General features: G+C 70.2%; 56 protein-coding genes and 1 pseudogene (2 of these 57 only partly in view). 31 read left to right on the plus strand and 26 right to left on the minus strand.

Annotation, left to right across the window (positions count from 1 at the left end; translation table 11 throughout):
* Nucleotides 1-839: the 3' portion of a lysylphosphatidylglycerol synthase transmembrane domain-containing protein gene (locus ACTWPP_RS34170; protein WP_443108533.1), read on the plus strand. 202 nt of this gene lie to the left of the window's left edge; only the last 839 of its 1,041 coding nucleotides appear in the window; the start codon falls outside the window, past its left edge; its stop codon occupies nucleotides 837-839.
* A gap of 21 nt (nucleotides 840-860) precedes the next feature.
* Here ACTWPP_RS34170 and ACTWPP_RS34175 read toward each other — a convergent pair whose 3' ends face one another.
* Together ACTWPP_RS34175 and ACTWPP_RS34180 are read right to left on the minus strand one after the other, a co-directional pair.
* The gene (locus ACTWPP_RS34175) at nucleotides 861-1,670 is read right to left on the minus strand and encodes an amidohydrolase family protein (protein WP_443108534.1); all 810 of its coding nucleotides are present in this window, start codon (nucleotides 1,668-1,670) and stop codon (nucleotides 861-863) included.
* On the minus strand, nucleotides 1,660-2,232 hold the full coding sequence (locus tag ACTWPP_RS34180) for a TetR/AcrR family transcriptional regulator (RefSeq protein ID WP_443108535.1): 573 nt from the start codon (nucleotides 2,230-2,232) through the stop codon (nucleotides 1,660-1,662). Before ACTWPP_RS34180 ends, ACTWPP_RS34175 begins: the two co-directional genes overlap by 11 nt.
* Before the next feature lie 75 nt (nucleotides 2,233-2,307).
* On the opposite strand from ACTWPP_RS34180, the gene ACTWPP_RS34185 reads away from it, so the two are divergent.
* The gene (locus ACTWPP_RS34185) at nucleotides 2,308-2,463 is read left to right on the plus strand and encodes a hypothetical protein (protein ID WP_443108536.1); all 156 of its coding nucleotides are present in this window, start codon (nucleotides 2,308-2,310) and stop codon (nucleotides 2,461-2,463) included.
* A 96-nt stretch (nucleotides 2,464-2,559) separates the two neighbouring features.
* Here ACTWPP_RS34185 and ACTWPP_RS34190 read toward each other — a convergent pair whose 3' ends face one another.
* The 3 genes from ACTWPP_RS34190 to ACTWPP_RS34200 all read right to left on the minus strand — a co-directional run bounded on the left by ACTWPP_RS34190 (nucleotide 2,560) and on the right by ACTWPP_RS34200 (nucleotide 4,266).
* On the minus strand, nucleotides 2,560-3,339 hold the full coding sequence (locus ACTWPP_RS34190) for an SGNH/GDSL hydrolase family protein (RefSeq protein WP_443108537.1): 780 nt from the start codon (nucleotides 3,337-3,339) through the stop codon (nucleotides 2,560-2,562).
* Between the two features lie 232 nt (nucleotides 3,340-3,571).
* Nucleotides 3,572-3,985, minus strand: a complete 414-nt coding sequence (locus tag ACTWPP_RS34195) for a hypothetical protein (protein WP_443108538.1) — start codon at nucleotides 3,983-3,985, stop codon at nucleotides 3,572-3,574.
* On the minus strand, nucleotides 3,979-4,266 hold the full coding sequence (locus tag ACTWPP_RS34200; RefSeq protein WP_443108539.1) for a hypothetical protein: 288 nt from the start codon (nucleotides 4,264-4,266) through the stop codon (nucleotides 3,979-3,981). The genes ACTWPP_RS34195 and ACTWPP_RS34200 overlap by 7 nt, the downstream gene beginning before the upstream one ends.
* A 5-nt stretch (nucleotides 4,267-4,271) precedes the next feature.
* Between ACTWPP_RS34200 and ACTWPP_RS34205 the strand changes: the two genes are divergently transcribed.
* On the plus strand, nucleotides 4,272-4,544 hold the full coding sequence (locus tag ACTWPP_RS34205) for a hypothetical protein (protein WP_443108540.1): 273 nt from the start codon (nucleotides 4,272-4,274) through the stop codon (nucleotides 4,542-4,544).
* Here the strand turns inward: ACTWPP_RS34205 and ACTWPP_RS34210 are convergent.
* Complete coding sequence (locus ACTWPP_RS34210) at nucleotides 4,541-4,831, minus strand: PGPGW domain-containing protein (RefSeq protein ID WP_443108541.1); 291 nt, start codon at nucleotides 4,829-4,831, stop codon at nucleotides 4,541-4,543. The two genes, ACTWPP_RS34205 and ACTWPP_RS34210, sit on opposite strands and share 4 nt — an antisense overlap.
* A 128-nt stretch (nucleotides 4,832-4,959) precedes the next feature.
* On the opposite strand from ACTWPP_RS34210, the gene ACTWPP_RS34215 reads away from it, so the two are divergent.
* The gene (locus tag ACTWPP_RS34215) at nucleotides 4,960-5,460 is read left to right on the plus strand and encodes an NUDIX domain-containing protein (RefSeq protein WP_443108542.1); all 501 of its coding nucleotides are present in this window, start codon (nucleotides 4,960-4,962) and stop codon (nucleotides 5,458-5,460) included.
* A gap of 101 nt (nucleotides 5,461-5,561) precedes the next feature.
* Here the strand turns inward: ACTWPP_RS34215 and ACTWPP_RS34220 are convergent, their stop codons facing one another.
* Entirely contained in the window at nucleotides 5,562-6,107 is a 546-nt protein-coding gene (locus ACTWPP_RS34220; RefSeq protein ID WP_443108543.1) for an excalibur calcium-binding domain-containing protein, read from the minus strand.
* Nucleotides 6,108-6,382: 275 nt separating this feature from the next.
* Between ACTWPP_RS34220 and ACTWPP_RS34225 the strand changes: the two genes are divergently transcribed.
* From ACTWPP_RS34225 to ACTWPP_RS34245, 5 genes and pseudogenes are all read left to right on the plus strand, one after another.
* Complete coding sequence (locus ACTWPP_RS34225) at nucleotides 6,383-6,778, plus strand: PPOX class F420-dependent oxidoreductase (protein ID WP_443108544.1); 396 nt, start codon at nucleotides 6,383-6,385, stop codon at nucleotides 6,776-6,778.
* Between the two features lie 335 nt (nucleotides 6,779-7,113).
* Nucleotides 7,114-8,342: pseudogene (locus ACTWPP_RS34230) on the plus strand (aldehyde dehydrogenase family protein).
* A gap of 136 nt (nucleotides 8,343-8,478) precedes the next feature.
* Nucleotides 8,479-9,006, plus strand: a complete 528-nt coding sequence (locus ACTWPP_RS34235; protein ID WP_443108545.1) for a hypothetical protein — start codon at nucleotides 8,479-8,481, stop codon at nucleotides 9,004-9,006.
* A gap of 70 nt (nucleotides 9,007-9,076) precedes the next feature.
* A complete protein-coding gene (locus ACTWPP_RS34240) occupies nucleotides 9,077-9,379 on the plus strand; it encodes a helix-turn-helix domain-containing protein (protein ID WP_443108630.1) in 303 nt (100 codons plus the stop codon).
* Between the two features lie 1,435 nt (nucleotides 9,380-10,814).
* Nucleotides 10,815-12,551, plus strand: coding sequence for a BCCT family transporter (locus ACTWPP_RS34245; RefSeq protein WP_443108546.1), 1,737 nt, complete (start codon nucleotides 10,815-10,817; stop codon nucleotides 12,549-12,551).
* Nucleotides 12,552-12,733: 182 nt separating this feature from the next.
* On the opposite strand, the gene ACTWPP_RS34250 is transcribed toward ACTWPP_RS34245, so the two are convergent.
* Entirely contained in the window at nucleotides 12,734-15,604 is a 2,871-nt protein-coding gene (locus ACTWPP_RS34250; protein ID WP_443108547.1) for an ATP-binding protein, read from the minus strand.
* A gap of 132 nt (nucleotides 15,605-15,736) precedes the next feature.
* On the opposite strand from ACTWPP_RS34250, the gene ACTWPP_RS34255 reads away from it, so the two are divergent.
* From ACTWPP_RS34255 to ACTWPP_RS34265, 3 genes are read left to right on the plus strand one after another with little or no spacing between them, the layout of a single operon-like run.
* Nucleotides 15,737-17,170, plus strand: coding sequence for an MFS transporter (locus ACTWPP_RS34255; RefSeq protein ID WP_443108548.1), 1,434 nt, complete (start codon nucleotides 15,737-15,739; stop codon nucleotides 17,168-17,170).
* Nucleotides 17,171-17,197: 27 nt separating this feature from the next.
* The gene (locus tag ACTWPP_RS34260; protein WP_443108549.1) at nucleotides 17,198-17,830 is read left to right on the plus strand and encodes a hypothetical protein; all 633 of its coding nucleotides are present in this window, start codon (nucleotides 17,198-17,200) and stop codon (nucleotides 17,828-17,830) included.
* Nucleotides 17,827-19,329 carry a multicopper oxidase family protein gene (locus ACTWPP_RS34265; protein WP_443108550.1) on the plus strand — a complete coding sequence of 501 codons (1,503 nt, stop codon included), beginning with the start codon at nucleotides 17,827-17,829 and terminating at the stop codon, nucleotides 19,327-19,329. Before ACTWPP_RS34260 ends, ACTWPP_RS34265 begins: the two co-directional genes overlap by 4 nt.
* A 387-nt stretch (nucleotides 19,330-19,716) precedes the next feature.
* Here ACTWPP_RS34265 and ACTWPP_RS34270 read toward each other — a convergent pair whose 3' ends face one another.
* The gene (locus ACTWPP_RS34270) at nucleotides 19,717-20,271 is read right to left on the minus strand and encodes a dihydrofolate reductase family protein (RefSeq protein ID WP_443108551.1); all 555 of its coding nucleotides are present in this window, start codon (nucleotides 20,269-20,271) and stop codon (nucleotides 19,717-19,719) included.
* Between the two features lie 236 nt (nucleotides 20,272-20,507).
* Nucleotides 20,508-20,987, minus strand: a complete 480-nt coding sequence (locus ACTWPP_RS34275; protein WP_443108552.1) for a hypothetical protein — start codon at nucleotides 20,985-20,987, stop codon at nucleotides 20,508-20,510.
* Between ACTWPP_RS34275 and ACTWPP_RS34280 the strand changes: the two genes are divergently transcribed.
* From ACTWPP_RS34280 to ACTWPP_RS34290, 3 genes are all read left to right on the plus strand, one after another.
* Complete coding sequence (locus ACTWPP_RS34280; protein ID WP_443108553.1) at nucleotides 20,956-21,396, plus strand: hypothetical protein; 441 nt, start codon at nucleotides 20,956-20,958, stop codon at nucleotides 21,394-21,396. The two genes, ACTWPP_RS34275 and ACTWPP_RS34280, sit on opposite strands and share 32 nt — an antisense overlap.
* Nucleotides 21,397-21,438: 42 nt before the next feature.
* Nucleotides 21,439-22,983, plus strand: a complete 1,545-nt coding sequence (locus tag ACTWPP_RS34285; RefSeq protein ID WP_443108554.1) for a hypothetical protein — start codon at nucleotides 21,439-21,441, stop codon at nucleotides 22,981-22,983.
* Between the two features lie 676 nt (nucleotides 22,984-23,659).
* Nucleotides 23,660-24,688, plus strand: coding sequence for an NAD(P)-dependent alcohol dehydrogenase (locus ACTWPP_RS34290; RefSeq protein WP_443108555.1), 1,029 nt, complete (start codon nucleotides 23,660-23,662; stop codon nucleotides 24,686-24,688).
* Here ACTWPP_RS34290 and ACTWPP_RS34295 read toward each other — a convergent pair.
* The gene (locus tag ACTWPP_RS34295) at nucleotides 24,663-24,926 is read right to left on the minus strand and encodes a hypothetical protein (protein ID WP_443108556.1); all 264 of its coding nucleotides are present in this window, start codon (nucleotides 24,924-24,926) and stop codon (nucleotides 24,663-24,665) included. The two genes, ACTWPP_RS34290 and ACTWPP_RS34295, sit on opposite strands and share 26 nt — an antisense overlap.
* A 115-nt stretch (nucleotides 24,927-25,041) precedes the next feature.
* Between ACTWPP_RS34295 and ACTWPP_RS34300 the strand changes: the two genes are divergently transcribed.
* From ACTWPP_RS34300 to ACTWPP_RS34330, 7 genes are all read left to right on the plus strand, one after another.
* Nucleotides 25,042-25,746, plus strand: coding sequence for a hypothetical protein (locus ACTWPP_RS34300; protein WP_443108557.1), 705 nt, complete (start codon nucleotides 25,042-25,044; stop codon nucleotides 25,744-25,746).
* A 258-nt stretch (nucleotides 25,747-26,004) separates the two neighbouring features.
* Nucleotides 26,005-27,780 (plus strand): hypothetical protein, encoded by a 1,776-nt coding sequence (locus ACTWPP_RS34305; protein WP_443108558.1) that lies wholly within the window; start codon nucleotides 26,005-26,007, stop codon nucleotides 27,778-27,780.
* A complete protein-coding gene (locus ACTWPP_RS34310; RefSeq protein ID WP_443108559.1) occupies nucleotides 27,767-28,213 on the plus strand; it encodes a hypothetical protein in 447 nt (148 codons plus the stop codon). The genes ACTWPP_RS34305 and ACTWPP_RS34310 overlap by 14 nt, the downstream gene beginning before the upstream one ends.
* Complete coding sequence (locus ACTWPP_RS34315) at nucleotides 28,213-28,722, plus strand: hypothetical protein (RefSeq protein ID WP_443108560.1); 510 nt, start codon at nucleotides 28,213-28,215, stop codon at nucleotides 28,720-28,722. The genes ACTWPP_RS34310 and ACTWPP_RS34315 overlap by 1 nt, the downstream gene beginning before the upstream one ends.
* Nucleotides 28,723-29,085: 363 nt before the next feature.
* Nucleotides 29,086-29,553, plus strand: coding sequence for a hypothetical protein (locus ACTWPP_RS34320; protein ID WP_443108561.1), 468 nt, complete (start codon nucleotides 29,086-29,088; stop codon nucleotides 29,551-29,553).
* Nucleotides 29,554-29,563: 10 nt separating this feature from the next.
* Entirely contained in the window at nucleotides 29,564-29,923 is a 360-nt protein-coding gene (locus tag ACTWPP_RS34325) for a nucleotide pyrophosphohydrolase (protein WP_443108562.1), read from the plus strand.
* A gap of 137 nt (nucleotides 29,924-30,060) precedes the next feature.
* Nucleotides 30,061-31,935: a DNA/RNA helicase domain-containing protein gene (locus tag ACTWPP_RS34330; protein WP_443108563.1), complete on the plus strand. Its 1,875-nt coding sequence runs from the start codon at nucleotides 30,061-30,063 to the stop codon at nucleotides 31,933-31,935.
* 132 nt (nucleotides 31,936-32,067) lie between these two features.
* On the opposite strand, the gene ACTWPP_RS34335 is transcribed toward ACTWPP_RS34330, so the two are convergent.
* From ACTWPP_RS34335 to ACTWPP_RS34345, 3 genes are all read right to left on the minus strand, one after another.
* The gene (locus tag ACTWPP_RS34335; RefSeq protein ID WP_443108564.1) at nucleotides 32,068-32,349 is read right to left on the minus strand and encodes a protein kinase domain-containing protein; all 282 of its coding nucleotides are present in this window, start codon (nucleotides 32,347-32,349) and stop codon (nucleotides 32,068-32,070) included.
* An 87-nt stretch (nucleotides 32,350-32,436) separates the two neighbouring features.
* Nucleotides 32,437-32,607, minus strand: coding sequence for a hypothetical protein (locus ACTWPP_RS34340; RefSeq protein WP_443108565.1), 171 nt, complete (start codon nucleotides 32,605-32,607; stop codon nucleotides 32,437-32,439).
* A gap of 63 nt (nucleotides 32,608-32,670) precedes the next feature.
* The gene (locus ACTWPP_RS34345) at nucleotides 32,671-34,653 is read right to left on the minus strand and encodes an N-6 DNA methylase (protein ID WP_443108566.1); all 1,983 of its coding nucleotides are present in this window, start codon (nucleotides 34,651-34,653) and stop codon (nucleotides 32,671-32,673) included.
* A 215-nt stretch (nucleotides 34,654-34,868) separates the two neighbouring features.
* On the opposite strand from ACTWPP_RS34345, the gene ACTWPP_RS34350 reads away from it, so the two are divergent.
* The 4 genes from ACTWPP_RS34350 (at nucleotide 34,869) to ACTWPP_RS34365 (ending at nucleotide 39,321) form a co-directional block, all read left to right on the plus strand.
* A complete protein-coding gene (locus tag ACTWPP_RS34350; protein ID WP_443108567.1) occupies nucleotides 34,869-35,732 on the plus strand; it encodes a ribonuclease HI in 864 nt (287 codons plus the stop codon).
* Between the two features lie 811 nt (nucleotides 35,733-36,543).
* Nucleotides 36,544-37,383, plus strand: a complete 840-nt coding sequence (locus ACTWPP_RS34355) for an FkbM family methyltransferase (protein ID WP_443108568.1) — start codon at nucleotides 36,544-36,546, stop codon at nucleotides 37,381-37,383.
* A gap of 291 nt (nucleotides 37,384-37,674) precedes the next feature.
* Nucleotides 37,675-38,658 (plus strand): RNA polymerase subunit sigma-70, encoded by a 984-nt coding sequence (locus tag ACTWPP_RS34360; protein WP_443108569.1) that lies wholly within the window; start codon nucleotides 37,675-37,677, stop codon nucleotides 38,656-38,658.
* A 69-nt stretch (nucleotides 38,659-38,727) separates the two neighbouring features.
* Nucleotides 38,728-39,321 (plus strand): maleylpyruvate isomerase family mycothiol-dependent enzyme, encoded by a 594-nt coding sequence (locus tag ACTWPP_RS34365; RefSeq protein ID WP_443108570.1) that lies wholly within the window; start codon nucleotides 38,728-38,730, stop codon nucleotides 39,319-39,321.
* A 33-nt stretch (nucleotides 39,322-39,354) separates the two neighbouring features.
* Here ACTWPP_RS34365 and ACTWPP_RS34370 read toward each other — a convergent pair whose 3' ends face one another.
* On the minus strand, nucleotides 39,355-39,762 hold the full coding sequence (locus tag ACTWPP_RS34370; protein ID WP_443108571.1) for a RidA family protein: 408 nt from the start codon (nucleotides 39,760-39,762) through the stop codon (nucleotides 39,355-39,357).
* A gap of 64 nt (nucleotides 39,763-39,826) precedes the next feature.
* Between ACTWPP_RS34370 and ACTWPP_RS34375 the strand changes: the two genes are divergently transcribed.
* Nucleotides 39,827-40,435 carry a TetR/AcrR family transcriptional regulator gene (locus tag ACTWPP_RS34375; RefSeq protein WP_443108572.1) on the plus strand — a complete coding sequence of 203 codons (609 nt, stop codon included), beginning with the start codon at nucleotides 39,827-39,829 and terminating at the stop codon, nucleotides 40,433-40,435.
* A 158-nt stretch (nucleotides 40,436-40,593) separates the two neighbouring features.
* Here the strand turns inward: ACTWPP_RS34375 and ACTWPP_RS34380 are convergent, their stop codons facing one another.
* The 4 genes from ACTWPP_RS34380 to ACTWPP_RS34395 form a co-directional block, all read right to left on the minus strand.
* The gene (locus ACTWPP_RS34380; protein WP_443108573.1) at nucleotides 40,594-41,019 is read right to left on the minus strand and encodes a nuclear transport factor 2 family protein; all 426 of its coding nucleotides are present in this window, start codon (nucleotides 41,017-41,019) and stop codon (nucleotides 40,594-40,596) included.
* Between the two features lie 59 nt (nucleotides 41,020-41,078).
* Entirely contained in the window at nucleotides 41,079-42,080 is a 1,002-nt protein-coding gene (locus ACTWPP_RS34385; RefSeq protein ID WP_443108574.1) for a sigma-70 family RNA polymerase sigma factor, read from the minus strand.
* A gap of 111 nt (nucleotides 42,081-42,191) precedes the next feature.
* Nucleotides 42,192-42,782 carry a hypothetical protein gene (locus ACTWPP_RS34390; protein ID WP_443108575.1) on the minus strand — a complete coding sequence of 197 codons (591 nt, stop codon included), beginning with the start codon at nucleotides 42,780-42,782 and terminating at the stop codon, nucleotides 42,192-42,194.
* Complete coding sequence (locus ACTWPP_RS34395; RefSeq protein WP_443108576.1) at nucleotides 42,746-43,258, minus strand: hypothetical protein; 513 nt, start codon at nucleotides 43,256-43,258, stop codon at nucleotides 42,746-42,748. Before ACTWPP_RS34395 ends, ACTWPP_RS34390 begins: the two co-directional genes overlap by 37 nt.
* Before the next feature lie 615 nt (nucleotides 43,259-43,873).
* On the opposite strand from ACTWPP_RS34395, the gene ACTWPP_RS34400 reads away from it, so the two are divergent.
* Nucleotides 43,874-44,746 (plus strand): hypothetical protein, encoded by an 873-nt coding sequence (locus ACTWPP_RS34400; protein WP_443108577.1) that lies wholly within the window; start codon nucleotides 43,874-43,876, stop codon nucleotides 44,744-44,746.
* 32 nt (nucleotides 44,747-44,778) lie between these two features.
* Nucleotides 44,779-45,564, plus strand: a complete 786-nt coding sequence (locus tag ACTWPP_RS34405; RefSeq protein WP_443108578.1) for a DUF6348 family protein — start codon at nucleotides 44,779-44,781, stop codon at nucleotides 45,562-45,564.
* A 117-nt stretch (nucleotides 45,565-45,681) separates the two neighbouring features.
* On the opposite strand, the gene ACTWPP_RS34410 is transcribed toward ACTWPP_RS34405, so the two are convergent.
* From ACTWPP_RS34410 to ACTWPP_RS34420, 3 genes are all read right to left on the minus strand, one after another.
* Nucleotides 45,682-46,374: a response regulator transcription factor gene (locus tag ACTWPP_RS34410; RefSeq protein ID WP_443108579.1), complete on the minus strand. Its 693-nt coding sequence runs from the start codon at nucleotides 46,372-46,374 to the stop codon at nucleotides 45,682-45,684.
* On the minus strand, nucleotides 46,371-47,630 hold the full coding sequence (locus ACTWPP_RS34415; protein ID WP_443108580.1) for a sensor histidine kinase: 1,260 nt from the start codon (nucleotides 47,628-47,630) through the stop codon (nucleotides 46,371-46,373). The genes ACTWPP_RS34410 and ACTWPP_RS34415 overlap by 4 nt, the downstream gene beginning before the upstream one ends.
* A gap of 70 nt (nucleotides 47,631-47,700) precedes the next feature.
* Nucleotides 47,701-49,944 carry an MMPL family transporter gene (locus ACTWPP_RS34420; protein ID WP_443108581.1) on the minus strand — a complete coding sequence of 748 codons (2,244 nt, stop codon included), beginning with the start codon at nucleotides 49,942-49,944 and terminating at the stop codon, nucleotides 47,701-47,703.
* Between the two features lie 330 nt (nucleotides 49,945-50,274).
* Between ACTWPP_RS34420 and ACTWPP_RS34425 the strand changes: the two genes are divergently transcribed.
* The gene (locus tag ACTWPP_RS34425; RefSeq protein WP_443108582.1) at nucleotides 50,275-51,441 is read left to right on the plus strand and encodes an epoxide hydrolase family protein; all 1,167 of its coding nucleotides are present in this window, start codon (nucleotides 50,275-50,277) and stop codon (nucleotides 51,439-51,441) included.
* A gap of 97 nt (nucleotides 51,442-51,538) precedes the next feature.
* Here the strand turns inward: ACTWPP_RS34425 and ACTWPP_RS34430 are convergent, their stop codons facing one another.
* From ACTWPP_RS34430 to ACTWPP_RS34445, 4 genes are all read right to left on the minus strand, one after another.
* On the minus strand, nucleotides 51,539-52,240 hold the full coding sequence (locus ACTWPP_RS34430) for a hypothetical protein (protein WP_443108583.1): 702 nt from the start codon (nucleotides 52,238-52,240) through the stop codon (nucleotides 51,539-51,541).
* 153 nt (nucleotides 52,241-52,393) lie between these two features.
* Nucleotides 52,394-53,059, minus strand: a complete 666-nt coding sequence (locus ACTWPP_RS34435; protein WP_443108584.1) for a hypothetical protein — start codon at nucleotides 53,057-53,059, stop codon at nucleotides 52,394-52,396.
* A gap of 191 nt (nucleotides 53,060-53,250) precedes the next feature.
* Nucleotides 53,251-54,321 carry a right-handed parallel beta-helix repeat-containing protein gene (locus ACTWPP_RS34440; RefSeq protein ID WP_443108585.1) on the minus strand — a complete coding sequence of 357 codons (1,071 nt, stop codon included), beginning with the start codon at nucleotides 54,319-54,321 and terminating at the stop codon, nucleotides 53,251-53,253.
* 292 nt (nucleotides 54,322-54,613) lie between these two features.
* On the minus strand, nucleotides 54,614-55,033 hold the full coding sequence (locus ACTWPP_RS34445) for a limonene-1,2-epoxide hydrolase family protein (RefSeq protein ID WP_443108586.1): 420 nt from the start codon (nucleotides 55,031-55,033) through the stop codon (nucleotides 54,614-54,616).
* A gap of 139 nt (nucleotides 55,034-55,172) precedes the next feature.
* Between ACTWPP_RS34445 and ACTWPP_RS34450 the strand changes: the two genes are divergently transcribed.
* Nucleotides 55,173-55,575: the beginning of an SPFH domain-containing protein gene (locus tag ACTWPP_RS34450; protein WP_443108587.1), read on the plus strand. The gene runs 512 nt beyond the window's last position; only the first 403 of its 915 coding nucleotides appear in the window; its start codon is at nucleotides 55,173-55,175; its stop codon lies off the right edge, out of view.

Below are 55,575 nucleotides of genomic sequence, written 5' to 3' on the forward strand. Positions count from 1 at the left end.
CGATCGGCCGCATGCACTGGGCGTACCTGCCCGTCCTCATCCTGCTGTCGCTGCTGCACTTCGTCTGCTCCGCCGTCGCGCTGCGCGCCGCGTCCGGCCGGCCGATCCCGCTCTACCAGACCACCCTGACGCAGTTCACCGCCGCGGCCGCCAACCGCGTCACACCGGGCGGCCTCGGCGCCGTGGCGGTCAACACCCGCTACCTCGTCTGCCGCGGGCTCCCGCTCCCCCAGGCCGCGGTCGCCGTCGCCGTCATGCAGGTGGCGGGCGTCCCCGCGGACCTCCTGCTGCTGGGCGCGGTCGTCGGGCTCGGCGGCGGGAACGGCCAGGTGCTGGACGCGCTGGGCCGGCACATCGCCCAGGCCGCCGGGCTCGTCCCGCCCCTCCCGCTGCTCATCGCCGCCGGGGTGCTGCTCGTGGCCGTCGCCCTGTGGGGGCGCCGCGCGTTCCGCTCCGCCGCCGTCGGGCGGGCCGTGGCCGGGCTCACCGGCCTGTGCCGCCGCCCGCGCGACCTGGCGGTGGTGCTCGCCGGGTCCGCCTCGACCACGTTCGCCCTCGGCCTGGCGTTCGCGCTCAGCGTCCTCGCCGTGCCCGGGACCTCCGCGGGCCCGGCCGACGTCCTCGCGCTCGTGGCCGCCTACCTGGTGGGGGCCGCGGCGGGTTCGGCGGTGCCGTCCCCGGGCGGCGTCGGCTCCACCGAGGCCGCCCTGGTCGCCGCGCTCGTGGCCCTCGGCATCGCCGCCGGCCCGGCCCTGCACGCCGTGCTGCTGTTCCGGGCGGTCACGTTCTGGGCGCCGGTGCCGCTGGGCCTGCTGACCTGCCGGACGCTCCGCCGCTGAGCGCCTTTACGTTGTAGATCATTAGAGGTGGAAGACGTGCTCGGCGTTGCCCGACAGGAACGCCTCCTTCGCGTCGTCGCTCAGCCCCAGGTCGTCCAGGCCCTTGAGGGCCCGCTCCGCCGTCATCATCGGGAAGTTCGTGCCGAACAGGACCTTGTGCCGCCGGTCCTGAGTCATGTACCGGACGAGTTCCGGCGGATACCTCCGCACCGTGTAGGCGGACGTGTCGATGTAGACGTTCGGGTGCTTCCGGCACACCGCGACCATCTCCTCCGTCCACGGATAGCCGATGTGCCCGCCGACGATGACGAGCTCCGGGAAGTCGAGCGCGACCTGGTCGACGTAGGGAATCGGACGTCCCGTCTCACTCGGACGCAGCGGACCCGTGTGCCCGACCTGCGTGCAGAAGGGGACGCCCAGTTCCACGCATTCGGCGAACAGCGGGTAGAAGCGCCGGTCGGTGGGCGGCAGCTCCCACAGCCACGGCACGACGCGCAGCCCCCTGAACCCCAGTTCGCGGACGCACCGCCGCAGCTCCCGGACGGCGTCCATGGGCTTGCGCAGGTCCACGGACGCGATGCCCAGCAGGCGCCCTGGGGCCTGCTCCACGAACGAGGCGACCTCGTCATTGCTCACCAGGGCGCCCTCCGGGCCGTACCAGGCGCTGATGAGCCCGACGTCCACTCCCCCGGCGTCCATGGCGCCGACCGTCGTCTCGACCGGCACCTCCTCCTCCGGAGGCTTCTGCCCGGTCCACCGCCACAGCGAATCCAGCATCTCGTGCTGGAGGAACCGCACCGTCCCGTGCTGCATCCACGCGTCAATCACCATGGTTACCTCCCACCGACCGCCATGCGGCCTCGCTAAGCGACACGACCTGTTCGCCGTCCGGCTCCGGGCTCTGGCCGTTCAGCCACAGCCGGCTCAACTCCTGCGCGGGCCCGAGCCACAGCACGAACGCCGTCACGACGTCGACGTCGATCAATTCCCCGTGGCGCACCTGAACGCGCCACCAGTTGCGCACCTCACGGAAGAACATCCGGTTGCGATCGGCCAGCCCGGTGCTCCCGGACGGACGTTCCGTGAACATGAACCTCGCCTGCTCGGGATGCTCCCTGCACCACCGCACGTGAAACGCCACCACCGCGGGCACCGCCCCGCGCGCGCTGTCATGCGCCCGGAGCTCTTCCAGGAAGGCGTCCTGATACATCGAAAGGCACTCGATGAACAGCGCCTCCGCGACCTGCTCCTTGCCCGCGAAGTGGTGGTAGAAGCTGCCCACGCTCACGCCGCTCGCCGCACGGAGGCTGCTCAGCGTCGTCCCGGCGACCCCGCTCCGCCCGAACAGCTCCAGCGCCGCGCGCAGCACCTTCTCCCGGCCGGCCTCGCTCACAGAACATTATTCTGGCATCACAGAACAATATTCTGTCAACCCCCGCCGGCCTCGGCTCCGTCCGGGTGCCGGCCTTTGCTCGCGTTCTTCGGCGCGGGCTCCTTCGCGGGCGTCACCATCGGCGGCCGGACCGCCGGCGCGCATCCGGCCGCGCTCGTCGTGACCGGCATGACGGCACTCGCCGCCGGGCGGACCGCCCTCACGCTGACGGCCGGAACCCGGCGGCGATGATCGTGCTCGTGTTCGTCCAGGGCATGCTCGCGATCGGCGCGGGCCCCGGCTACCGCTCACCCGTCCGGGTGGGCGCCTCGCCGACGGCCCTCGCCGTCATGCCTTTTTCCGCAGGTCGGTTCCGGCCGGGCTCTTCAGGACGGTCCGGGCGGAGCCGGTCAGGGCGGGCAGGTAGCCGAGCCGGTGCCCCCGCGCGGTCGGGTGGTAGGACGACTCGATCGGGATCGTCACCGCGTTGAGCCAGTCGTCGCCGGAGCACAGCTCGTGCCCGGCGAACTCGTCCCGGACGTCGGACCAGGCGAAGCCGGCGCGGCCCGCGGCCCTGGCGGTCACGCCCGCCAGGGTGTCGGCGGCCCCGTTGAGCGCGGTGCGCTTGGCGTTGCTCAGCCCCACGCACCAGTCGACGATCGTGTAGAGGCGCGGGTAGCCGAGCACCACCACGCGCGCCGAGGGGGACTTCGCCCGGATCTTCGAGTACAGCGAGTCGAGGCGTCCGGGCAGGGTGTTCCTCATGTAGCTCTCGGCCTGCGCCACCCTGCTCTGGCACGTCGAGGTCGAGTACAGCACGCACGTCTGCATCACGTCACTGAAGCCGGCGTCGTTGCCGCCGGCCGTGATGCTCACGAGCGTCGTCGAGGAGCCGAGCGCGCCGAGCTGCCCGCCGGCGACGTCCGTGGTGGTCGCCCCCGAGCAGGCGACGAACTTGAACGACTCCGTGGTGTGCGACGCCGCCCACAGGTTCGCGTAGGCGTTGGCGCTGCGCTTGCACGACCCGCTGTCCGGGTCGTAGCTTCCGGCCCCCGTGCCGGACGAGTAGGAATCCCCGAGTGCGACGTAGTTGGGCCCGGCCGCATAGGCGGCCCCGGACCACACCATTGAACCGGCGGCGAGAGTCACCGCACCAAAAGCGGACAGAAGGGGGCGGGAGAGACGCATCTGCACTCCGGAGCGACGAAGCGAATTGGGTCGCCCGACTTATACCCGTGCCGCCATTCTCCCAAGCACACTCCTGATCAACAACGTTTGTCATGATTTGCCGTAGAAATCCGCGATTCCTACCAATTCAAGATTGTCAAGACCCAAGAAGTAACAACCATTTCGGCCTGAATCACAATGGCCTCAGAAACCCCACCAGTCCATTCTTCACACGGCGTTCCCCGCGTGCCGTCCGCCGGTGCCCGCCGTCCGCCGGCCACGGACGCGGAGGATCTGCCGAACGCGCGCTGACGCCCGGGAACGCCGTGGACCAGCATGATCTCCGGGCCGCGACCTCGTCGGCGATGTCGAGGAGACCGCGGCGGTCGGCGTGCACGGAAAGCCGCATCGTCTCGACCCGGACACGAAGGGGGACGTTGACCTCATCACCATGATCGGGAAACGTGAAAGTACCGCCCGCCGCGGGGAGGCCGAGAAGCGCACGGCCAGGCGATTCTTCGTCCTGATAACCGGAGACGAACAGCGCGCTGCCCGGTTCGGGCAGAACCCTCCGCGCCCACTGGACGGCGGGGCCGCCATTCAGCATGCCCGAGGTGGAAATGACGCCCCGGTCCGGAAGGTGTCGAGTTCGGCGGGCCGGTCGGCGACCGCGGCGGCGCCCCCGAACACCCGCGGCCGCGGGTTCAGCGTCTCGAACACGGCGTCCCAGTCGAGCGGGCCCGCCTGCGCGACGGACACGAGGCGCCCCAGGGCGACCTCGCCGTCCAGCTTCAGCGTGTGCGGGTCCAGCGGACGCCGGCGGGCAGCAGTTCCCGGTTGGCCATGCGCGGGCAGCGGCTCGGTCTCGGGCAGCTCCGCCCCGTCCAACAGGGGTGAACACCCCTCCGGGCAGGGACCGCGCCGCCTGCACGGCCGCCTTCCCCGCGGCCCAGGCCATCGCGGTGAGCGCCGCGTCGATCTCCTGGCGCCGCCCGCTGACCGCCTCCAGCAGCGGCCCCGCCCGCCAGAGTTGGACGCTGGTTTCCACCGTGGTCCGCGAGCCCTCGTCCGCGGGTTCGGTGGACGGCCCCGGCAACGCCCTGTCCGGCTCTGAGCCGCGGCGAGATGACCGCCTCGTTCACCATGGCGGCGCTACTGCACGCTAGACGGCGCGGCCTCGCCCCATTCTCTTCCTGACCTGGTGCCAGGCGGCGCGGGCGTAGCCGTTCAGGCGCTCGCTGATGCGGCGCGCCCGGGGGAACTCGGTGCCCAGCAGTCCCAGTCCGGCGAGGATCGCCACGATCCCGGGCCCGGGCAGCACCAGCATCGCGACTCCCGCGACGATCAGGGCGAACCCGACGACCGTGACCGCGATCTTGCGCAGTAGCCGGACGGGCCCCCCGCGCCGCGGTATCGGCGCCGAGTCGGGCTCCGTCTCTGTTCGGTGCGTCACGCTCGCGGTCAAAGCGCCCCCCCGGGTCGTTGGCCTTTCCTTAGGGACGAACCGGAACGTCCCTAAGGATCCCGATCAGGCGCGGTGTGGCCGAAGCCACATCGATCAGGGGCGGCTAGCATTCGGCAATGGAGATCCGGTCTGCCGCGCTCCATGCGCGCGGGCGCCTCGGGACGGTGGTTCACCGGACGGCCGCCCGGATGTGGAAACGGCTCGGCGGGCGGATGCAATGGCGGCTCGCCCGGCTGAGGCATCGGACGTTCCTGGTGTACGCGGGCGGAATCGTCCGGGACGATCAGGGGCGGATCCTGCTGCTGCGGCACCGGCTCTGGCCCGCCTACCGCGCGTGGGGGCTGCCCGGCGGATACGTCAACGCCGGAGAGCGGCTGGAGGACGGCGTCGCCCGCGAAATCCGGGAGGAGACGTCCCTGGAAGTGGAGGTCGCCGGGCGTCCGGTCGGCCTCGCCAGCGGGTACCGGCACCGGGTGGAGGCGTACTACGAGGCGCGGGTGACGGGCGGGCGGCTCGAACTCGACGCGGCGGAGATCCTTGAGGCGCGCTGGTACGCCAACGACGAGCTGCCGAACGAGATGTCCCCGCGTCTGCGAAGCCTGATCGCGTCCCTGTAGCCGGGCTACCTCCGCGCGGCCCGCTCCGGGCCGGCCGGTCAATCCGGTTGGATCCTCGGATGCGCGCCCGCGCCGGCATGGGCGGCCTGTGGGCGCGGGGCCTACGGCTCCTCGCCGGGCCCCGGTCCCGGTGGTTCCTCGCTCGGCCCCTGGTCCGGCGGCTCATCACCGGGCCCGGTGGGCGGCGTCTCCTCGCTCGGCACCGGGGCGGACGGCTCCACGCTCGTCTCCCGATCCGAGGGCTCCGGCTCCGGGCTGGACGGCTCCGGGCTCGGGCTCGGCTCCCACGACTCCCATCCGGGCCAGGGTTCGCAGTCAATGCCGTCATGGTCGGCGTCGCGGTACCAGTGGTACTCGGGGTCCACGCCCTTGAAATACGGGCCGTATCCATGGGCATTGGCCTCCGCGCACGTGTCGAAGCGCGGATCGAGGGCGGTTCCGTCGCGTGGCTCCCGCGTCGCGGGCTCCTTGCCGGGCTCACCTGGCGTGGCGGGCGCCGGCCGTCCTCCGTCCGGCATATTCGGCGGGACCGGGGTGGACGGCGCCGCGGATCCGGGCGGCGTGCTCCGCGGGAACTCCTCGTCCGCCTGGCCGCACGAGGCGAGGCCGCCGAGAAGCAGAAGCACGGCGAGTGCGGCGAGGGCCACTGAGAACCGCCGTGTCGGACGAGCGTGGTGGGCAATGCGACCGGTGGGCGATGCGGGCATGGCGCGACCTTCATACGTGGAGTCCGCCGCACCAGACCTTCCACTTCACCCCAAAAGCCTCAATGTGGACATACGCAGCAGACATCGCAGCGGCAAACATCCATCTAAATACCGGGCGCGAACGTTCGGCCGAACGGTCACCGACCGGGCCGGGCGGCCCGCGGCGCGTCGACAGAGCTTGACCTCAACCATGCTCAAGGCTCCATGCTGGCACCATGAGCCTCACCGATCTTGAACGCGAATACCTCGCCACCCAGCGGCTCGGCCGCCTGGCCACCGTCGGCCCCAAGGGCGACCCGCAGAACAATCCCGTCGGATTCAGCTACAACGCCGAAACCGGCACTATCGACATCCGCGGCTACAACCTCACCAAGACCCGCAAATACCGCAACCTGCGCGACAACGACCAGGTCGCCTTCGTCATCGACGACCTGGCCTCCGTCAAGCCCTGGCGCGTCCGCGGCATCGAGATCCGCGGACGCGCCGAAACGGTCGTCGAGGACGCCTCGCAGGGCTTCACCACCGCCCTCATCCGCATCCACCCGGACAAGATCTTCACCTGGGGCATCGACCCGTCCGCCGACGGAATGACCAAGCGCACCGTCCCGTAGCCCCCCGCGCACCGGTCGACGAACAGCACCGTGGCCCCGGCTCCGCGTCCCACGCCGATGGGGGCGCGGCCGATGCGTGCTGATCGGCGACGCGATGCACGCGATGCCGCCCCACCTGGCTGCGCCGGTGCGGGCGGATGACGTGCACGAAATGGCGAGCGGGGGTGCGCGCTGTGGCGACCTCGAAGCCGGGCCTGCCGCCTACGGTCGGCGTAGCGCGCCTTCCCCGTTGTCGCGCTCGCCGAGGAGGGGAACACGGTGAAGACGAAAGCAGCGATACTCACCGCGGCTCGCCCGAATGGGCGGACATGCTGCCCGCGGCGCGCGCGAAACTGATGCTGCGGCTGGCGGAGCTCGTCGAGCGGAGCGCCGACGAGCTGTCCCGCCTGGAGACCACCGACCAGGGCCAGCCGCTGTACGTCAGCGGCGGCTCCATCGCCGGCCTGGCGGACCACCTCCGGTACTACGCCGGCTGGGCCACCAAGATCACCGGCGTGACCGCCTCGCCGTCGGTCCCGGACGTCGACTTCCGGACGCGCCGCGAGCCGCTGGGCGTGTGCGCGCTCATCGTCCCGTGGAACTTCCCGCTGCCGATCGCCGGCTGGAAGTTCGCCCCGGCGCTGGCGGCGGGCAACACCGTGGTGATCAAGCCGGCCGAGCAGACTCCGCTGAGCACGCTGCGCCTCGGCGCACTCTTCGTGGAGGCCGGCTTCCCCGACGGTGTCGTCAACATCGTCACCGGCGGCCCGGAGACGGGCCGGGCCCTCGTCCGCCACCCCAAGGTCGCCAAGATCTCCTTCACCGGGTCGACGGAGGTCGGACGGGAGATCGCGGCCGAGGCCGGACGGGCGCTCAAGCGCGTCTCCCTCGAACTGGGCGGCAAGGCGCCGAGCATCATCGCGGCGGACGCCGACGTGGACGGCGTCATCCAGGGCAACCTGCTGGCGGCGTGTTCAACTCCGGGCAGGTGTGCGCCGCGTGCACCCGGTACTACGTCGACCGCAAGCGGGCGGACGAGTTCACCGAGAAGCTCGCCGGCGCCGCGTCCCGGATGAAGCTGGGGTCCGGCCCCGACGCGGACACCAACCTCGGGCCGCTGGTGTCGGCCGAGCATCTCGAACGGGTCGACGGCTACGTGAAGATCGGCAAGGAGGAGGGCGCGGAAGTCGTCACCGGCGGCGCCCGGGCGGACGGCGAACTGAGCAGCGGATACTTCTACCGGCCGACGGTGTTCGCGGGGGTCGGCCAGGACATGAGGATCGCCCGCGAGGAGATCTTCGGCCCGGTGATGTCCGTCCTGCCCTACGACGACCCGGACGAGCTGGCCGCCAAGGCCAACGACACCGAATACGGACTGACCGCCTACATCTGGTCGCGGGACATCGGCACGGCCAACCGCCTGGCCCGGCGGATACGGGCCGGCAGCGTCTACATCAACACCTTCCCGATCCTGGACGCGGCCGCGCCGTGGGGCGGGATGAAGGCGTCCGGCCTGGGCCGGGAGATGGGCTGGGAGGCGATCGAGGCGTACACCGAAGTGAAGAGCATCTGGACCCACCTGTAGGACCGCCGCCCGGGCGGCGGGGGCCGGCGCGGCATCGTGGAGAGGCTGTGACAGGTGACGGTTACCTGGCATCGAGGACCGCGAGGTCGGCGACTCCGACGAACTCGAAGACGCGCTGTCGGACGTCTGCGCCCCGATGCGCATCAAACCCGACAGGGACCGGCCTTTCACCGGCGCGTTCCGCGGCACCCGCATCGGGGACGTCTGCATAGCCCGGGTCCGCAGCGCGCCGTGCACGATCGTCCGGCCCGCCGGGCTCATCCGCTCCACCGATCGCGAAATGCTCAAGCTGGTCTTCCTGGACGCCGGCCGCATCGGCATCGAACAGGCCGGCAGGCAGTCCCTGCTGAAGCCGGGTGACATGGTCGGCTACGAGACCGTCCGCCCCTACGCGCGCGAGCTGCGGTGCCTGAACACGGCCGAAAGCGTGATCGTCGCCGTCCCGACCCTCATCGCTGGGCGCACACGCCAGCCTCATGTCCCGCCACACCGCGGTAGCCGCCCCGACCGACACGTGGCTGCACGCAGCCATCGGCGGCTTCCTGCGCGACCTCGCCGACGTGGCCGGACCCTCGAACGGCAGCGCCGACCAGTACCTGGCCGACGCGCTCGTATCACTCGTGATCGCCCAGCTCACCAACGTCCTGCCGCCCGCCGCGCCTGACGGCCTCGCCGGCCGGGTCCTCGCGTACTGCCTGGCGCACCTGTCCGACCCCGAACTCTCGGTGGAGGCGGTGGCCCGCGCACACCGGATCTCCGTCCGCTACCTGCACAAGATCCTCCAGCCGCGCGAAGCGACCCTCTCGGCCTGGATCCGGCGGCACCGCCTCGAACGCATCCGCCGCGACCTCGCCAACCCGTCCCTGGCCGCCCAGACGGTCTCCGCGATCGCGGCCCGCTGGGGCGTCCTCGACGCCACCCACGTCAGCCGCGCCCTCAAGGCGGAACTCGGCCAGACCGCCGCCGACATCCGCCGCCACGGCACCCACGACCACATGGAGGTACCACCGGCAGAACGCCACACCACGATCCCCTGAACACCCGGACACCATCCCGCATCTGATGCGATGAAGAATTCTTCCTGCGGCTGGGAGAAGCGCGGCGATCACGCTATTGCCGCAGCGCTGAACTCCCACCTGGTGCGGCAGGTTCGACGGTTTCTCGTCTTCAGCGCTGAAGTCAACTGAAGCCGCGCGACCGCCCGCACTCCCCTGTGAATCCGGCCATACGGAGAAGGCCGGGAAGCACACGTCAAGATCGTCCGTACACGCCGCCACCCGACGAACCCGCGGCTCTCCTGGACGACCGCCTCGCCCGGAAATCCGCGCCCGCCCCCGCGCCCGCAAGATCGCGCAAGCGGCAAATGTATCCGTCGAGGGCAAGAGCGAAGACGGCGGGTACGAGCCGTGCGGAGAGCGCGACGTTCCCCGAGGCGAACGGACACGCGGGCGCCCGACGGCGACCGGCCCCGAACGAAGAGCCGGACCGGCCGCGAGCCGGTTTCCGGCTCGAAGACGAGCGGATCGACCGGCGAGCCGACAGCCACCCGCGCGCTGGTCTCCGGCGTGACCCTCAAGCACTTTGCCAGAGGGACAATCGGTGAAGCCCATCTCAGCCAAAGGGAGCTTGCTTCATATCTGACCAAGGGCGGGCCGAGGTTTGACGCACGGATTCCCTGATACCGTCCTCGATCGGCTCGCCCGCCCATGACCTTGCGTACTGGGTTGCATAAGGGACTATGCCCGTTTGCCCCTGGGACGTGGAAATGCCGGGATCCGCATGGCGGTCGAAGACGCGAGTAATGGCGGCATCTCGCTAGAGCCGGCCGGGCGACGCTGCGGCACAGCCCGCCGCCGACGATGCGATGGCGGTTCACGATCGGTCGGGTGGGCAGTTGAGCCAGGCGCGAAGCACGGAGTACGGACGCAGCCGGAACGCGTCGCGCGTAAGATCACCCCGCTTGTCGTTCTCCATCCCCTGTGCCCGAGTCCCGACCGTGACGTGGCGCGGTCCGTGCCGTGCCGGGCCGGGCCGGGCCGGATGCCTGCAGCGACCCATCCATGGATGACCGATGCGATGGACGGCGCGAGCGAGGAGCGCAGGGAAGCCTCGACGACGAGTTCGCCCGACCGCAGCATCACGATGATCAGCCTCGACTCGGTCGAATCCGAGGTCACCGGCATAAGCGTTTCGGCGACAACACCCGCCGGCCTGCCGATGACCCGACACATCCGCCTTCACGGCGCACCGGGCACGGCCAGCTGTAGTCTCCACTTGAAATTGCCTCCGAACGGCCGTGGACAGAGCCCGGGACAGGCCCTATCCTCCGAACCCGAAAGCACTTACCTCATCAAAACGACCAAATCCACCACTGTCCGAACGAAACCCGAGGCCAGGTCACGGTAAAGCATCGGTTTCATTATCGTGTCGCGCTGCGGGGCTATCCGTTGACACCAAAGGAAAGGTCCAGACATGGCGGAAACCCCGACGGGTGGTACCGAATCCAGAGGCGATCCGAGCGACACCGTGGCATCGAGTGCGGGGGAAGGCCCCCTCGCCGAAGGGGCCCGAAAGCTCGGTCTGCGCACGGACCCCACCATCTTCTTCGTCTCGGCGGGGTTGATGGTCCTGTTCCTGCTCCTGATGCTGCTGTTGCCCGGCCAGATCAACGACGTCTTCAGCTCGGGCCGGGACTGGATCGTCACCAATCTGGGCTGGTTCTTCATCCTCGGAGTGACCACCTGGCTGGTCTTCCTGGCATGGGCCGCGCTCAGCCGGTACGGCAACCTCCGGCTCGGTGGTGACGGCGCCCGCCCCGAATACGGGAACCTCTCCTGGTTCGCGATGCTCTTCGCCGGCGGCATCGGCACCGTCCTGATGTTCTGGGGCGTCGCCGAGCCGATCACGCACTTCGCCGAGCCCCCGGTCGCCGGGGTGGAGCCGTACTCGGTCGAGGCCTCCCGCCAGGCGATGGACTTCTCCCTCTACCACCTGAGCCTGCACACCTGGGCGATCTTCACCCTGCCCGGCCTCGCGTTCGGCTTCTTCATCTACCGGTACAACCTTCCGATGCGCGTCAGCTCGGTGTTCTACCCGTTCCTGAAGGACCGGATCCACGGCCCGATCGGAAAGACGATCGACATCTTCGCCGTCCTGGGGACCCTGTTCGGCCTGGCGGTCTCGCTGGGCCTGGGCACCTCGCAGGTCGCGGCCGGCCTCGGCGCGCTGACGCCGCTGTCGGACGGCGTCGGCACCCGCGTACTGGTGATCACCGTGCTCACCGCCGTCGCGGTCGGCTCCATCGTGGTCGGCCTCGACAAGGGCGTGAAGCGGCTGTCGAACATCAACATCCTGATGGCCGTCGGGTTGATGATCTTCGTGCTCTTCGCCGGGGGCGAGACCGTCTTCCTGTTCCGCCAGATCTTCGAGAGCACGGGGCGGTACCTGGAGAGTCTCGTCGGGCTGTCCCTGTGGAACGACTCCATGGCCGACTACACCAAGGAAGGCGGCTGGGGCTGGCAGAAGAACTGGACCGTCTTCTACTGGGCCTGGACCGTCACCTGGGCGCCGTTCATGGGGGTGTTCCTGGCGCGCATCTCCAAGGGCCGCACGATCCGCCAGTTCGTCGGGGGCGTCCTGCTCGCGCCCTCGCTGTTCACCGTGGTGTGGTTCGCCATCTTCGGCTGGTCCGCCATGCAGATCGACGGCATCGGCGGCAGCGGCGGTGACCTGACCCGTGAGGTCGTCACCAACGAACAGGTCCCGCTGGCGATGTTCGAGTTCTTTTCGAACTACCCGGCGGTGACCCTGATCCAAGGAATCGCGGTCCTGGTGGTGGCGCTGTTCTTCGCGACCTCCTCGGACTCGGCGTCGCTGGTCGTGGACATGCTCTGCGTCGGCAAGGGCGACGCCGGCCCGGTGCGGCAGCGCGTCTTCTGGGGCGTCTCCGAGGGCACCTTGGCCGCCTCGCTCATCGTGCTCGGCGGCGACGAGGCCCTGGGAGCCCTGCAACAGGTCATCACGGTGATCGGGCTCCCGATCTTCCTCCTGTCCTTCGTCATGATGTTCAGCCTCGCGGTGGGACTGAGACAGGAGTCGCACGCGGCGTACGCCGCGCAGCTCGACAAGATGCAGCGGCGGTCCGAACCACCGGCCGAGTCGAAGACACCCCCCAAGGAAGTGGCCAGCGGCTCCACCGAAAAGTCCTGACCGGCTCCCTCCGACCCATCGGCGGCGCGCGGACGGCACCCGTCCGCGCGTCGCCGGCCTTTGTCGGCATGCCGGTCGACGATCAGCACCGGGCTCACATCGTCGCCGGCGCGGCGCCACACCTCGCCCGGTCGTTGCCGCTCGGTCCGGCAAGTGCGCCGCCGTAGCCGGCGATGGCGCTGTCAGGCGTCGTCGAACAGGCGGAGGCGGTGGGCGGTGGCCGCTGCCGCGCCGCGGCCGGTGACGCCCAGCTTGGTCAGGATGTTGGACACGTGCACGCTCACGGTCTTCGCGCTGATGAAGAGCCGTTCTCCGATCTGCCGGTTGGTGTGCCCGGCCGCGACCAGCCGCAGCACCTCCGTCTCCCGCTCGGTCAGCCCCAGGCGGTCAAGGGCGTTGCCCGCGGCGGGGGTGTCCGGGTCGAGAGTGAGATGGGCGTCGAGAGTGAGATGGGCGTTGCGCGCCAGTACCCGGATCTCGTCCAGCAGCGGCGTGGCTCCCAGCCGGCCGGCCGCCTCGGCGGCTCTCCGCAGCCGGACCGCCGCGCCCTCCCGGTCTCCTGTGGCCAGGGAGCGTTCGCCCGCGCTCAGCCCGGCACAGGCCATCTCGAACGGCCGCTCCAGCCGCTCCCATCCGTCCGCGACCTCGGCCCACATCCCCGCGGGCCCCGCGCCGTTGATGTCGGCGGCCGGTGCGTGTGCGCTGAGTTCGGCGGCCACGTGGCCCGCGTATTGCGCGCGCAACGGCGTGTCCGTGGGGAGGCGGGCTTGGGCGGCGCGCAGTTCGGCGGTCAGGCGGGTATGGCGGGCCTCCGTGGTCACCGGACGAAGCAGGGAGGCGATCCGGGCGGCGGTGAGCAGCATGGGCCAGACGGCGCGAGCGCCCGCGGCGGCCAAGGCCTCGGTGAGCAGTTCGCAGGCGTGGTCGTGACGATCGTCGCGGACGGCCAGCGATGCCGTCACCGCGACGGCCTGGGGGCCGGGTGGTCCGCCTGACATCGAGCCGGCCGAGGCCGACTCCGCACGGGCGGTGTCCCACTCGCCTCGGGCCAGGGCCGTCTCCGCCAAGAGGAGGTGCAGTTCGGCGGCGGGCTGCCCCTGCGGGTCGCGTTCGAGAGCGGACCGGGCCGCGGTCACCGCCTCGTCCCACGCGCCGGTCGCGGCGAGTGCCGTGCCCAGCCGGGACGCCAGGTGGGTGCCCAGAGTCCGTTCCAGGCCGCACTGGCGGGCGGCGGTGAGGCCCTCCCGCGCGGCGTCGCACGCCTCCCGGTGGTCGCCGAGGACGTTGCAGGTCTCGGCGATATTGAGGCAGGCCCGCGCGATGCCGACCGGATCGTCATGATCGCGGGCGAGGTCGCGGGCCCGGCCGAGGACGCGCAGCGCCTCGTCGTGGGCGCCGGTGCCGGCGAGCGCCCAGCCCAGCGTGATGCGCACGTTGATCTCCAGGGCGGTGTCGCCGTGCTCGGCGGCGAGCCGGGCGGCTTCGGCGGCGGCGTCGCGGCCCCGTTCGGCGGCTCCGTGCATCGTGAGCACGGCGGCGGTCAGGTCGAGGATCCGGGCGCGTTCGGGTCCGGTGACCGCGGGCAGCAGCACGCTCGCCTCTTCCACCGCGGTGAGCGCCCCGTCGCGGTTCAGTTCGTGCAGGGCGATGCCCCGCTGGGCGAGGAGGCGCGCCACCCGCGCGGGCTCGCGGACACGATCGGCTTCCGCGAGCGCGCGGTCGATCAGGTCCAGAGCCCGGAGCGGCTCGCCGGCCCAGTTGGCCGCCGCGACCGCCGACTCGAACAGGGCGAGCCGGACGGTGCCCCGGCGCCCGGTCTCGGGCACCCGATGCCACAGCTCCAAGGCCCGTTCGAGCAGGTGCGCCTGTTCCGCGGGGGCGGAGAGCCGCTCGGCGACCCGCGCCGCCTCCTGCGTGGCCGCCAGCGCCTCCGTGGCCCGGCCCGCGCCGTGCCAGTGGAACGCGAGTTCGGCGGCGTACCGGTCCGGCGCGACGAGCCCGGGGTCGGCGCGCAGCGCCTCGGCGTATGCGCTGTGCAGGTCGACGCGTTCGGCGGGCAGGAGCTCGTCGACGACCGCCTCCAGGATCAGCCCGTGCTGGAAGGCGTAACCGTCTCCCTGGGCGATCAGCACGCGGGCCTCGGCGGCGGCCCGCAGCGCGTCCAGCAGGGCCGGTTCGTCCAGCCCGGAGGCGGCGCCGAGCAGGCCGTGCGACACTCGGCGCCCGCCCACCGCGGCCACCTCCACCAGCCGCCGTGCCCGCGGGGCGAGCTCATGGACGCGGACCAGGAGCAGGTCGCGCAGCGAGTCCGGCAGGGGCCCGTCGCCGGCTCGCGCGAGCTCCTCCGCGTAGAGCGGATTGCCGCCCGAGCGCCGGTAGACCTGGTCGGCGAACGCCGGGTCCGCCGCCGCGACCAGTTCGGCGGTCTCGGTCCGCGACAGCGGCTCCAGCGTCGTCCGGCGCACCCGGTCCAGCCGGGCCCACCGGGCGAGGAACGGGCGCGCCGGATGGCGCCGGTCCAGATCCGAGCGGCAGGTGACGACGAGCAGCACCGGGGCGGGCCGCGGCGCCCGGACCAGAACCTCCAGCAGGTCGCGCGTGGACCGGTCGGCCCACTGCAGGTCGTCGATCAGCAGCGCCGTGGGCCGTTGCCCGCCCAGCCCGCGCAGCAGCGCGGTGAACAGGTCGAACAGCCGGGCCTGGGGGTCGGGGCCGCGCTGGTCGGGGTCCAGCTCGGGCAGCAGCCGCAACAGCCCGTCCACGCCCGGCAGCAGCCGTCGCAGCTCCCGCGGACCCGGTTCGTCCACCAGCCGGCGAAGCACGGCGGTGATCGGCGCCAGCGGCAGCCCTTCGGTGCCCAACTCGACGCAGGCGCCCCGCAGCACCCGCATGCCGCCGCCGGCGAGGTCCGCGCCGGCCCGCTCCAGCAGACGTGTCTTGCCCATCCCCGGCAGCCCGGTCACCAGCACCGCCTGCGGCTCCCCGCCCCGCGCGCCCCGGGCGGCGGCCACGACGGCGTCCAGCACCGCCCGCCGCCCCACGAACGCTGTCACGCCCCGAGCGTACTAAGGCCCCTCAGCCCGGATCTAAGGCACCGGATAGGACATCGCTCCGAAGCGAGACCGCCCCGCTCAGCGCGAGGCTCCAAGGCACCGGTCACCGCACCGCCGAAAAGGAGCCGCATCATGACGCACCAGGGCGTCCCGCCACGGGCGGAAGCCGGGCCGGGGGATCCTCGCCGCTGGGGCGCGCTGGCCATCGTGCTGCTGGCCGTGTTCATGGACCTGGTCGACATCACCATCGTTGTGGTCGCCGCCCCGGTCATCCAGGACGATCTGGGCGCCGCCAACGCCGACGTCCAGTGGATCATCGCCGCGTACGCGCTCGGCCTCGGGCTGCTGCTGATCACCGGTGGGCGGCTGGGCGACATGCTCGGCCGCAAACGCGTGTTCCTGACCGGCGTCGCCGGATTCACGGCCGCCTCCGCCGCCTGCGGGCTGGCGCAGGGCATCGGTATGCTGATCGCCGCACGCACCGTCCAGGGAGCCGCCGCGGCCATGATGGTGCCCCAGGTGCTGGCCACCATCCAGGTGGCGTTCCCGCGTGAGGAACGTCCCAAGGCACTGGGCATGTACGGCGCGGTGAACGGGCTCGCGGCGGCCGCCGCGCCCATCGTCGGGGGGCTGCTGGTCGGCAACGACGTGTTCGGGCTGGCCTGGCGCTCCGTGTTCTGGGTGAACGTGCCCATCGGTCTGGCCACGCTGGTCGGCGCCGCCGTGCTGATGCGCGAATCCCGCTCGCCCCGGCCGCCCCGCCTGGACCTGCCCGGCGTCGCCCTGGTGACCGCCGGCCTGCTGCTGGTGCTGTATCCGCTGATCCAGGGCGCGGAACTGGGCTGGCCCGGCTGGGTGTGGCTGATGATGGCCGCCGCCGTCCCCGCCCTCGCGGCGTTCGCCCGCCTCCAGGCTCGCCGGGAGAGCGGGCACACGCAGCCGCTGATGCCGGCGTCGCTGTTCCGGCGGCGGTCGTTCGTGGCCGGGCTGGCCGTGGTCATCGCCATGTTCTCCTCGATCACCGCGCTGTTCCTGGTGCTCACCCTCCAACTCCAGCAGGGGCACGGCTTCTCCGCGCTACGGGTCGGCCTGACCTTCCTGGCCTGGCCGCTGGGGCTGGCCGTCACGTCGGGCCTGGCGGTGCGTCTGGCCGGCACGGCCGGACGCCGCCTGGTGGCCGTGGGGGCGCTGGCGCTGACCGCCGCCATGGTCGCGCTGATCGGCACGATCGCCGTGGCGGGAGACGGGCTGGGCGCCCGGCACCTGGTGCCCGGACTGCTGCTCGGCGGCCTCGGCTTCGGGCTCGTCGCCCCGGTCCTGGTCGGCATCGTCCTGTCGGCCGTGCCCGCCGCCGACGCCGGCGCCGCCTCCGGTGTGGTCAACACCGTCATCCAGGTGGCCGGCGCAACCGGAGTCGCCGTCGTCGGCGCGCTGTTCACCACGCTGCTGGCCGGCGGACGGGACATCGACACCGCCGCGCAGTGGTCCCTCGGCTACGCCGTCGCCGCCTTCGCCCTGGGACTGGCCCTCACCCGCGCACTGCCCTCCCGAGCCCGCTCGCTGTAGATCCGCCACTTCATGAAGGGATACGCCATGACCACGCTCGCCACCGCCGAAGGCGTCCGCGACGATCACATCGTCGTCCCCATGCCCACCGCGTCCACCACCGCCCGGCTGAGCTTCGACGACGGCCTGGACCAGATCACCCTGCGCTCCGACCCCGCCCAGGCCGATCTCCTGGACGCGCGCTTCGGCACGCCCCTGCCCACGGTGTGGACCTCGGAGGCCAACGTGCACATCGCCTATTCCACCGGTGCGCGCCTGCGGGCCCGCTCCCGTCCCTCCACCCTCACCCTCAACCCCGCCGTGCCGTGGGCGCTGGACGTCCACGGCGGCGCGCGGCACCTGGACGCCGACCTCACCGGCATCGATGTGCTCTCGGTGACGTTCCACTCGGGCGCCGCCCACGTCCGGCTCATGCTGGACCGCCCGGCCCGGGCCCGCGTGATCCGGCTGGCCTCGGTCAAGGACCTGCGGATCGAACGTCCCGCGGACGTGCCGGTCCGCTTGGAGGCGGCCAAGGGCATCACCAAGGTCACGCTGGACGACCAATGGTACGGCGCGGTCGGTGACGGACTGACCCGGTCCACCCACCACTCCGGCACCCCCGGCTACCAGCTGATCATCGCCGGTGGCGCCGACACCGTCACGGTGGAGTCCGTATGAGGCGCCGCACCCTCCTGAAGGCCGGACTCGTCGCCGTACCCGCCACCGCGGCCGCCTCCGCCGGCGGCGTCGGATGGTGGTGGTCCGGCGCCGACCTGAACACCGCCGGGAAGATCCGGTTCGAGAACCGGCTGTTCATCCCGCCACAGGCGCGCTCCCGCCGCGACGCGCACGGCCGGCGCGTGTTCGACCTGCGCGCGTCGCCGGGGCGGCACCGCTTCCGTCCCGGCGCCCCGACCCCCACCTGGGGGATCAACGGCCCGCACCTGGCGCCGACGCTGCGGGCGACCCGAGGCGAGACGGTGCTGGTGCGCTTCCGCAACGATCTGCCGGAGACCACCACCCTGCACTGGCACGGCATGCATCTGCCCGCCCGGATGGACGGCGGCCCCCACCAGCCGGTCAAGCCGGGCGCCACCTGGTCACCGACGTGGACGATCGACCAGCCCGCCGCCACCCTCTGGTACCACCCGCACCCCCACGGCCGCACCGCCGTCCACGTCTACCGCGGTATCGCGGGCCTGTTCATCCTGGACGAGCCGGATCCTCCGGAGCTGCCCGGCCGGTACGGCGTCGACGACGTCCCCGTCATCGTGCGGGACATCAACCTGACCGACGACAACCGGCTCGACGAACGGCACCGCTCCCAGGGCGGCAACGGCATCGTCGGCGACCTCGTCACCGTGAACGGCACGCCGGCCCCGTACCTTCCGGTGACCACCCAGCGGGTCCGGCTGCGGCTGCTCAACGCGTCCAACTCGCGGATCTACCGCTTCGGCTTCGCCTCCGGACGGGAGTTCACCCAGATCGGCACGGACGGGGGCCGGCTGGCGGCACCGCACGAGACCCGCCGGGTGCAGCTCAGCCCGGCCGAACGCGCCGAGATCGTGGTGACCTTGCGGCCCGGGGAGCGGGACGTCCTGCGCAGCTTCCCGCCCCGCACCGGCCTGAACCTCTGGGACCGTCGCTGGACCGGCGGCGACGACACCCTCGACATCCTCCAGCTGCGCGCCGCGCCGCGGCTCACACCGTCGCCACCACTCCCCGACCGGCTCGCCGACCCTCCCCGCCTCGCCGACCCGGCGACGCCACCGGCCCGCCACTTCCGGCTCGCCAAGTACACGATCAACGGCAGGTCCATGGACATGGACCGCATCGACTTCGCCGTCGCCCAGGGCGGCACCGAGGTGTGGGAGGTCACCTCCATCGACGGCAGCCCTCACAACTTCCACGTCCACGACGTGCAGTTCCAGGTGCTGTCGGTCGGCGGCGACGACCCGCCGCCGCACCTGCGCGGCTGGAAGGACACCATCCACACCCCGCCGAACGTCCCCATCCGCATCGCCATGCGCTTCCGGGGCACCCCCGACCCTGCGGCGCCCTTCATGTACCACTGCCACATCCTCAACCACGAGGACCTGGGCCTCATGGGCCAATTCGTCGTCACAGCCAACGGACAAGACCCACGCGCCACAACAAAGCCGTCCCACCAACACTGACCCGACCTACCTTCACGGTGAAGGGCTCGATGGCCAGCGGTATGCCGTTCCGCCTCGGTGAGACGAGCCTCGCGCGGCAGGGAGCCGTCGCCGGCGAGCAGCCGGTGCCAGCCCTCGGGCCGGGCACTCGGAGAAACCGGGCGAGCGCGGTTCCCGTCGATGCCCGTTTCGGGCCGATCGAGGCTTTCAAGACCACAGCGGCCGCACCAGAGGTTCGCCACTTTCGGCGCGCGGCCGTGGCGGCGGGCGAAGTCACCGGGCATTGCGCAGCAGCGAGACCGCGGCCCCGTGCCCGGGCCGACGGACCTTCGGAGTTTGCGAACTACGAAACGGACACTGGTGAGTCCTCGCCGGGTCAGGGCCCCCGCCCCGCCCGCTCCTGGCGGGTCAGGCGCGTACGTAGCGCACGTGCGTGGCTCCCGAGGCGAAGGAACGGTACTCGACCGGGCGCAGCCGCAGTCCGCTTCCCACGGGCAGGAACGGCTTGCCGCCCCCGATGACCACGGGGAGCGCGCACACCCAGAACTCGTCGATCAGGTCCAGCAGGGAGACGGCCAGCTCGGGACCGCCGATCTCGAGGGGGCCGTCGATCTCCCGCTTGAGGCGCGTCACCACGGATACGGCGTCCTTGCGGCGGACGAGCGTGACCCCATCGGGGACGGTCTGAAGGGTATCGGAGAAGACGTACCGCGGCGTCTCCTTGTAGATCTGGGCGAACTCCCGCTCCACGGCCGGGGTGCCTTCCTTGCCGAGCTCCTGCGTCCAGGGCTTCTCCATCATCTCGTACAGCCGCCGCCCGAACAGGAAGGCGGCGGTTTGGCGAGCCTGGTCGTTCGCCGCCTGGTGAGCGTCCTCGGCCGGCTCCGAGAAGCCGATGCTGCCGTCGCGGTCCTCGATGTAGCCGTCGATCGAGGTGTGCATCCCGTAGATGACCTTGCCCATGAAGCTCCTCCTTGGTCGTAGGGGTCGTCCCGGAGTGGAGACCCGATGGAGCACCGGAACTCATCGCAGGCAGGACAGCAAACTGCCAGCCCGGCGGCGGCACAGGGCCCAGTGGCATCCGCCACGGTGACCGCCTCCAACCGGCCCCGCATCGAACCTCTTTCCCTCGAACTCGGCGAGCCCGGAGAAGGCCGCCCCGACGATCGCGGCGTCCTCCGGGTGCACCGGCCGGAGTACTAGCCTTGCAGGAACCGCTGGAGGAATGCGGCGGCGTCAGCGGGTTTGAAGGGCTCGCGATGGCCGGTTGACGGGTCGACGATCTCTGCGGCGCCGTTGTCCCACTCGATGCGCCGGACCTGACTGCGGTAGTTCTCCACCTCGACCATCCGCTGCCGATCTCGTCGATGATCCTGATCTCCCGCTCCGGGCGTGCCCTGGAATACGGGAGAGAAGTGTGCCAAAAAATGCCGTGCGGCCCGGCCAGTTCCGATGGCGCGGACGCCAATGAAGACATTCCGTAAAGCCAGGACCGCCGCCATAAAAGGCGTCGGCGCCGCGACCCATGAATCGTGAGCGGACGTGCGAGGACCCCTGTCGGGGAGCGCGACGAACGAAGAACCGGAAAGGCCGCGGCCGTGGTCGCCGGTGGTGAGCACCGATTGCCCGGTCGGTGTGGCGCACCAGGTGTGGATCGAGGCGTCGATCAGCTGGTTCATCGGGGAGTTCGGCCGCTGGCCGTCGTCGCGGGAGATCGTCCTGCCGAGTCCGGAGCTGCTGTCCGGCCGGTTCACCGGGACGCCGGATCAGATCGACGGCATGGTCGAGGTGGTGTGCGGGCTGATGGGGATCGGCCGGTCCGCGCTCACCGTGGAGCTCTTCGACCGGGCGGGCGGAGATGAGAGCGCGGTGCGCAAGGAGCGTCGCGCCGTAGAGCCCGGCGCCCAGCAGCGTTTCGGTGGCGTTCCCTCGGCGGGCATGCAGGAGCCCGCCGCCGCACTGTCAACGGCCAAGTGCGAGAGCGAGCGTGGGACGTACGGCGCACCGGCCCGTCTCGGCCGACGGCCTGGCTCCACCGGGTGGACGTTCCGCACGGTGTCCGATTTGTGCCAGATCGGGGACGACTGAGAGTGGTGAGGTTACCGTTCGGGGCGACGAACGGAGCGGATCATGACCGTCAAGCGTTCGACCGCAACTGCCGCCGCGCTCATGCTGCTGCTCGCCGGATGCGACGGGGTGGCGACGCCGCCGACGTCCGTCACGTCCACCTCGGCGACGCTGACCGCCGAGGTGAACTGCGCGGCCGACGCTCCGGACAATCCGTGCCTCGGCTGGTTCCAATGGTGGGAGAACGGCCCCACTCCTTCCGTGCAGAGCTCCCAATCCACGCCGATCGGCCCGGCGTCGTCCCCCGTTTCGGAGTTCACGATCACGCACGCGCTGAGCGGTCTGAACCCGGGCGGGCTTTACCACTACCAGGTGTGCGGCTCCGGTGACACCAACATCCCCGCTTCGGGCCCGCTGTGCACCGGGCCGTTCGCCACGCAGGTCAACGTGCCGGGCACCACCCCGTCCGACCTCGGCGACTTCGACGCCTTCCAGACCTTCCGGACGGCCACGAGCACCACCGCCGGGACGTCCGACCTCGGCCGGATCCTCACGGCGGCCGACACGCCCACGAACCGCATCTCCCGCGATGGCGGAGTGAGCGCGGTCTACGCCCCGGGCAAGGCCCTGTGGGTGTTCGGCGACACCGGACTGAACGGCAATCCGTTCCCGAACTCCGTGACCGGCACCGCGGCGATCGGCCCGTTCACCCCCGGGCAGGCGCCCCGCGCGCTCACCGAGGTGCCGACGCCGCCCGCTCCGCCGCGCACGGATCTCACCTCTTCCCAGCCGTTCTTTCCGAATCCGACCGGGTTGAAGAGGCCGGGCAGCCCACCGGTCCCGTGCTCGCCGGGCGGCACCGCCGTCGCCTGGATCGGGGGTGCGGCGGCCATTCCCGGTACCGAGCGGGTGCTGCTGACCTACGGCGAGATGTGCCTGGTGTCAGGCGGAGGAGATTGGCTTCTGCAGCGGATGGTGCTCACCGTGTACGAGCCCGCCAGCAACACGTTCACCGCCCGGTCGGTCCCGTTCGACGTGTCGGCGACCGGCGGCAACCTGCCGCTCGGCCAGGGGCTCAGCTCCCCGATCTTCGGTGGTGACGGCTACCTGTACCTGTTCGACTATGGACGCGGCAGCAACCCCGGAGTGTTCGTGGCCCGCGTCTCCAGCTCCGATCCCAGCCGCTGGGGCAACGCGGCCGACTACCAATGGTGGGCCCAACCGCTCGGCGGCCAGCCGGCCGGCTGGCACGGCTCGGCGCAGGCGGACGGCCACCTGGCGTCGGTGCTCCCGGGCGGGGTCGTGCCCTGGGGGATGGCCGTCCAGGACTACTCCGAGACGACCTCGAAGGGCCTGGCGATGATCGTCCAAACGGGCTTCGGATCCGCTCCCTTCACCGTCTACACCGCCACCTCCCCGACGGGCCCCTGGACCGCCGCCGTCTCAGCGAAGGTCCCCGACACCTGTACCGGCGGGGGCTGGGGCTGCTACACCCTCGTCGGCCATCCGGAGCTGAGCAACAACGACCAACTCGTCTACTCCTGGCTCAGCCCCGGCGACCGCGGCGGCGAAGGCCACCTCCGCCTGGCCGCCGTCCCCTGGCAGTGAGAGGGCCCCGCCAGGCCGGGGAAGGCGCGACGTCCGCGCCCGCAGTGCGTCGGCGGGGCGTCGGCGATCCATTCGCCGATGGCCAGGAGCGAGGTGGCTCCGGCCAGCACCGGGCAGGCCGACAGGGCAAGTCGAGATGAGCATCGACAGCGCGGGATCGGCCGATCGGGGGTATGCGGAGTCGCCCAGCCGCCCGCCACCCGAGCCTACGGAGTCCGTCGGTCCGACGTCCGGGGAACTGGAGGTGTCTGGAGAGCGGCTGGTCACGCGCGCTCTCGATCTGTGCAACGAGACGGCTGTCGTCCAGCGACTGAGCCGACAACAGGGCGGCTTCGTAGGTCTGCGCGGCTTCACGGGAGGCGCCGCCATCCTGCAGCGCCCGGTATGCGGTGGCCATGACGCACAGTGCCCGGCCGGGTGGCGCCGCGGATCAGTGCCGCGGCGAACTTCGACCGGGCGGACCTCGACCGGGCGGACCTCGAGCAGTTCATCGGCGACACCGCGGGCTACACCAAGGCGTGGCTTGTCGTGCAGCGGACAAGGCGCCCGTCCCACCTCCCGAGGCAGCCGCCGGGGAGGTTCCGGGGCACGAGGTGGTCGACCGGTAGCGAGTCGACGCCAGGGCGGCTCTCGTAGCGGGCGCTTCTGGGCGGCTGAAGCGGCGAGTTGTGGCTCGGTGCAGGTGGGGCTGGCGACGCGGCCTGCGGAGCAGGAGTCGGGATATGATGCGTTTGTGAAAGCTGCGGTTCGCTCCAGGTACGGCCCGCCGGAAGTGGTTCGGATCGCCGAGGTGGACGATCCGACAGTCGGAAACAATGCCGTTCTCGTCAGGGTGCACGCGACGACGGTGAACCGGACGGACTGCGCCTACCGCGCTGCCAAGCCCTTCTTCATGCGGGCGGTTACCGGCCTTGTCCGGCCGCGGCGCAAGGTGCTGGGGACCGAGTTCGCCGGAGTAGTGGAGGCGGTGGGCGAGGACGTCGCGTCCTTTGTCGTGGGTGACAGGGTCTTCGGGTACAACGAGGGCGCGTTCGGAACGCATGCCGAGTACCTGGCGGTTCCGGCGGACGGCGCGATCGCGACCATGCCGGCGGGCGTGACGTTCGGGGAGGCCGCTCCCGGTACCGAGGGGTCGCACTATGCGCTTTCCTCCATCAAGAAGACGGGAATCAAGGCCGGGCAGGACGTCTTGGTCTATGGCGCGACCGGCTCCATCGGCTCAGCGGCGGTGCAGTTGTTGAAATCCCTCGACGTCACAGTGACCGCGGTTTGTGACACGGCGAACCTGGAAATGGTGCGCGGCCTGGGCGCCGACCGGGTCGTCGACTATACGGTCGAGGACTTCACCGCGGACGAGCAGCGATATGACGTGGTCATCGACGCGGTCGGTAAAACCACGTTCGGGCAGTGCAGGCGGCTGCTGAGATCCGGTGGAGTTTACGTGTTCTCCGATCTGGGGCCGTGGTGGCAGAACCTCGCCCTTGCGCTCGTCACGCCGTTGCTTCGCGGGAAGAAGGTTCAGCTCGCCGTCCCCCAGCAGGACCAGGAGATGGTGCGGTACGTCCGGGAGTTGATCGAGTCCGGACGGTTCAGGCCGGTCATCGACCGGCGGTATCCGCTGGATCAGATCGTCGACGCCTACCGGTACGTCGAGACCGGGCAGAAGATCGGCAACGTCGTCATCGACGTCGTCCCGCAGACCTGACCGGCCGGAAGACGGCGCCTCCTCTCGCGAGTGCGGTGTGCGGTGGGTTGATGTAACCGACCCCGGCGACCATCATGCGGTCGGAGGTGGGCGGGCGTTCCGGTAACGGCGGGCCGATCAGGCCTGCGACCGGCTCGGCCCGGTCGACGACCTGCTCGGCCAGGTCCCCGGCCAGCGATTCTTCGGCCCTGCCGGGCGTCTGGGTGACCGCGTACTCGTACCGGAGCCGGTCGAGCACGGCACGCGGGTGATGGTGAACAGCCAGGGCGTGAACCGGCGGGGGCCGGCCGGCCGGGGAGGCCCCCGCAACACCCCGATGGGCGGTCCGCCTCCCCCAGGAAAGGGCCGCGAGCGTGGGCGTGGAAGACAACACCGATACCGACACTCGCACGGAGACGACCGACGAACCCGCCTCCCAAGAGCGCCCCAACACGCCGCCCGACAACCCCGGCTCCCCCGGCCAGCCGTCCCGCCCGGAAAGCCTCGCCCGCGCCCGCGAAGAACAGCCGGCCACCGCCGCACAACGCAATGAGACCGGGGACGGCCGCGACGGGCCAACCGGGGAACGCGACGCCCGACCCGCCTCGGCGGGATCTGAGAACGGCAGCGACACACCGCAGATGCCCAATGAACTCCGGCCTGGCGAGGCGGGACGGCCGGACGAGCATGGCGAGCAGCCCGATCCCCGTGACAACGGCGTCCCGGCCGGGGACCAGCAGACCAGCGGCCCAGGTGACCGCGACCGACCCGCAGGGCAGGCCCCCGAGGAACCCGCCGACACCCGCGCACCCGACACCGACCAGCCACCGGCCCACGACCACAAGACGGGCCTGGACCAGTTCATCGAGGACGCGACGGCCGGAGGCATCGGCCAAGGGGCGCCGTGGCCGGCCTGGATCTCGGGGAACCAGTCGGGTCGTCAACGTCTCCGTCACTCGGTGGTGGCGCAGGGTTCCGAGTCAGGGGAACGGTTGTCGTCGGGCGGTCGCACGCTGCCCGAGCGCACCCCGGCCGTAGAGTCCGACAAATGGGACGTCGCCGCATTTCTTGAATCATGATTGGCTGGACCGTTGGTCGTCCTGGATTCAGCATTAATAGGGGACGAAGTAATGGCACAGCAGCCGTAACACGGAGCAGTTCGTATGTGCGGTGTCGAGTGTCTTGTGTGCGTACGTGCAAAGTTCGCACGTGCGCGATTACATGGGGTCCGGTGTGGCCCGGCGTCAGCCCCGCGCGTCAAGGCACACGCCCGGCGAACCGTCCGGCCCGTTGCCCTGGCGGACGGGTTCGCGTCCCCCAGGGAAAGGGCCGCCAGCGTGGGCGTGGAAGACAACACCGGGACCGACACCCGCACCGAGACCACCGACAAGCCCACGGCCCAGGAACGGCCGTACACACCGCCGCCCGACAACCCCGGCTCCCCCGGCCAACCCTCCCGCCGCGAAAGCATCGCCAGCGCCCGCCAGGCCCAACTGGAGAACGGGTCGTCGCAGCCGTCCCAGAGCACCGACACCAGCCCCAAGCCCGCCCAAGAACGCGACGACAAGCCCGCCTCACCACAGACCGGCAGCCAGAGCGAGAAGACCGAGGCGTCCGGCAAGCCCGAAGCCCAGGACAAGGAGCACGACCGCGACGACGGCGAGCCCGGGGACGGGCAGGGCGGCCGGCGGGACGGGCGTGAACAGGAACCACGCTCCCAGGACGACCGCAGCTCGACCGGCGGCAAACCCGACACCGGCCCATCCGGCGCCCGCGACCGGCCCCAGCCCGCGCCCGCCGAACAGGGCACCGACACCCGCACCGAAGCCGCCGACAAGCCCGCCACATCCGAGCGGCAGTGGACGCCGCCGCCCGACAACCCCGGCTCCCCCGGCCAACCCTCCCGCCGCGAAAGCATCGCCAGCGCCCGCGAAGCCCAGTTGGACAACGCATCGCGGCAGGCTGAAGGCACCGACACCAGCAGCGAGCCGCCGCAGGAGCACGACGACCACCCCGCCTCGGCACAGCCCGAGGACGACGGCGTGAACACACCAGCAGCGGGCAAGACCGAGGTTTCCGGCAGCGAGCACAAAGCAGACCGGCCGGTGACCGACGAGGGCGGGCCCGAGTCCGGCGAGTCCACCAGGCAGGACGAGACCGGCACGCAGACACACCGCCGCGACGCCGGCACCCCAGCCAGCGGCCCGATCGGCACCGACACACCCGGCGACCCCAAAGCCGACGAGCTGGAACCTCCAGAGCGTCCCACCGAACCACCGCAAGACTCCGAACAGAACTCCCAGACCGCCGACGGGTCACCCGACGACGGCCACCGAACGCGACCCGAATCAGCCGAGCAACCGGCCACCCCTGGCAACGACACCGGCACCGGCGCCCAAGACGGCGAACCAGGCGACCGCCACACCACCGACAACGCCCCGGCTTCGCCGCAAGAAGCAGACCAGGCCCCAGAAACACCGGAACTCCACGGCGACCAAGACGACGACCATGATAGGAAAGCCGAGGAGCCGGAAAGCAGCGAACCCGCCGATCAAAACAACCCACCAGACCGCGATACAGATCAATCCGGCGAAGCGGAAGAACCCGGCAGAGAGCTGGCTCCCCATGAAGCGAGCACCACAGAAGTGGAGGAGGAGCCCAGACGATTCCAAGGCCGCGTCACCATACCCGTCGACGGCGAAGGCCGACCGATCCCATCAAGCCGCGACACCGAAAACGACACCCCAGACCACGGCGAACCCCGTCGCCCCGAGGACGACCCCGCGTCTCGCGACTATCAAGAGAGTGATCCGGATAATCCGTCTCGAGGCCGCGAGGGTCTCCGCAGATTCCTCAACAAGGCAAATGACGCGAAGGATGCTACTAACAAGTATTCCGAACCAGCCCAACAAAACTTGGAACGAGTTCAACCAACAGGCCAGCTAAGCGGAGCCCGACCCAATACCGACCAGGTAGGGCCACTTCATCAAAGCGCCAAGGTCGGCGATGCCGCGCTCGGAGCAGTAAGCACGATAATCGTGCTGACCCAAATCGCCCGTCATGGCATCAACCTTGCGCGACAGACGAGAAGGAGAGATCATGCCGATAACTGATGAGCAAGTGGCCGTGTTGCGCGCTCAGCTGGCAGGGAACCGCGAGGAGCACCTTAGGTTGATGGAGCAACTCGCTTCCGATGAAGCCAACGTGTACTATACGGCGTTGGTCGCCGCTGCCTTCATCGAGGCAGCTGAGCGGCACTTTATTGAGGACGGAAAAACCGCGGACGAGTCAAACGTTATTGATTTTGTCGCACAAGTGCGAGAAAGGGGTGACGAATCCTCGGAGATCATCAATCCACATATCGCCGAGAGCATGATTCTCGACTTGCTCGGCAAAGGCACTATGGTCGACGCCGACGCGGACACAAAATTCGGTCACCAGATCGTCCTGCTCGCGGCCCTGGTGGGCGAGGAGCAGTTCACTTCTGCCGAGCTTGATGCCTTCTTGCTCAGAGCCCGTTCGCTTGCCGACGAGTTGCTCGGGTAATGGATTACTCGGCCGTTCAGATTCGCGAGGAGAACATCCTGGCGCTGCGCTCGTTCCTGTTGGAGGGGCCGGAAGCGTGGGTGCCTCTCCAAGACGAGATCCAAAAGGACGACGAGACGGCGGCCGGCTACATGTCGCTGCTCCACGGAGCGTTCACCGTCGCGGTTCGTCGAAGGTTCTCGCCAACCTACACCGTTGGTGAGATCGTCCGCTTCGTCGCCGATCTGCGGATCAAGGTGGAAGAAGAAGCGTACCTGATCAACACACTCGTCGCCGAGGACATGATCCGCCGTGCCGTCGACGCCCGGCCGCTAAAGGATGGTGGTCCGGAAGACGTAGAGTCTGTCTTACATTCCCAAGTCTTCATCTTGCTGCACCTCGTCGCCGAGGCGGACTTCGACCGGGCGGGCCTGGAGCAGTTCATCGAGGACGCCACCGCCTACACCCGGGTGTGGCTCGCCGCGCAGCGGGCGGAATCCTCCGGAGCCATCGGCCAGGAGTCGCCGTAGCCGGTCCGGGATCAGTGCGGAACGCTCGGTCGCACGGTTCGCTCTCGGAGAGTGAGGGCACTGGACATCTCTTGCCGCTTCCAGTTGATGCCACGCGGCGCTCCAGCGCGCTTGTGGGCGGGCGACCTAACCTTCGGCGCTGGCCCCATCTGACTGCCTTCGTCGGGCGTGCGACTGGTCGAGTGGGCTGTGGGGTACGTGCTCGCAAATCTGGCACATCTGGATATCTGAGCTCATTTCTTGAGGTTCCCGCCAGGTTCGGGTGGGCGAATCCGTCACGCGCGAAAGGCGCACGTGCGGATATTGGCTGTGGCCTTGTCGTGTCGAGTGTGTGACCGAACGTGACCTTATGATTGCTCGACAGTGGTCGAACACAGAGAGTCAGTGATCGCGGCCAACGTCGTACCGCAGGCTCTGCTGGACCCGGACACCCGGCTGGTGGCGGCGCGGCGGCTGTTCGACTCGCGGAGATCCACGATGGCCATGTCGCTCGCGCGGCAGGCCGCCGATCTGCTGGCGCACGTCCGTCGGGTCATCGAGAGGTCGGGCTTACCCGAGCTCGCCGAGCAGGTCGACCGCCGCACCCCCGACCCGACGGCGGCAGGCTGGCAGCTGCTGCCGGCGGCGTCCGCCGCGATGGCTCTCGCGGCGCGGCTGGCGGCGCGCGGCGACGAAGGGGCGACCGCCGCTGAGCGGTCGATGCGCACGTGGTGGCTGCCGCTGGCCGCGCTGGCGCCCGAGCTCACGGGCATTGACCTGGTCGTCGCCGAGCTGCTCCTGTCCGCTCGCACGCTGGAGTTGTCCGCGGCCCCGCCGGGCGAAGACGTCTAGCCTGGCGGGCATGCACGACAACGGGAGTCTCGCCGAGCGGTTGCGTGGGTTCGCGGCAGAACGCGACTGGGAACAGTTCCACACGCCCAAGAACCTCGCGATGGCCCTGGCCGGTGAGGTCGGCGAACTGCTCGCCGAACTTCAGTGGCTCACCCCCGAGGAGTCGGCGGCGGTGATGGCGGACGCCGAGGCCGCCGCCCGGATCAGGGCCGAACTGGGTGATGTCGCCATCTACCTCACCCGGCTCGCCGATGTCCTCGGCGTCGACCTGATGCGGGCCGCTCACGACAAGCTCGACGCGAGCGGGCGGCGCTACGACGCCGCCACCTACCGCGGGTCGGCTCGTAAGGCACCTCCCATTACCGGGTGAGAAATGTCAGGGATCGCCTATAGCCTTTCGCCGTAAGGAGTTGCGGCCCGACGGGCTTCCGCCGACGCGCCCCGGCGCGGACGCGAGACACGCCCCCATACCGCACGAGTCATTCGTGCTGCCTGGGGGAAGATCCCGTGACGGTTCTCCGTCTCACCGCCGAGTCGCTGCTGTCGCCCGCCGAGCGGAAGTTCGCGCAGATCCTCGCCGAGCAACTGAGGATGAGGGACGGCATCACCGTCTCGGCCTCCGAGAAGCGGTCCTGGGAGCGGAGCCTCCCTGTCGTCGCCCAGGACCTCGTCGACGCGGGGCTGGGCCAGGTGGAGATGCTCATCGAGTACAAGCTGCCCTTGACCAGCAAGCGCGCGGACGTGGTGCTCGCCGGCGTCGATCGCCGCACCGGCGGTGACGCGTATGTGGTCGTCGAGCTCAAGCAGTGGAGCCGCGCCGAAGTGTGGGACGAGGACCCGAGCCGCGTGCTGGTCCACGAAATGACGGGGAAGCCGAAACTCCACCCGTCCCTCCAGGCCAAGGGATACACCGACTACATCTACGGATTCCTGGTCGAACTGGCGAAGCAGCCCGATGCGCTGCATGCCGTGGCGTACCTGCACAATGCGTCACGCGGCGATGTCGCCGATCTCTATGACGCCGTCGAGGACGACCGGACGCGGTTGTTCACGCAGTCGACGCGGGGGGCGTTCGTCGACTACCTGCGCGACCGTTTCGCGCCGGCGCCCGGGCACGTGGCGGCCGACAGGTTCCTGAGCAGCGAGGTGCGGCCGTCCAAGCAGCTTCTGGCGCATGCGGCCAAGGAGATCCGGGACCGCGACCAGTTCGATCTGCTGGACGAGCAGCGCCTGGCGTACGAACTCGTCCTGCACGCGGTCGACAAGGCCCGCAAGGAGGACCTGAAGACCGTCGTGGTGATCACCGGTGGCCCGGGAAGCGGCAAGAGCGTGATCGCGCTGTCGCTGCTCGGCACGCTGTCCGGTCGCGGGCTCTCGGTGCTGCACGCCACCGGTTCCAAGTCGTTCACGCAGACGATGCGCCGGCACGTCGCCAAAGGCTCCCCGCAGACGAAGGCGATGTTCAAGTACTTCAACAACTTCATGGAGGCTGAGCGCAACGGCCTCGACGTCCTGATCTGCGACGAGGCGCACCGCATCCGCGAGGTGTCGGCGAACCGGTACACGGCCGCCAGGCTGCGCACCGGCCGCCCGCAGGTCGACGAACTGATCGACGCCGCGCGGGTCCCGGTGTTCCTGCTCGACGGCCGCCAGAACGTCCGGCCCGGAGAGATGGGGACGCTGGAGGAGATCCGTGACCACGCCGAGGACAAGGGGTTGAACGTCCATCACGTCTCGCTGGACGAGCAGTTCCGGTGCGGTGGGAGCCGCAAGTACGAGGAGTGGGTGCTTCGGCTGCTCGGTCTCCATGAACAGCCGGCCGAGCCGTGGACGGGAGACGACGACTTCGAAGTGTCACTCACCGAGTCCCCGCAGGAGATGGAGGCTCTTCTGCACGCCCAGCACGAGCGCGGGCGCACGGCCCGGATGACCGCCGGATTCTGCTGGCCGTGGAGCAACCCGCGCAAGGATGCCGGAGGTTGGGAACAGTCACTCGTCCCCGACGTGGTGGTCGGCGACTGGGCGCGGCCGTGGAACGTCAAGGGCGACCGGGCAGTCGGTGACGCCCCGCCGAGCGAACTCTGGGCCACGAACCCGGGCGGATTCGGGCAGGTGGGCTGCGTCTATACCGCGCAGGGGTTCGAGTACGACTGGAACGGGGTCATCCTCGGCCCCGACCTGGTCTTCCGGGACGGCAGGCTGGTCGCGAGACGTGAGGCCAGCCGCGACCCCGCCCTGCGGCCGAAGACCGTGACGGACGCGGAGGCCGCGCAACTGATCCGCAACACCTACAAGGTGCTGCTCACCCGCGGCATGGTCGGGACGCTGATCTACTCCGTCGACGCGGAGACACAGGCATACCTGTCACGCCTGGTGCGCTGAGCGTCTCCCCCGTCCGAAGGCGGACAGGCCCAGCGGCGATTACTCCATAGTTCAATCATCTTCCGTTTATATCGCCCTCCTGGGATGTGACCTGACAGAACGTCAGGGTGGGGAGAAAGGGCACGGAGTGGCTCAGCTGGCCGTCGCGAACTCGTTCATGCCGCAGTACGCCAAGCTCGAGCCGAAGGTGCGCAAGGGCGTCGAGGCGGCGGTCGCGAAGTTCGCCCGGCACACGCAGCCGTCTGGGCAGACCATCAGGTTGGTGGGCTTGAGGTCTCTATGCACCAAAGGGCGCCGGTGTGCGACGTTCAGCACGGCGCATACCTGAGCGGCTATCAGGGCCGCCCACGATATGGAGAGTGTCTCCTCCGCGTCGAGGACGTAGTCGACCGTGATGCCCTCGACGTACTGCATCACCAGTTAGAAGCAGCCGTCGTGGCTTCCGAAGTCGTAGACGGTCGGGACGCCGGGGTATTCGAACCAGGCAGTGCTGCGTGCCTCCTATTCGAACCGCCCGACGAGTGACTCGTCCGAAACGCGGGTGAACTTGACCGCGAGGCGCCGGTCGAGGACACGGCCGTAGGCGCGCCACACGTCGCCCATCCCGCCGCGCCCGATCGCCTGATCGAGTTCGTACCGTTCGCGTTCTCCGAGGAGATCGCCCCGCCGCAACGCCCACCTCCTCGCCGTGTCCGCAGCGTACTGGCGTCCGGTGTGAGGCGGCGGGGGGCGGCGTCAACCGGACGGGCGCAGGGTGCCGGCGCCGAGTCCTTCGAGGCCGAGGCGCAGGACGTCCGCGCCCAGGTCGTAGGTTTCGCGGAGGGTGGACTCCAGGTCGGTGAGCCGCCGGAACGCGCGGCCCAGTTCGGTCTGCTCGTCCAGGGTGAGGCGGGGCAGGCGGGCCCGGCGGACGTCGAAGCGGGCGGACGAGGTGGAGCTGCGGAGGCGGGCGCCCTGCGCGCCGAGCAGCAGCCAGCCCGCGACGAAATCGGGGTCGGCCCGGGTCGGTTCGACGCGGACCAGGGCCAGGCCGGGGCCGAGGACGGGGCCGTCCCCGGTCATGACGCGGGCGACGGGGTGGCGGGCGGCCAGGGAGACGACGATGTCGCCGGCGGTTATCGGTACGTGGTCGCCGTCCGGCGCGGCCGTTCCCGTGGGCGTGCCGCCTTGGGCGACGTCTTCGAGGGTCAGGACGGGAACGGTTCCTTCGTCGATCCTCACCTTGGGAGGGGGACGGAGTATCTGGAGCACACCCGCCTTGGCCAGTTCACCGATGGTCGTCATCGGGACGTCGTCGCGCGCCGCGGCCTGGGTGAGGGCAGAGAGTTCGGCGGCCGTTTCCCTTAGTTCGGCGGTTTTCGTTAGCAGGAGGTCCTGTGCGGCGGTGAACGAGCCCTCCGAGGCGGGTGCGGTTCGCTGGGGAAGGTAGCGGGCAGGGGTGAGGTCTACTTCGTCGTCCAGCAGGTCGATGATGCGTACGACGACGCTTACGTCCGTCCCATCGCCCTTGCCTTTGTTGTAGCGGCGCCAGGCGTTCAAAGCGACCTTCGGGAAGTTCTCCGAGTCGGCCGAGGTGTCGACCATCAGGACGTCGTCCGCGGGGCTGTCGCCAGGGGACGGACGGCGCAGAACCCACACGGCGAGTGCGACCGCCATGTTCGGCACCGCACCGGACGGGAGGCCGATGACGGCTCGCAGCGCCCCGCGGCGGAGCAGTTCGGAGCGGACGCGGCGTCCGGAGCGGCGGTTCGCGACGGCAGGGGGCATGAGCAGGACGACGGTTCCGCCGGGCCGGACGTGCGCGAGGCCATGTTGCAGCCACGCCAGTTCCGATTCCATGCGGGGCGGTAGCCCGTACTCCCAGCGGGGGTCGCCGGTGAGCCGCTCGTAGCCCCAGCCGCGGTCGTTGAAGGGCGGGTTGGTGGCGACCAGGTCGACGGTCCGTCCGGGGAAGGCGTCGGCGAGCAGCGAGTCGCCCGGGTGGATCTCGGCGGGGGCGCCGCGCAGGGCGAGCTGGATCGCGGACATGCGCGCGGTCGTGTCGTCGATCTCCTGGCCGAGGAGTTGCTCGACGTCCTTGAACAGCCCGTTCGCCACGGCCAGGTACGCGCCGGTCCCGCAGGCGGGGTCGAGGACGGTGCGGGCGGGGCCGCCGAGGTCGAGCATCAGGCGGACGACCGGTTCGGGTGTGAGGTAGACGCGGCGGCTGTGGTGCTCCAGGTAGCGGGTGCGGAGGAACTCGAACGCCTCGGCGACGCCCAGGTCGTCCACGAGCTGGGAGAGGGCGCGGACGAGGGGGACGGCGTCGTGGGGGGGATCGTCCAGCAACAGGTCGGTGTGGGCGCGGACGGCGTCGGGGAGGGCGGCGGCGATCTTCTCGTCCGGCGCGGACGACAGGCCCCGCCAGTGGCCGGGGTCGGCGCGCAGGTAGAGGAGGAAGGCGCCGGCGAAGGTGAGGACGTCGGCGAGTTCGACGTCGCCGTACGCGGCGGCGCGGAGGGTCTGCCAGACGCGTTCGCGGACGGGCGAGTCGGCGAGTTTGCCCTGGCCGCGGAGCCAGTCTTCGACTTCGGCGAGGGAGAACGTGGGGCTGACCGCCGTGCCGCCGACCGGCTGGGGGAAGTCGTCGTGGCGGCGGCGCCAGTTGCTCACCGCGGCCCGCCCGACCGCGGCCAGCCGCGCGATATCGGCCGCGGTCACCGTCGCGTCGTGCGGCACGGGCACTCCCATCAGCGGACAAGCCTCGATGATCTCCACCTTAGCGCCTACCACGGCCGTAGCCGCGGTTGATCTCGTTCACGCCGGCGCTGTGGCCACTCCTTGGCGAAGCTACTGTGGACGGCCTTCTTTCGGTTGATTGCGTTCACAGTATTGTGTGTGGTTTGCTGTGTACAGCCGATCCGCTTCCCCCGAGATCAGCGGAGTTGATCCCGATGCTCGTCCCGACGATGTCCCTGCGAGAGTTCGATGACGCCCAGAGCCGCATGCCGCCTGACCTCGCCGAGCGCACCCAGCGGATGCGCGCCTGCGCGACGCGGGCCGCCCGGTGCGGATGCTGCGGCGTCGCGCGGCGACTGCTGTGGCTGTGCTTCGCCGCCGTCCGGCACGGCGACGACGAGATCGCCGAAATGCTCGTCACCGAGGCCGAGCACTACCTCGGCGGCGGGCGGCACCCCGGGAACTGCCCGCAGGCACCGCGTCCCGCCGTGCGCGCCGAGAGGGCGCCGGCGCAGGGGCAGGTGCCCGGCTGGTCCGGGATGCCGGGCGCCCTCGTCGCCGCGACCGACGCGAGTTGGAAGCGGGGCACCTGCGGGATCGGCTACGTCGTCGGCGACGGCCGCTGGGGCATGCGGGGCTGGACGTTCGGCCCGCAGGACCCGACCGGCCCCCGCCGGGTGCTGGTCGGCGAACTGCGGGCCGTGGCCCTGCTGCTCGACCGTGTCGAGGACGGCCGGGACCTGGTGCTCCTCGTCGACAGCCTGTCCGCGCTGCGTTTCCTGCGGGCGTGGCGGCGCGGCGACACCGGCCTGATGCCGGACGGCTACGACCTGCGGCCCCGTCGATCCGGGGCGGCGCCGTCGCTGGTCCGGCTGGCCCGGCAGGTCGTGGGACGGCCCGGGCTGCGGCTGGAGCACGTCAAGGGCCACTCCGGCCACCCGCTCAACGAGACCGCGGACTCCCTGGCGTCCATCGCCCGGCGCCGCGTCACCGAGACCTTCGATTCCACCGCCCGCGCCGAGGGCCTCGTCGAGGCGTTCCTGCACGCGTGGCACCGCACCGGCGGCATCGCCGCCTGAACATCCTGGAGCCCGACATGAACCCCGGCCAGCACGGCCCGTACGGCCCCCGCCGTCCCGGCCCGCCGCCCATGCCCATGCCCGCGTTCGCGGTGCCGCCGCAGAAGCAGCGCGGCAAGGATGCCTGTACGCCCTCATCGGAGCTGCCGCGACGCTGTTCCTGATGGTGTCGTGCGTGGCGATCGTGGCCAGTGGCGGCGCGTCCGCCCCGGACGCGCTCGCCGATACGCCCCCGGCGCCGACTCCCTGGCCGCCTCGTGCGCCCCGCTCGCCTTCCCCGCCCGCGTGACCGTAGGGCGGCTTATCGAGGAGGAACCGCGATGAGCCTGACGCAAAGCGACTACACCGATATCGGGATGCTGGTCGGCCGGTCGATGCGCCCGACCCAGCGCCCTGGCCGGAACCCCGAGTACCAGTTCCGCCGACCTCGATACGTTCCGCACCTCGTACGCCAGAGAGTCATTCACGACTGCGCTTCCAGGCTCTGCACCGCTTCCATCGCCTTCGCACTGACTTCAGGGGCTCGCACTCCGTGCTCCCGCTCCGCCGGAACCGTGTGGTGATCGCCGCACAAGCTTGCCGGATGCGCCATAGCTGATGACGTCGGGCGCGCGGCGGCGTAGTATCCCGCGTGATCGCCAGTCGTCGGACCTCCCCGGCCCAGGCCGGGCGTCCGCTCGCTCCGGCCTGGGAGATCCGCGACGTGGTGGTCTCCCTCGCCAGTGCGAACCCGGCCTACGCCACTCCGCATGGATTCACGGATGGTCCCCGAACGCCTACTGGGCGCTATGAGCGTGGACGGAGCGGGCTGATGGTTGACGACATCGTCGACTCGACACCGGAGCGAGAGGTACCGGCCGCCGGACCGCCCGCGGCAGCGACCGGCCGTGCGCCTTTGGAACGCCGGCTGGTAGGGGCGTTACCGACGGGACTGATCGGCCGCCTGGTCCGGGCGGTCTATCCGCGGCTGGAGCCCGAGCTGGGGCGGCTGCCCGAGTACGTGCCGACCGGGGGCACCGCGGTCGACGTCGGGGGATGGTTCGGTCCGTGGACGCGGCGCCTGGCGGGCCGGGCGGACCGGGTGGTGACCATCGAGCCCGATCCGCGGCTGGCCGGGCTGCTGCGCCGCACGTTCCCCCGGGTCGAGGTCGTGCAGGCCGCCGCGTCCGACGAGTGCGGCACGATCGACCTGTGGATCCCCGACAGCCGCGCCTTGGCGGGGATCTCCTCGGTATCGGGCGATGCCGGCCGTCCCGTGAGCGTCACCCGGGTCACCGTGGACAGCCTCGGGCTCACCGACGTCCGCTTCATCAAGCTGGACGTCGAGGGGCACGAGCTGAACGCGCTGCTCGGCGCCGCCGAGACTATCGCGCGCGACCGACCCAATCTGCTGGTCGAGGTGGAGGAGCGGCACCGGCAGATGCCGGACGTGATCGCCCTGATGCGGCGCTGGGACTACACCGGCCACGTGCTACTGGACTCCGTCTGGACGCCGCTGGCCGACTTCGACCTGAGCGCCCACCAGCGGGACACGGTGCGCGAACTGGACCGCGGATTTTTCGGCAGAATGCTGCGGCCCGGCAGGCGCTACATCAATTCCGTGCTGTTCACCAGCGAATCCCACCCGGCTTTCTCCACAACTTGCAACTGAGTGCCGATGTCACCTGACGGTTGCCGGTCGGCATGGGCAAGTGATCGCGCTGTCGCCGTTGTCCGCCAGATCTCTGGGCAGTCCTGGGTGGTGCGACTGTCGCCCACCTCGGCGGCCGTCTTCCCCAACCGCCGGTGGAACCCCGCGCCGTGGTCGGCTTCCCATGGGCTGGACAGCGTGGCCGCCAACGGTCAATCGACCAAGGCCGTGTCCTAGCCTCAGTGTTCGCGGACGGTTGCTGGAGACTGGCGTTCGGGTGCGGGCGTGGCGGTCAGTTGAGGGAGGTTGCTTGTGCGGGCAGGCGAGGTGGCGATCGAGGATCTGGAGGCTCTGCGCGTTCCGCTGACCGGCTATTGCTACCGGCTGCTGGGCTCTGCGGCGGACACGGACGACGCGGTTCAGGAGACCTTGATCCGAGCGTCGTCCAGGCGCGACCGGTTCGACCCGAGCAGGGCAAGGTTGAGCACCTGGGTCCATCGGATCGCCACTAATGTCTGCATCGACATGCTTCGGGCGGCGAAGCGTCGGGCCCTGGTCATGGACGTGGGGTCGGTGACGGCCCAGAACTCGGGCCTCGGTGCGCCGCTTCCGCCGGAGGTGTGGGTGGAGCCGATGCCCGACTCGCGTCTGCTGGGCGGCCAGGACCCGGGTGACGTGGCCCTGGAGCGGGAGTCGGTTCGGCTGGCGTTCATCGCGGCGCTTCAGCATCTGGCTCCTCGTCAGCGGGCCGTCCTGGTGCTGCGTGACGTCCTGGTGTTCACCGCCCGGGAGACCGCCGAGATCCTCGGCACCACGGTGCCCGCGGTGAACAGCGCGTTGCAGCGTGCGCGGGCCTCGCTGGAGGCCAACCGGCCTGACCCCTTCGACCTCTACGACCCCGAAGACGCCGGTCAGCGTGATCTGCTTCGCAGGTATGTGGCTGCTTTCGAGTCCCATGACATCGCCGGGTTGACCGCGGTGATGCGTGAGGACGCGGTGGCTTCGATGCCGCCGTTCCAGTGGCGGCTGGAAGGCGCACAGAAGATCGCTGCGGTCGCCGGGGCCAGCGACTCCTGCGCGGGCGCGCGGCTGGTGCCATGCCGCATCAACGGCGCCCCGGGGTTCGGGCAATACCGGCCCGGCGACGACGGCGTCCTCCGCCCGTTCGCTCTCGTTTCGGTCGACATACGGGACGAACTGATCACCCAACTGGTGACGTTCCTCGGTACCCAGCACCGTTTCGCCGAGTTCGGCCTCCCGGAGTGCCTCCGAGGTGCGGAGCACGCCACCGTGTGACCGATGAGTTCTCGCCCAACGCGTCGTACAAGTCGATGAACACCCTGACGACGCGGAAGGACCAGCTCGATGGAAACAACCTCGGCTCACCTGACCAGCGAGACCCGGGCAGAGCGGGAGCGGCTCGCCGGCCTGCTCGGCGACCTCACGCCGGAGCAGTGGGACATGCCGTCCCTGTGCGACGGGTGGCGGGTCCGTGAGGTGGTCGCCCACATGACGATGCCGTTCCGGACCAAGCCGATCGGAGTGATGGCAGGTCTGGTCCGGGCAGGGTTCTCGTTCAACCGGTACGCCGATCGGGATGCCCGATCAGCGGCCCGGACGATGAGCGAGGCCGAACTCGTCGACCTTCTCCGGCGCAACATCGACCACCCCTGGCGGCCACCCGGTGGCGGGCAGGCGGGTGCCCTCAGCCACGACGTCATCCACGGCCTCGACTTCACCGAACCGCTCGGCCTCCCCTCGGCACCGGCCGAGCGCCTCGCGCTGGTTCTGGCATCGACCGGTCCACGGCAGCTGAAGCACTTCGGGGTCGACCTCGGCGGGAGGAAACTGGCCGCCACCGACTCCGACGCGGTCGTCGGTGAGGGATCCACCGTCGTCGCGATGACGTCCAAGGACGTCCTCCTCGTGGTCACCGGACGGCGTCCCATCGGGAGATGATCACGGGGGCGGATCGATGAAACGAGGCGGACTTCAGTCGAGCACGGCGATGGCTTCGACCTCGACCATGAGGTCGGGCTCGCCCAAGGCCGCGACGCCCAGCAGCGTGATCGGCTTGACGGGGTCGACTCCCAGTTTCTCCGCTGCCCGCGCGACTCCCTCGCCCAGCAGCGGCATCTTGTCCGCGCTCCAGTCGACGACATAGATGGTCAGCTTGGCCACGTCGTCGAACGACCCGCCGATCTCGGCCAGTGCCGTGCCCACGTTCAGATAGGCCTGCTCGACCTGGGCCGCGAAGTCGCCCTCGCCGACCTTCCGGCCCTGAGCATCCCGCGCGACCTGCCCGGCGAGGAACACCGTCCTCGATCCGGTGGCGATCGAGAGCTGCCGGTACACCTCGGGCTTCGGTAGTCCGTCGGGGTTGATGAGCGTCACGGCCATGGGCGTATCTCCTTGTCGTCGATGCAGTCCACCAAAACATAGCAGTGCTATGTAATGTGGGGCCATGTCCAGGACGAAGGATCCCGCCGTCCGCGCCCTGCTGATCGACCGCGCCGCGCAGATGCTGCGCACCCGGCAGCCGATCAGCCTCCGCTCCCTCGTCGCCGGAACCGGCGTGTCGACGATGGCCGTCTACACCTACTTCGGCGGCATGGACGGTCTGTGGACGGCGATGCGGCAGGAGGGTTTCACCCGTCTGGCGGCCAGGCTCTCCAGGGTCGAGATGTCCGAGGATCCTGTGCAGGACCTCACCACTCTGGGCGCCGCCTACGTGGCCAACGCTCTGGACGAGCCCGACCTCTACCGCGTCATGTTCGACGCGAACTTCGACCTGGAGGACCCTCAGGCCGCCGACGACACCCTGCACGGCCTCGTTCACGCCGTCCAGCGGGCCAAGGCCATCGACCGGTTCCGCAGCGATGTGGTTCCCCTTGAGCTCGCGACGCAGAGCTGGGCCATCGGCCACGGACTGGTGTCACTCGTGGCCACCGGTCCGCTCCCACGCGACGCACTCGTGCACGGGGTTCCCATGCTGACCGCCCTGTTCGTCAGCGCAGGCGATGACCCGGGCTCATGCCGCCGATCCGTGGAGCAGGGCTGGGGGCGGCTCTGAGCCCCGGCAGGCGGACCACGCCGGCGGGCGGAAAGTCGCTGGGCATCGCCGGTCGCCCCGGCGATACGGCGGCGGTGTGCACGTACGCCGCCTCGCGGACGGTACGGGCCCGTATGGCGACGCCGTTGTCCGCCGCGTGGTCCTCGGCGGCGCGGGCGTCAGACCTCCTCGGGATTGTCCTGGTCCGCGGGGACGAGTGGGAAGGAGTGGTGTTCGTGGACGACGGTCCAGTGGGCGTCCTCCTTGCGTAGGCCAAGGGTCAGGCGTAGGCGGTTGTCCGGGTCTGCCGCGAATTCCTCCTTGGTGCCGCAGCGCAGCAGTGCGTAAGCGAAGGCGACGTCGTCACCTGCGATGACGTCCAGGGACTCGATGTCGAATGTGGCGCCCTGGGCCTGCCACTCGAAGAACGGCGGCCACGTCCGGCGGTAGTCGTCCAGGCCGCGCACTCCCTCGTACGGCGGCGGGACGTCGAACATGACGATGTCCTCGGCGTGGTCCTGGAGGACCCGGTCCATGTCGCCGTTGTGAACGGCCTCCGCCCAGCGTTCGATCAGGGTGCGGATCTGCTCTTGGTCGGTCTGCACTGTCGTGTCCTTCCGGCTCGGTTGTCCGTCGGGACTACAACCCGGGCCGGGCCGCGAAATCATCGCGGCGGGCCGGTCAATTCCATGGGGAGGCCGAATCTTGAGAAATCGGCGTCCAGGAAGGACACGACTTCGGCGATCCGGGTGTCTCGCAGCACGAGCAGGTCCAGGCCCGCCGGGACGTACACGGCTCTGGCGTCGTCCCACATGTAGGTGCCGAAGGCCAGCTGCCCGTTCGCCTGCGCCGGCACGAAACGCCAGCGGTCGGTCAGCGGCCCCTCGACCAGGAAGGCCCGGATGCCCGCATGCCCCTCGTACCAGGCGGCCAAGGGCGGCATCGAGTACTTGGCGTCCTCGGCGAGCATCGCCACGATGGAGTCGACGTCCTGCGCCTCCCAGGCCGCCATGTACCGGCGGACCAGGTCCCGCTGCGCGGCCTCCCCGATCGCGTCCAGCGTGCGCTGCTGACTGGTTTCGGGGACGGCCTTGCGTGCCCGCTGCAACGCGCTGTTGACCGCGGCCGTCGTCGTCTCCAGGACCTCGGCGGCTTCACGGGCGGGATATCCGAGCACATCGCAGAGCAGCAGAGCGGCCCGCTGCGAGGCCGAGAGGTGCTGCAAGGCGGCGACGAACGCGATCTCCACACTCTCTTGCGCGAGAACGCGAGCCTCCGGATCGAGGTCGCCCGTCCAGGACATCCACCGCCCGGGGTACGGCTCCACCCAGGCCGTCTCGACCGCCGGTGCACCTTCCGGGCTCATGTCGGTGGGCAATTCGCGCCGCCCGCGTCTTTCGATCAGCGTCAGCGCCCGATTCGTCGCGATCTTGTAGAGCCAGGGACGGATCGATCCGCGCTCCTCATACTTCCCCAGCCCCCGCCATGCCCGGTGGAAGGTGTCCTGGACGGCGTCCTCGGCGTCGTGCACTGAGGCGAGCATCCGGTAGCAATGCGCGCGCAACTCGTCCCGGAACGGCTCGACCAGATGCCCGAACGCCTCCCGATCCCCTTCCCTGGCAGCGAGCACCATCTCAGCCTCGGCAGGCCGCTCCCCCTCGTCCATGTCGCAAGTATGCGCCCGGCGCATCGCGCGGCGGAGACGCCGCGCCCCGGAACCACATCGCTCAGCAGCCTTGTTCCTCTCGTCGCGCGACGTCGGCCGGCGGATACCGGCCTAGTCCCCCACCGGCTTGCCGTCCTTGTCGATGCGGGTGTGGCCGAGCGGCTTCACGTTCGGGCGGTTGGGCAGCGGCTGGTCGTAGAGCAGCACGTTGATTCCCAGCCCGGCCGTGTACTCGACGTAGGAATTGGTCGTCGCGTCGATGCCGTAGTAGCGGCTGCAGTCGCCCTGTCCGTAGTACACGCCGTCGACGGCCGGCGCCTTGCGCACGACACCGGCGTCGCTTGTGCCGCTGACCTGCTCCGGAGGCGTGAGGCTGACGCAGTAGGGAACCGGCAGGCCCTTGAACACGTAGTAGCCGAGCAGGTCGCCGTCGCCGTTCTGCAGGTAGACGTAACTCAGCTTGCCGGGCTTGCTCCAGGTTTCGATCCAGAAGTTGGCCGTGTTCCGTGTCGGTGAATAGTTCATGGTCTTGCTCGGCTGCTGCGCCACCAGTCGCGTGTACCCGCCCAAAGTCCGATCCTGCTCCTCGTCGCCGGCGTCGTCCGAGCAACCGGCAAGGGTGATCAGGGCCATGCCCGCGATGGCCAGCAGGACCAGGAAACGCCTCAGGTCCGTGCGGGTGATGGTGAACTCGACGTGCATGCTGTCTCCTCGGTGCTCAGACTGAGCCGGTACGGCAGCCCCGAACTCCGGAACTGCCCCTCGGTGTGCTTCTTCGCGGCATCCGCGTTGTACTGGTTGATGTTCTCGGCCCGGTTGTTCTCCAGCGCCGTGATCGACGCGTTGATCTGCATGGCACGCTCATCGGTGGGCTTCGGTTCCGACTTCAGCTCGCGCCGCAGGTTCCTCATCGACGCCTCGTCGGACTGCACCTGGGCGCAGAGGTCAAAGAAATGGTCGTACGCGGCGATCCGGTACTCCCCGCTTCCCTCGATCTGTTCCCGCTTCTCGGCCGCGCCGCGCCACGGCGCCGTGGTCTTGGAGAAGAATCCCCAGCCGAACACGTACATGATGCTGAGGATGAGGACGACGACGATCGCCACGACACCCGCCTTGAGGACGATGCCACCGTGGCGGAGCGTGTCTTTCAGGGTGTACTCGAAATCGTCGTCGGACATGTGCAGCACCATCCTTCGCCGTCAGAGTTGAGAAGCCGACCCGCAGAAGCGTGAGCCGCGGCCGAACACCTGGGGTAGGGCCGCAAGTTGGATTGGAACCGCCGGTTCCGCCGGACTCCGTCGTCTCGACGAATAATCAATGCAGTGAGGGAGGGGAGCAAATTCGTCCGATCATTTCTGGGCTCGACGAAACGGTTCTGAAACCTGGCGGTCAGTGCAGTCCCGGTGAATCACGATACTCATAGAATGCCCGGTCTGTCGAAGTCCGCAAGAACACCGAACCGATCGACGCCCGTGCCCTGGAGTGATATTGATACAGCCGTCCTGGCGAATGCGCTGGTCAGATCGCATTGATCGGACGGCATGCCGTGAGTGCGGCGCACCGGGCCCGATCCCTGCCTTCTCGGTCATCAGGTCGATGTTCCGGTCATCGCGTTTGTTCCGCTTGAATGACCCGTGGAGGATGATCCGGCGCTCCCGGGCGGCCCGCCCGTCGGAACCGGATCGTGTGTGCACGGGTCAGAGGACGGGGGCGGTCGGATGTTCGGCGCGCTCGATCCTGACCGCCTCAGAGGCCCTCGTGATGCTCAACGACCTGATTGCGATATCGGAACCATGCCGGATCCCTTTGAAGCGGACGTCAAGGAAGCGCTCGCCGGGGCGCTGCCCGCCCTCCTGGTCGACCCGCCCTGGGAATGGGACCCGATCGTGCTCGACGGGGTGGAGCCGCCTGCGGGGCCTACCGTCGTGTCCTGGGCGATGGGTATCCGGGAGTCCTTCCTGAAGAACGCCCCTGCAGCGCCCTCCGGTAAAAACCACGACTGGGACGCGACGGCGAATCGGATCCGCGGCGGCAGACCCCTGACCGACCTGACGGCCAGGGGACGCTCGGCCCTCTACGCCCGCCTGCTGGTGCACGGCCCGGACGACCTCGCCGCCGAGGCACTGGGCGACCGGCGCTACTGGGGCGACCTCATCCCGAACCACGTCCGGGCCGTCGTCGCCCGCCACGAGTTGGCGGCGTACGAGCCGGCACTGCACGCCGTCCGTCCCGACGACCCCGACACGCTGGGCGCCCTCGCCCCCTTCCTGGACGCGAACGTGGCGCGGTTGGTGATCGTCCACTCGGACGGCGCGCGAGGGCTCCCGGTCGTCGGTTGGCCCGCCGATGTCTGGTTCGACGGGCACGGGACGGCCGCGCTGCCCTATGTCCTGCCGTACGCGCTGGGCGAACCCGGACGCGACCGCGCCGTCGCGGAGGCGGCGATCCGCGGGATCATCGCCGACCACGGCCACGACGCCGTCGCCGAGGCGGCCGCGCGCCACGGCGGCGAAGTCCCGAGAGGTCCGCTGCGCATGCTGGACAGCCTGGCGCGCGAGGCGGCCGACCGGACGCGGATCGGCCCCGGCGCGCTGGAGGCGATGCGGGAGATCACCGAGCGCCGCGGGCTGACCGAGCCGACCACAGGAAGTGACCGCGCCAAGTGACCGAATCAACGACGTTCGACGCTGCCGTCGAGGTGGGCATCGCCGCGTTCTGCGCGGGTGCCGAGTCGCCGAGTGACGACGAGGTGCTGGGGCGGCTGACCGGCGCCGGTGTCGAACCGTGGCTGGCCGAGCGGCTGCTGATCTTCTTGCCGATGGCGTACACGCGGCGGTTGCTGCCGGACGTTCGGTTCCCGGATGCGGTGCTCGACGGCGAGACGAGGGTCGATGCGACGCTGTTCGTCCACCCCGCTCCGGCCGGCGTGGTGATGGCCCAGGTCGACTTCGCCGTGTCGCACCCGGCTCTGGCCACATCATGGCTGGTGGAGAGCTTCGCCGGGCACGGCGCCACCTGGCGCGAGGCGATCGGCGGGGCGCTCCGCACGTTCGAGCGTGGCTCCTTGCATCCGATCGTCGACGGCCTGCTGCGTCCCGGTGCCGCTCCTGAGCAGGTGGTGCGGGAGCGGTACGAGCACCCCGGCGGCGCGTTCGAGCTGGTTCTGGGTGCTCAACTCACCATGTTCACCGACCGGCCCGTGCCGTCCGCCGGGCCGTTGCTCGATCGGCTGTCGGAGGCGCTGCGTCAGGTGCCGCTCACTCCGAGGGTGCACGGGCTACGCCTGTTCGTCGCCTACCACGACGGCCGGTTGCAGACCAATGAGGTGCTCCTGGACAACGAGCCGTGGCCAGGTGGAGAGGCTGTGGTCGCGGGCAGTCCGGCGCCATTGCCCGATGGGAGGGTGGCGGTGCGGCTCTTCGGTCTGCTCGTGCCCGTCCGGGATTCATCAGCAGCCGATGAAGCCAGGGGTCCGGATGGATGAACCGCGTCCACCACGGCTTGTCGAGTGCAGCGGCGGCGCCGCACCTAGCGCGCCGCGCCTATCCCGGTTTTCGAGTGGGGAGTTGCCGGAGGGCTGCACTTGCCGCCCGGTATCGGACTACGGCAGGGGGTCGGTGCCGCCGCCGGGGGCGGTGTGGGCCAGCCCCGTCCGGTAGGCGATGACGACGAGTTGCGCCCGGTCGCGGGCCTCCAGCTTCATCATGGCGCGCTGCACGTGAGCGCGGACGGTATAGGGGCTGAGGAACATCCGCTCGGCGATCTCCTGGTTGGACAGGCCGGTGGCGACCAGGGCCACCATCTCGCGTTCGCGCGGGGTGAGCACGGCGAGCCGTTCGGGGTCGCGCGGCGGGGCGTCGTCCGGTGTGGCCAGGAAACGGGCGACCAAGGAGCGGGTCGCGGCGGGGGACAGAAGAGTGTCGCCGTCGGCGATCGTGCGCACGGCGGCCAGCAGGTCCTCGGCTCCGATGCCCTTGCCGATGAAGCCGCTGGCCCCCGCGCGCAGCGCCTGAGCGACGTACTCGTCGGTCTCGTACGTGGTGAGGATCAGGATGCGGCTGGCGCGCAGTTCCGGGTCCGCGCAGATCTCCGACGTGGCGGTGAGACCGTCCACCTCGGGCATCCGGATGTCCATTATCACCACGTCCGGGCACAGCTCCCGGGTGAGTCTCACCGCCTCCCCGCCGTCGGCGGCCTCGCCGACCACGGTGATGTCGTCGGCGGTGTCGAGAAGCATCCGGAAGGCACCGCGCAGCAGGGCCTGATCGTCGGCGAGCAGTACCCGGAGCGTCACGGCGCATCCCCGGCCTCTCCGTCGCCCGTCCGTTCGTCGCCTGTCGCTCCGTCGGCCGTCCGCCCCTCGATGGCCGCTGCTCCATCGGTCTCCCGCGTCGTGTCCCTGGCGGGCGGGAGGGGCAGCTCGGTGGAGACGAGGAAGCCGCCCTCCGGGCGCCTGCCCGCGGAGAGGTGCCCCCCGACCGCGGTGGCGCGTTCACGCATCCCGATCAGACCGTAGCCGGGCGGACGGTCCGGCACCGTGGACGCGTTCGGTCCCGTGGACGCGGTCGGCGCCGTACGGGCGTCCCCTCCGTCGTCGGCGACGGTGATGGTCACGCGATCGCGGTTCCAGGTGAGGCGCACCCGGGCGCTACCGGTACCGGCGTGCTTGGTCACGTTGGTCAGGGCCTCCTGGACGATGCGGTAGGCGGTGAGGTCCACTCCCGGCGGCAGCGGCCTGGACGTGCCCTCCTGGTGCACCGACACCTCCAGGCCCGCGCGGCGGAAGGACTCGAGGAGCGCGGGAAGCCGGGACAGCCCGGGCGCCGGTTCGGCGGGCGCGGCCGCGTCCCCGGACTGGCGCAGCAGACCGACCGTGGCCCGCAGTTCGTCGAGCGCGTCGCCGGTGGTCTCGACGAGCTCCCTCAGGCTCTTGCGGGTCTGTTCCGGGCGGGTGTCGAAGAGGTGGGCGGCGACCGTGGCCTGCGCGTTGGCCAGGGTGATCTGATGGGCCACGAGGTCGTGGAGTTCCCGGGCGATGCGCACCCGCTCCTCGGCCACTCTCCGGCGCGCCTCGCGTTCCCGGCTCGTCTCGGCCCGCCGGGCCCGCTCCTCCACGGCCGCCAGGTAGGCCCGCCGGTTCTGCGTCGAGTGACCGAGTACGCCGGCCACCAGCGGGAACGCCGCCACCGCTCCCATCCTGCTCGCGTCCTTCCACGAGAGGGCCCCGAACAAGGGGATGGAGGCGACCAGCAGCGCCGCGGAGGCGAGCAGCACCGCGCTCGCCGCGCGCCGTTCGGTGCGCACGGCGAGCGAGTAGCCGGTGATCACGGCGGGGGCCACGATGAGCGGGCTCAGCAGGAGGCCCAAGGGCGGCACCAGCATGCCGGCCGCGGTCGTGGCCGCCATGGCGGCCAGGGGCGCCCGGTGCCGCACCGGCAGCACCGCACAGGACACCACGGCGATGAAGTAGGCGGCGGCGGGCGGCGGTGACAGCGTGTCGTCGACCTGCACCACGCCGCCGAGCAGGCAGAGCGCGAAAGCCGTCGCCATGATCGCTCCCTCCCGCCACCACGTGCCGCGTGGTCGCGGGAGGGAGCCGCCCGTGTTCGTCATCGCCGGCTCAGCGCCGGCCGGCGGGGAGCCGCGGCACCACCGCGTCCGGCTCGGTCACGGAGGCCGGGACATGCCTGCTCAGTTTCTCACCCTCGATATCCACATTCGGCAGCACACGGTTCAGGATACGAGGCAGCCACCAGGCCCGATGGCCGAGCAGTGCCAGGACCGCGGGGACGATCGCCATCCGGACCACGAAGGCGTCGAAGGCGACGGCGGCGGCCAGGCCGACGCCCATCGTCTGGATGGTCGGGCTGTTCATCCCGATGAATCCGGCGAACACGCTGATCATGATGATCGCCGCCGCGGCCACCACACGTCCGCTGTGCCGGAATCCGTTGACGATCGCCTCGCCCGGGGACGCGCCATGGACGTAGGCCTCCCGCATCCGGGAGAGGAGGAAGACCTCGTAATCCATGGCGAGGCCGAACACTATTCCGATGATGAGAATCGGCATCAGCGACATGACCGGTCCGGTCTGCTCGATGCCGATCAGGTCCGCCGCCCAGCCCCACTGGAAGACGGCGACGAGGACGCCGAAGGCGGCGCCCACCGACAGCAGGAAGCCGAGCGCGGCCTTGACCGGGACCAGGACCGAGCGGAAGACCACCATCAGCAGGAGCACCGCTAGACCGATGACCACGGTCAGATAGGGGATGAGGGCATCGGACATCGCTTCGGAGATGTCGATGTTCATCGCGGTCGTGCCGGTCACCAGGATGCCGGCGCCCGTGTCGGCCTCGACGCCGGAGACCGCGCCCCGGATCGCGTGCACCAGGTCCTTGGTCTCGCCGCTGTTCGGCGCGGTCCGCGGGACGGCGGTGAGGACGGCCGTGTCCCCGGTCCGGTCGAGGACCGGATCACCGACCGACGCGACCCCGTCCACTCCCCGTACGGTCTCGATCACCAGGTCTGTGGTGGCCGGGGTGTCCGCGGACTCCGACATGTCCACGACCACGGTCAACGGGCCGTTGAAGCCGGGGCCGAAGCCTTCTGACAGCAGGTCGTAGGCACGGCGCTGGGTGGTCTCCACCGACTTGGACTCGTCTCCGGGCAGCCCGAGTTCGAGGCTCAGCGCCGGTAGGGCGACGGCGCCGAGACCGAGTCCGGCGACCATCAGCACGGTCACCGGCCGGCGCAGCACGAGCCGCGCCCAGCGGGCGCCGAGCCCGGGCCGGCCGGCCGCGGTGGGCACCGGGTGCGGGCGCCCGCTTCCCGGCCGGGTGGCCTTGCGGACGGCGCGGGACGGTATGCGCCGGCCGAAGAAGCCGAACAGCGCGGGGACCAGGGTCAGTGCGACGAGCACGGCGAGGGCCACGGCGCCCGCGCCGCCCATGCCCATTTTGGTGAGTTCGGGGATTCCGACGACCCCCAGCCCGGCCAGGGCGATGAAGACGGTCGCGCCGGCGAAGACGACGGCGGATCCGGCCGTGCCGACCGCCCGGCCGGCGGCCTCCTCCGGCTCGCTGCCCTGGGCGAGCTCGTCTCGGAAGCGGGAGGTGATGAAGAGTGCGTAGTCGATGCCGACCGCCAGCCCCAGCATCAGCGCCAGGATGGCGACGGTGGACGTCAGGCCCAGCGGAACGGCCAGCGCGGAGACCAGGCCGAAGGCGATGGCCACGCCCGCGAAGGCGGTCAGCAGCGACAGTCCGGCCGCGGCCAGCGACCCCAGGGCGAGGATCAGCACCAGCGCGGCCACCGCCACGCCGATGATCTCCGTCGTACCGCCCGGTGACTCTTCCGCTTCCAGGGCCGAGCCGCCGATCTCCACGGTCAGCCCCGCGTCCCGGGCCTGGCTCGCGGCGTCCTCGAGGGCGCTCTTCGTCGGCCCGGTCAGGTCGACGGCGTCCGCGGTGTAGGTGATCGTGGAGTAGGCGATGGTGCCGTCCTCGCTGACGGCGCCGGTCTCATAGGGGTCGGTGGTCGACGCGACCTGACCGCTCCCGTCCAGCGAGCCGAGCGCGTCCTCGACGGCCGCCTTGTTCTCCCCGGCCGTCACCCGCCGCCCGTCCGGGGCCTGGAACACCAGGCGGGCCTCGGCACCCTGGGAGTTGCTCTGGGGGAAGCGCTCGTCCAGCAGGTCGAACGCCTTCTGCGACTCGGTGCCGGGCATGGAGAGGTCCTCGTCCTGCCCGGCCGGCGCCGTGGCGGCGGCGACCCCGGCCAGCACCAGGGCACCCAGCCACAGACCGAGCACGAGCCGGCGCCGCCGGAAGGCCCACCGTCCGATCCGGTAAAGAAATGTCGCCACCTGTTGATCACTCCAGACACCGCTAGAAGGGGGAATGCGCGATGTTCGCGCGCCTCCAACACTTCCCTCCGGCGCCCCGCCGGGCATCGTCCCCCGCCACCGTCTTCCTCTGGTGCCTCCGGACCAGCCACTCACATGTCCTGGTGCCTACGCACCAGGCGGACCAGGCCGTGTCTCGAAAGATCGCCGCCCTTCGTGGTGGGGCGGGGAAATCTGAGTCCCGGATCGCATCCTCCGGAAGTGGGACGGCCTCCTAGTTGGAATGGATCATTCCGTTCTGCTACACTAAGAACAGAACGATCCGTTCCGATCTCGTTCGAAAGGTGCATCATGACCGGCTCCAGTGAGATTCGTCCGTTCCGCATCGACGTGCCGGAGGCAGACCTGGAGGATCTCCGCGACCGGCTCGCGCGCACCCGGTGGGGTGCCGCCCTGCCCGGTGCGGGGTGGGAGCGCGGTGTTCCCGCCGACTACCTGCGTGACCTCGCCGAGTACTGGCGGACGTCCTACGACTGGCGGGCGCACGAGGCCGAGCTGAACAAGATCCCGCAGTTCCTCACCGAGATCGACGGGCAGACCGTCCACTTCCTGCACGTCCGTTCGCCGGAGTCGGACGCGCTGCCGCTGCTGCTGAACCACGGCTGGCCCGGCTCGGTCGTCGAGTTCCTGGACATGATCGGGCCCCTCACCGACCCCCGCGCGCACGGCGGCGACCCCGCCGACGCGTTCCACGTCGTCATCCCGTCCATGCCGGGCTTCGGGTTCTCCGGCCCGACCCGCGAGACGGGCTGGAACCTCGGCCGGGTGGCCCGTGCCTTCGCGGAGCTGATGAGCCGGCTGGGCTACGAGCGGTACGGGACGCAGGGCGGCGACATGGGCGCGTTCGTCGCGCCGGAACTCGGCCGCATCGACTCCGGGCGCGTCGCCGGCGTCCATGTGAACGCCGCGACGCACGGGTTCATCCCGTACGGCGAGGTGTCCGACGAGGAGAAGGCCGGGCTGGACGACCGTGAGCGGGCCCGGCTGGACCGGCTCGCGAACTGGAACGAGGACGGCAGCGCGTACTTCCAGATCCAGGCGACCCGCCCGCAGACCCTCGCGTACGGGCTCACCGACTCCCCGGCCGGGCAGCTCGCCTGGATCGTGGAGAAGTTCAAGGAGTGGACGTACCCGTCCGCGGATCTGCCGGAGGCCGCCGTCGACCGGGACCGGATGCTCACCGACGTGATGCTCTACTGGCTCACCGACACCATCGGCTCGGCCGCCAACATGTACTACGAGAACATGCACATGGGCGGCAGTTGGGACACCGAGCCCCCGACCACCCCGACCGGTGTCGCCGCCTTCGCCGAGGACATCGCGATCCGCCGGTACGCCGAGCAGGGCAACAACATCGTCCACTGGTCCGACTTCGACGAGGGCGGCCACTTCGCCGCAATGGAGCGCCCCGACCTGCTCACCACCGATGTGCGTGACTTCTTCCGTCCGCTCCGCTGACGCCTTCGCCGCGCTCCCGGGCCGCCCCGGCCCCGCATGGGCCGGGGCGGCTGCTCGTCATCCCGGGTCGCGGCGCCGTGCGAGCGTGAGGCGGGGGTCAGTCGAAGGAGGTGGTGCGGCGGGCGCGGAAGACGAGGGTGCCGGTCGCCAGCGCGGCGGCGGCCATTCCGGCGAGGAGCCACCAGGTCCAGTTTCGGCCGGTGTGGCCTGTTGTGGCGACGATCTCGCCTTTGCCCGGTACGGCGGTGATGTTACGTGGCGCGACGATGTGGTCATCGGAATCGAGGACGTCGTTGTGGCGGCGGAAATCCTCCAGTCCCCCGCGGAAGGTCTTGCCCTCGGGGCCGACCAGCACGCTGGAGCCATCCGGCTTGCGCGCCACGTACAGCTTCATCAACTCAAGCTGGCCGTCGCCCCTTTTGACCACGATGTGACGTTTGTATGTCTTGCCGGTGGATCCGGCGAACGCCACCAGGGCGTTGTCGACCGACAGGTCGGGAGAGCACTCCTCAGCGATGCACGGGTATGCCGCCAGGACTCCGGTCATGACCTGCTGCGGGTTTCCCCTGGACGCGAAGTTGGCCAGCCTGTCCCCCGTCGTTTCGCCGGCACCGAACTCGTCGCCCACCACGTCGGTCGAGCGCGCGTACTCCCCGAACAGTTTCGTTGCGTCGGGCGGTGACGACGAACCGCATGCGGCGACCGACAGGACCAGGCCCGCCGAGGCGGCCGAACGGATCACGAGGCTTACGATGCGCACGGTGTCCTCCAGAATCTCGTCACCCTGATTCGAGTGCACCCTGCCGCACCTGGCCCGGGACCCCTCCCGAACGTCCGGCACATCGCGCACCGTCCAGTGCCGCGCTGGAGCGGCTGTCGCCGGGTCCGTTCCGAGGCGGGCATCCCGGAAGGGTAACGGACCGACCGCGCTCGGTTGGGCGCTGTTGATCAGTCAGAGCCAGCCGAGTTCGGTGGGCTGGGGGAAGCCCTGGTGCCAGATGCCGTAGGCGGTGAGGACGATGAGGGCGGGCGCGAATGCGGGGATGAGGGCGCGTCCGAGGTGGTGGCGGGTGTGCAGGCCCCAGGCGGTGAAGAGGGCGGCGATGATGACGCCCATGACGGCGGTGCCGCCTTCGAGTGAGTTGGTGGTCCAGGTGAGGGCGACGGCGAGGGCGGGGACGAGGGCGTGGTGCGGCGGCGGGGCGGGGCGGCGCGCGAGGGTGCGGGCCAGGGCGGCGAAGACGAGGGCGGTTCCGGCGTACCAGACGTAGTGGCCGACGACTTCGTCCCAGAGGTGGACGACGGTGATGCCGGGGGTGTCGTTGCCGACGGAGTTGGCGGCGAGGTGGATGCCGTGTCCTTCGACATAGGTGATGGCGCCGATGAGGTAGACGACCCAGCTGCGGCGGTCGGCCTGCCCCGTGTGGAGGGCGGCCGCGGCGGTGAGCAGGACGGTGTAGGGGGTGAGGAAGTCGGCCCAGTCGGCCCAGCGGGTGTGGCCGATGGTGCCGAGTCCGGCGAGGCCGAAGCCGATGTGATGGGTGAGGCCGTAGAGGAGGGCGCAGGCGGCGAGCCAGCGCTCGGGGCGTCGGTCGCGTGCGGCTGGTGTTGAGGTCATGCCCCTCCCGTGGTTCGGCGGGTGTCCATCATGGCGTGGGCGGGGCTATGCGGGTGTCGGCGGGACGGCGTCCTTCCGGCCCGCGCACGGCGGTGGGCGGCCGTCCAGCTTCCAGGATGTGGACTCTTCTGCGGGAGGCCACGCCGGGGTGGATTCCCCGGCGTGGCCTCCCAGGCCGATGTGCGGTCGGGTCAGCAGAGCCCGCGCGGGTCGGAGGTCTTGCAGTGGTTGCCGCGGAAGCGGTTGGTCTTGCTGCCGCTCTTGTCGACCAGGTCGTGCGGCGCGTTGCCGCGGACGTGGTTGGCCTTGATCAGGTTGTGCTCGGCGGGCCGGTTCTTCGGCGGGACGCCGGGGAAGAGGACGATGCCGCCGGAGTAGGGCAGCCGGCCCCGGTTCCGCTTCACCGTGTTCTTCTTGATCGTGTTGTGGTCGCCGCCGAAGAACAGGATGCCGGTGCCGTGGAGTGCGGGGACCGGGCCGTGCGGCTTGCAGTTGCGGTTGTTCTTGGAGACCTCGTTCTTCCAGATCTCGGTGTTGCCCTGCCCGCCGGGCTGGCCGTCATCGACCAGGGTGATTCCGGTGCAGTTGCGGACGAAGGTGTTGCCCCAGACCTTGATGTGGCGGGCATGCCGGATGAGCAGGCCCATCGCGTTGCCCGAGGCGTGGTTCTCTGCGACGACGGTCCCGTGCGCGTTGGCGATGTCGCCTACGTAGAGGCCGGCGTGTTCACCCGAGCGTTCGACCCAGTTGTGCAGGAACCGGCCCCGGGTGGAGCGGAACTCCGCGATGCCGTATTCGCCGTTCTTCTTGGCCAGGACGTACTCCACCGTCAGCCGGTCGGTGTAGTAGCCGAGGACGCCGGACGCCTTGAAGTTCCGGACGCTCAGCTTCTTGATCGTCACACCCTTGACCGGGTGCTTGGCGCGGCCGATCACGCAGATGCCCATTCCGGGCTGCTCGACCTTCGCGCAGTGGTCCTTCTTGCCCGGGCGCAGGACGGTCTCGCTGCCCACGCCGCGGATGGTGAGCCGCTTGCGGACGAGGACGCCCCCGTCGTAGTGGCCCGCCTTGAGCTGGATGACGTCACCGGGCCGCGCCTTCCTGACGGCCTTCTGGATCGAGTGTCCCGGCTTCACCACATGGACTCGGGCGTGTTCCCTTGATGGCGTCACGATGGTCGACGCCTGGCCGGCCGGTGTGAAGGCCGCGAGCCCGGCGACTGCGACGACCGCGCCGAGCGAGGCTGCGAAAGTCCGCCTCATCCCTTTTCCCCCGTTTCTTTGTCTCCGACTGGGAATTGACGCCCTCCTTCCCGTGGCGCCCAATTCCTCGATCATCTTGTACCGAAGAGGGAATTGCGTCGATGCCGGAGACGTAAACAACCGGGAATGCGGCTGTATTTTGCCGACTCTTTCCGGTGCGGCGGAAGGGGATCGCCGGCGGGCACCGATGTGGGCGGCGCCTACGCCGGCGACGACGGAGGAGGGATCGGAGCGCGGATGTAGGCGTCGAAGAGCGGGCGGAACACTCGTCGAATCCGATTTCGCCGTCCGGCTAGGTCGTCTTGGGACGCGGGGACAGCGCCGACAGCAGGACGCCGCCCAGGCCCTTGACGGAGGCGGCCACGACGGTCGTCCAGTCGAAGTAGTCGCGCCAGAGGGTGATGCGGTCGTCGTGCACCTTGAAGGTGCCGCACACCCAGAACTCCGCGCGCCAGGCGCCGGCTTCCAGGACGTCGGTGCGTTCGGTCAGGACCACGGGCCCGTTGGAGGCGATGTGGTGGACGCGGGCCTCGAAGCCGGTGCCGTAGCGGGACATGGCGCGGAGCGTCTTCTCGACGGCGGGCAGGCCGCGGGCGGGTGGGAGAGGGACGTTCTGGTAGACGATCTCGGGCGCGGCGTAGGTGAGGGCGCGGTCGATGTCGAGGTCTTCGAGGGCGGAGAGGAAGTCGGTGACGATCTGGGTCTCGCTCATGGCGTTCCTCCGAGGTCGGTGGCACCACCGTAGTCGAGGGTGGCCGGAGGATCGGGGACATGCGGTTCCGGCGTCCCGGATTGGAAAAGTGATATCACTTTGCTATGTTGGTGATAACGCTAGACGAGGAGAACCGAACATGCCCGATGAGACGACGAAGGTCGACATGCCCCGCCCGAAGATCACGGAGCGGCCGGCCAGGGACCGCGGCGGGTGGACGATGCTGGCGCTCACCGTGGTGCTCATCCTGGCGGGCGCGGCGGCGGCGCTCGCCGGAATCGCCGTGGGCGGGGCCGTCGCCCTCGCGGCGGGCATCGCCGCGGGATCGCTCCTCGTGGTGGCCGGGCTGGTCCTCGCGGCCGGACTCACGCCCGTGGCGCCCAACGAGGCCCGGGTCCTGCTGCTGCTCGGACGGTACAAGGGGACGGTCCGCACGGACGGGCTGCGGTGGGTGAACCCGCTGACCGGCCGGGAGCGCGTGTCGACGCGGATCCGCAACCACGAGACGGGGCTGGCCAAGGTCAACGACCTGGACGGCAACC

This window comes from Actinomadura sp. 3N407 (assembly GCF_052245875.1).
GTDB lineage: Bacteria > Actinomycetota > Actinomycetes > Streptosporangiales > Streptosporangiaceae > Spirillospora.

Bases quoted from the DNA above. Each gene is read 5' to 3' on its own strand.
- ACTWPP_RS34175 (WP_443108534.1), bottom strand. From the start codon at position 1,670: ATGGTGATTGACGCGTGGATGCAGCACGGGACGGTGCGGTTCCTCCAG.
- ACTWPP_RS34190 (WP_443108537.1), bottom strand. From the start codon at position 3,339: ATGGTGTGGTCCGGGGCCGCCTATGCGGCCGGGCCCAACTACGTCGCA.
- ACTWPP_RS34195 (WP_443108538.1), bottom strand. From the start codon at position 3,985: ATGCTGAATGGCGGCCCCGCCGTCCAGTGGGCGCGGAGGGTTCTGCCC.
- ACTWPP_RS34215 (WP_443108542.1), top strand. From the start codon at position 4,960: ATGGAGATCCGGTCTGCCGCGCTCCATGCGCGCGGGCGCCTCGGGACG.
- ACTWPP_RS34225 (WP_443108544.1), top strand. From the start codon at position 6,383: ATGAGCCTCACCGATCTTGAACGCGAATACCTCGCCACCCAGCGGCTC.
- ACTWPP_RS34235 (WP_443108545.1), top strand. From the start codon at position 8,479: ATGCGCATCAAACCCGACAGGGACCGGCCTTTCACCGGCGCGTTCCGC.
- ACTWPP_RS34245 (WP_443108546.1), top strand. From the start codon at position 10,815: ATGGCGGAAACCCCGACGGGTGGTACCGAATCCAGAGGCGATCCGAGC.
- ACTWPP_RS34255 (WP_443108548.1), top strand. From the start codon at position 15,737: ATGACGCACCAGGGCGTCCCGCCACGGGCGGAAGCCGGGCCGGGGGAT.
- ACTWPP_RS34260 (WP_443108549.1), top strand. From the start codon at position 17,198: ATGACCACGCTCGCCACCGCCGAAGGCGTCCGCGACGATCACATCGTC.
- ACTWPP_RS34265 (WP_443108550.1), top strand. From the start codon at position 17,827: ATGAGGCGCCGCACCCTCCTGAAGGCCGGACTCGTCGCCGTACCCGCC.
- ACTWPP_RS34270 (WP_443108551.1), bottom strand. From the start codon at position 20,271: ATGGGCAAGGTCATCTACGGGATGCACACCTCGATCGACGGCTACATC.
- ACTWPP_RS34275 (WP_443108552.1), bottom strand. From the start codon at position 20,987: ATGAACCAGCTGATCGACGCCTCGATCCACACCTGGTGCGCCACACCG.
- ACTWPP_RS34285 (WP_443108554.1), top strand. From the start codon at position 21,439: ATGACCGTCAAGCGTTCGACCGCAACTGCCGCCGCGCTCATGCTGCTG.
- ACTWPP_RS34310 (WP_443108559.1), top strand. From the start codon at position 27,767: ATGCCGATAACTGATGAGCAAGTGGCCGTGTTGCGCGCTCAGCTGGCA.
- ACTWPP_RS34315 (WP_443108560.1), top strand. From the start codon at position 28,213: ATGGATTACTCGGCCGTTCAGATTCGCGAGGAGAACATCCTGGCGCTG.
- ACTWPP_RS34325 (WP_443108562.1), top strand. From the start codon at position 29,564: ATGCACGACAACGGGAGTCTCGCCGAGCGGTTGCGTGGGTTCGCGGCA.
- ACTWPP_RS34335 (WP_443108564.1), bottom strand. From the start codon at position 32,349: ATGCAGTACGTCGAGGGCATCACGGTCGACTACGTCCTCGACGCGGAG.
- ACTWPP_RS34350 (WP_443108567.1), top strand. From the start codon at position 34,869: ATGCTCGTCCCGACGATGTCCCTGCGAGAGTTCGATGACGCCCAGAGC.
- ACTWPP_RS34355 (WP_443108568.1), top strand. From the start codon at position 36,544: ATGGTTGACGACATCGTCGACTCGACACCGGAGCGAGAGGTACCGGCC.
- ACTWPP_RS34365 (WP_443108570.1), top strand. From the start codon at position 38,728: ATGGAAACAACCTCGGCTCACCTGACCAGCGAGACCCGGGCAGAGCGG.
- ACTWPP_RS34370 (WP_443108571.1), bottom strand. From the start codon at position 39,762: ATGGCCGTGACGCTCATCAACCCCGACGGACTACCGAAGCCCGAGGTG.
- ACTWPP_RS34375 (WP_443108572.1), top strand. From the start codon at position 39,827: ATGTCCAGGACGAAGGATCCCGCCGTCCGCGCCCTGCTGATCGACCGC.
- ACTWPP_RS34385 (WP_443108574.1), bottom strand. From the start codon at position 42,080: ATGGACGAGGGGGAGCGGCCTGCCGAGGCTGAGATGGTGCTCGCTGCC.
- ACTWPP_RS34390 (WP_443108575.1), bottom strand. From the start codon at position 42,782: ATGCACGTCGAGTTCACCATCACCCGCACGGACCTGAGGCGTTTCCTG.
- ACTWPP_RS34395 (WP_443108576.1), bottom strand. From the start codon at position 43,258: ATGTCCGACGACGATTTCGAGTACACCCTGAAAGACACGCTCCGCCAC.
- ACTWPP_RS34400 (WP_443108577.1), top strand. From the start codon at position 43,874: ATGCCGGATCCCTTTGAAGCGGACGTCAAGGAAGCGCTCGCCGGGGCG.
- ACTWPP_RS34415 (WP_443108580.1), bottom strand. From the start codon at position 47,630: ATGGCGACGGCTTTCGCGCTCTGCCTGCTCGGCGGCGTGGTGCAGGTC.
- ACTWPP_RS34425 (WP_443108582.1), top strand. From the start codon at position 50,275: ATGACCGGCTCCAGTGAGATTCGTCCGTTCCGCATCGACGTGCCGGAG.
- ACTWPP_RS34435 (WP_443108584.1), bottom strand. From the start codon at position 53,059: ATGACCTCAACACCAGCCGCACGCGACCGACGCCCCGAGCGCTGGCTC.
- ACTWPP_RS34440 (WP_443108585.1), bottom strand. From the start codon at position 54,321: ATGAGGCGGACTTTCGCAGCCTCGCTCGGCGCGGTCGTCGCAGTCGCC.
- ACTWPP_RS34445 (WP_443108586.1), bottom strand. From the start codon at position 55,033: ATGAGCGAGACCCAGATCGTCACCGACTTCCTCTCCGCCCTCGAAGAC.